48 protein-coding genes (1 of these 48 running past the window's edge) are annotated in these 57671 nt (G+C 61.9%); 27 read left to right on the forward strand and 21 right to left on the reverse strand.

Features of this window, described 5'->3' with window-relative positions; translation table 11 throughout:
- Positions 1-205: 205 nt before the first annotated feature.
- From HT585_RS26015 to HT585_RS26030, 4 genes are all read right to left on the reverse strand, one after another.
- Positions 206-1648, reverse strand: coding sequence for an amidohydrolase family protein (locus tag HT585_RS26015; protein WP_176355705.1), 1443 nt, complete (start codon positions 1646-1648; stop codon positions 206-208).
- Entirely contained in the window at positions 1641-2747 is a 1107-nt protein-coding gene (locus tag HT585_RS26020) for an amino acid ABC transporter permease (protein ID WP_176355706.1), read from the reverse strand. The genes HT585_RS26015 and HT585_RS26020 overlap by 8 nt, the downstream gene beginning before the upstream one ends.
- Positions 2748-2750: 3 nt before the next feature.
- Positions 2751-3899, reverse strand: coding sequence for an amino acid ABC transporter permease (locus HT585_RS26025; protein ID WP_176355707.1), 1149 nt, complete (start codon positions 3897-3899; stop codon positions 2751-2753).
- A 72-nt stretch (positions 3900-3971) separates the two neighbouring features.
- Positions 3972-5000 (reverse strand): amino acid ABC transporter substrate-binding protein, encoded by a 1029-nt coding sequence (locus HT585_RS26030; RefSeq protein WP_176355708.1) that lies wholly within the window; start codon positions 4998-5000, stop codon positions 3972-3974.
- A 240-nt stretch (positions 5001-5240) separates the two neighbouring features.
- Here HT585_RS26030 and HT585_RS26035 point away from each other — a divergent pair, with 240 nt between their 5' ends.
- Complete coding sequence (locus tag HT585_RS26035) at positions 5241-5927, forward strand: GntR family transcriptional regulator (protein ID WP_246707954.1); 687 nt, start codon at positions 5241-5243, stop codon at positions 5925-5927.
- 279 nt (positions 5928-6206) lie between these two features.
- Here HT585_RS26035 and HT585_RS26040 read toward each other — a convergent pair whose 3' ends face one another.
- The 4 genes from HT585_RS26040 to HT585_RS26055 all read right to left on the reverse strand — a co-directional run bounded on the left by HT585_RS26040 (position 6207) and on the right by HT585_RS26055 (position 10164).
- Positions 6207-6878 carry an HAD family hydrolase gene (locus tag HT585_RS26040; protein ID WP_176355710.1) on the reverse strand — a complete coding sequence of 224 codons (672 nt, stop codon included), beginning with the start codon at positions 6876-6878 and terminating at the stop codon, positions 6207-6209.
- A gap of 127 nt (positions 6879-7005) precedes the next feature.
- Positions 7006-7671 carry a metallophosphoesterase family protein gene (locus tag HT585_RS26045; protein ID WP_176355711.1) on the reverse strand — a complete coding sequence of 222 codons (666 nt, stop codon included), beginning with the start codon at positions 7669-7671 and terminating at the stop codon, positions 7006-7008.
- A gap of 197 nt (positions 7672-7868) precedes the next feature.
- Positions 7869-8249, reverse strand: coding sequence for a hypothetical protein (locus HT585_RS26050; RefSeq protein ID WP_176355712.1), 381 nt, complete (start codon positions 8247-8249; stop codon positions 7869-7871).
- Positions 8250-8433: 184 nt separating this feature from the next.
- Positions 8434-10164, reverse strand: coding sequence for a phosphoethanolamine transferase (locus HT585_RS26055; RefSeq protein ID WP_176355713.1), 1731 nt, complete (start codon positions 10162-10164; stop codon positions 8434-8436).
- A gap of 278 nt (positions 10165-10442) precedes the next feature.
- Between HT585_RS26055 and HT585_RS26060 the strand changes: the two genes are divergently transcribed.
- The 8 genes from HT585_RS26060 to HT585_RS26095 all read left to right on the forward strand — a co-directional run bounded on the left by HT585_RS26060 (position 10443) and on the right by HT585_RS26095 (position 19663).
- Entirely contained in the window at positions 10443-11117 is a 675-nt protein-coding gene (locus tag HT585_RS26060; RefSeq protein WP_176355714.1) for a response regulator transcription factor, read from the forward strand.
- A complete protein-coding gene (locus tag HT585_RS26065; protein ID WP_176355715.1) occupies positions 11114-12487 on the forward strand; it encodes a sensor histidine kinase in 1374 nt (457 codons plus the stop codon). The genes HT585_RS26060 and HT585_RS26065 overlap by 4 nt, the downstream gene beginning before the upstream one ends.
- 155 nt (positions 12488-12642) lie before the next feature.
- Positions 12643-13809, forward strand: a complete 1167-nt coding sequence (locus HT585_RS26070) for an HPP family protein (protein WP_176355716.1) — start codon at positions 12643-12645, stop codon at positions 13807-13809.
- Between the two features lie 147 nt (positions 13810-13956).
- Positions 13957-14661 carry a CerR family C-terminal domain-containing protein gene (locus tag HT585_RS26075; RefSeq protein WP_176355906.1) on the forward strand — a complete coding sequence of 235 codons (705 nt, stop codon included), beginning with the start codon at positions 13957-13959 and terminating at the stop codon, positions 14659-14661.
- Positions 14658-15668, forward strand: a complete 1011-nt coding sequence (hlyD, locus tag HT585_RS26080; protein WP_176355717.1) for a secretion protein HlyD — start codon at positions 14658-14660, stop codon at positions 15666-15668. Before HT585_RS26075 ends, hlyD begins: the two co-directional genes overlap by 4 nt.
- On the forward strand, positions 15665-17404 hold the full coding sequence (locus tag HT585_RS26085) for an ATP-binding cassette domain-containing protein (protein ID WP_176355718.1): 1740 nt from the start codon (positions 15665-15667) through the stop codon (positions 17402-17404). Before hlyD ends, HT585_RS26085 begins: the two co-directional genes overlap by 4 nt.
- Positions 17401-18549: an ABC transporter permease gene (locus HT585_RS26090; RefSeq protein WP_246707955.1), complete on the forward strand. Its 1149-nt coding sequence runs from the start codon at positions 17401-17403 to the stop codon at positions 18547-18549. The genes HT585_RS26085 and HT585_RS26090 overlap by 4 nt, the downstream gene beginning before the upstream one ends.
- 1 nt (position 18550) lies before the next feature.
- Entirely contained in the window at positions 18551-19663 is a 1113-nt protein-coding gene (locus HT585_RS26095; protein WP_176355719.1) for an ABC transporter permease, read from the forward strand.
- Between the two features lie 3 nt (positions 19664-19666).
- Here HT585_RS26095 and HT585_RS26100 read toward each other — a convergent pair whose 3' ends face one another.
- A complete protein-coding gene (locus tag HT585_RS26100) occupies positions 19667-20269 on the reverse strand; it encodes an alpha/beta hydrolase (protein ID WP_176355720.1) in 603 nt (200 codons plus the stop codon).
- Positions 20270-20335: 66 nt separating this feature from the next.
- Positions 20336-21268 carry a VOC family protein gene (locus HT585_RS26105; protein WP_176355721.1) on the reverse strand — a complete coding sequence of 311 codons (933 nt, stop codon included), beginning with the start codon at positions 21266-21268 and terminating at the stop codon, positions 20336-20338.
- Positions 21269-21516: 248 nt separating this feature from the next.
- Between HT585_RS26105 and HT585_RS26110 the strand changes: the two genes are divergently transcribed.
- Positions 21517-23343, forward strand: coding sequence for an ATP-binding protein (locus HT585_RS26110; RefSeq protein ID WP_176355722.1), 1827 nt, complete (start codon positions 21517-21519; stop codon positions 23341-23343).
- Complete coding sequence (locus tag HT585_RS26115; protein ID WP_176355723.1) at positions 23340-24707, forward strand: sigma-54-dependent transcriptional regulator; 1368 nt, start codon at positions 23340-23342, stop codon at positions 24705-24707. The genes HT585_RS26110 and HT585_RS26115 overlap by 4 nt, the downstream gene beginning before the upstream one ends.
- Before the next feature lie 74 nt (positions 24708-24781).
- Here HT585_RS26115 and HT585_RS26120 read toward each other — a convergent pair whose 3' ends face one another.
- The 4 genes from HT585_RS26120 to HT585_RS26135 are packed head-to-tail and all read right to left on the reverse strand — an operon-like array spanning position 24782 to position 30084.
- Entirely contained in the window at positions 24782-26383 is a 1602-nt protein-coding gene (locus HT585_RS26120) for an ABC transporter ATP-binding protein (RefSeq protein WP_176355724.1), read from the reverse strand.
- A 1-nt stretch (position 26384) separates the two neighbouring features.
- A complete protein-coding gene (locus HT585_RS26125; RefSeq protein ID WP_176355725.1) occupies positions 26385-27515 on the reverse strand; it encodes an ABC transporter permease in 1131 nt (376 codons plus the stop codon).
- On the reverse strand, positions 27508-28431 hold the full coding sequence (gene oppB / locus HT585_RS26130) for an oligopeptide ABC transporter permease OppB (protein ID WP_176355726.1): 924 nt from the start codon (positions 28429-28431) through the stop codon (positions 27508-27510). The genes HT585_RS26125 and oppB overlap by 8 nt, the downstream gene beginning before the upstream one ends.
- Before the next feature lie 54 nt (positions 28432-28485).
- Positions 28486-30084, reverse strand: coding sequence for a peptide ABC transporter substrate-binding protein (locus HT585_RS26135; RefSeq protein ID WP_176355727.1), 1599 nt, complete (start codon positions 30082-30084; stop codon positions 28486-28488).
- A gap of 754 nt (positions 30085-30838) precedes the next feature.
- Between HT585_RS26135 and fba the strand changes: the two genes are divergently transcribed.
- Complete coding sequence (fba, locus tag HT585_RS26140; protein ID WP_057211221.1) at positions 30839-31882, forward strand: class II fructose-bisphosphate aldolase; 1044 nt, start codon at positions 30839-30841, stop codon at positions 31880-31882.
- Between the two features lie 21 nt (positions 31883-31903).
- On the opposite strand, the gene HT585_RS26145 is transcribed toward fba, so the two are convergent.
- Positions 31904-32716: a MerR family transcriptional regulator gene (locus HT585_RS26145; RefSeq protein ID WP_176355728.1), complete on the reverse strand. Its 813-nt coding sequence runs from the start codon at positions 32714-32716 to the stop codon at positions 31904-31906.
- 230 nt (positions 32717-32946) lie between these two features.
- On the opposite strand from HT585_RS26145, the gene HT585_RS26150 reads away from it, so the two are divergent.
- Positions 32947-34215 carry a 4-aminobutyrate--2-oxoglutarate transaminase gene (locus HT585_RS26150; RefSeq protein ID WP_173422973.1) on the forward strand — a complete coding sequence of 423 codons (1269 nt, stop codon included), beginning with the start codon at positions 32947-32949 and terminating at the stop codon, positions 34213-34215.
- A gap of 137 nt (positions 34216-34352) precedes the next feature.
- Positions 34353-35828, forward strand: coding sequence for an NAD-dependent succinate-semialdehyde dehydrogenase (locus HT585_RS26155; RefSeq protein ID WP_176355729.1), 1476 nt, complete (start codon positions 34353-34355; stop codon positions 35826-35828).
- 23 nt (positions 35829-35851) lie between these two features.
- On the opposite strand, the gene fabI is transcribed toward HT585_RS26155, so the two are convergent.
- From fabI to HT585_RS26175, 4 genes are read right to left on the reverse strand one after another with little or no spacing between them, the layout of a single operon-like run.
- Entirely contained in the window at positions 35852-36637 is a 786-nt protein-coding gene (gene fabI / locus HT585_RS26160; protein WP_176355730.1) for an enoyl-ACP reductase FabI, read from the reverse strand.
- A 17-nt stretch (positions 36638-36654) separates the two neighbouring features.
- Positions 36655-37839 carry an acetate/propionate family kinase gene (locus HT585_RS26165; RefSeq protein ID WP_176355731.1) on the reverse strand — a complete coding sequence of 395 codons (1185 nt, stop codon included), beginning with the start codon at positions 37837-37839 and terminating at the stop codon, positions 36655-36657.
- 2 nt (positions 37840-37841) lie between these two features.
- The gene (locus tag HT585_RS26170) at positions 37842-38780 is read right to left on the reverse strand and encodes a phosphate acetyltransferase (RefSeq protein ID WP_210270578.1); all 939 of its coding nucleotides are present in this window, start codon (positions 38778-38780) and stop codon (positions 37842-37844) included.
- 38 nt (positions 38781-38818) lie between these two features.
- Entirely contained in the window at positions 38819-41023 is a 2205-nt protein-coding gene (locus HT585_RS26175; RefSeq protein ID WP_176355733.1) for a DUF3141 domain-containing protein, read from the reverse strand.
- Between the two features lie 340 nt (positions 41024-41363).
- Between HT585_RS26175 and htpG the strand changes: the two genes are divergently transcribed.
- Complete coding sequence (gene htpG / locus HT585_RS26180) at positions 41364-43253, forward strand: molecular chaperone HtpG (protein WP_176355734.1); 1890 nt, start codon at positions 41364-41366, stop codon at positions 43251-43253.
- Positions 43254-43312: 59 nt separating this feature from the next.
- Here htpG and HT585_RS26185 read toward each other — a convergent pair whose 3' ends face one another.
- Together HT585_RS26185 and HT585_RS26190 are read right to left on the reverse strand one after the other, a co-directional pair.
- On the reverse strand, positions 43313-44506 hold the full coding sequence (locus HT585_RS26185; protein ID WP_176355735.1) for a CaiB/BaiF CoA transferase family protein: 1194 nt from the start codon (positions 44504-44506) through the stop codon (positions 43313-43315).
- A gap of 10 nt (positions 44507-44516) precedes the next feature.
- Positions 44517-45704 (reverse strand): acyl-CoA dehydrogenase, encoded by a 1188-nt coding sequence (locus tag HT585_RS26190; protein WP_176355736.1) that lies wholly within the window; start codon positions 45702-45704, stop codon positions 44517-44519.
- Positions 45705-45962: 258 nt separating this feature from the next.
- Here HT585_RS26190 and HT585_RS26195 point away from each other — a divergent pair, with 258 nt between their 5' ends.
- The 12 genes from HT585_RS26195 to hutH form a co-directional block, all read left to right on the forward strand.
- The gene (locus HT585_RS26195; RefSeq protein ID WP_176355737.1) at positions 45963-46676 is read left to right on the forward strand and encodes a hypothetical protein; all 714 of its coding nucleotides are present in this window, start codon (positions 45963-45965) and stop codon (positions 46674-46676) included.
- Positions 46677-46863: 187 nt separating this feature from the next.
- Positions 46864-47820, forward strand: a complete 957-nt coding sequence (locus tag HT585_RS26200) for a LysR family transcriptional regulator (RefSeq protein WP_176355738.1) — start codon at positions 46864-46866, stop codon at positions 47818-47820.
- 80 nt (positions 47821-47900) lie between these two features.
- Entirely contained in the window at positions 47901-49028 is a 1128-nt protein-coding gene (locus HT585_RS26205; protein WP_176355739.1) for an NAD(P)/FAD-dependent oxidoreductase, read from the forward strand.
- Positions 49029-49195: 167 nt separating this feature from the next.
- Positions 49196-50038 carry a phosphonate ABC transporter ATP-binding protein gene (phnC, locus tag HT585_RS26210; RefSeq protein WP_025428674.1) on the forward strand — a complete coding sequence of 281 codons (843 nt, stop codon included), beginning with the start codon at positions 49196-49198 and terminating at the stop codon, positions 50036-50038.
- Between the two features lie 86 nt (positions 50039-50124).
- Entirely contained in the window at positions 50125-51030 is a 906-nt protein-coding gene (gene phnD, locus HT585_RS26215; RefSeq protein ID WP_176355740.1) for a phosphonate ABC transporter substrate-binding protein, read from the forward strand.
- 107 nt (positions 51031-51137) lie between these two features.
- Positions 51138-52100: a phosphonate ABC transporter, permease protein PhnE gene (gene phnE, locus HT585_RS26220; protein WP_173422987.1), complete on the forward strand. Its 963-nt coding sequence runs from the start codon at positions 51138-51140 to the stop codon at positions 52098-52100.
- A 9-nt stretch (positions 52101-52109) separates the two neighbouring features.
- Entirely contained in the window at positions 52110-53627 is a 1518-nt protein-coding gene (gene phnE, locus HT585_RS26225) for a phosphonate ABC transporter, permease protein PhnE (protein WP_176355741.1), read from the forward strand.
- A gap of 126 nt (positions 53628-53753) precedes the next feature.
- A complete protein-coding gene (locus HT585_RS26230) occupies positions 53754-54461 on the forward strand; it encodes a DUF1045 domain-containing protein (protein ID WP_176355742.1) in 708 nt (235 codons plus the stop codon).
- Position 54462: 1 nt separating this feature from the next.
- On the forward strand, positions 54463-55602 hold the full coding sequence (locus HT585_RS26235) for an alpha-D-ribose 1-methylphosphonate 5-triphosphate diphosphatase (protein WP_176355743.1): 1140 nt from the start codon (positions 54463-54465) through the stop codon (positions 55600-55602).
- Complete coding sequence (gene phnN / locus HT585_RS26240; protein WP_176355744.1) at positions 55599-56186, forward strand: phosphonate metabolism protein/1,5-bisphosphokinase (PRPP-forming) PhnN; 588 nt, start codon at positions 55599-55601, stop codon at positions 56184-56186. The genes HT585_RS26235 and phnN overlap by 4 nt, the downstream gene beginning before the upstream one ends.
- Positions 56187-56378: 192 nt before the next feature.
- On the forward strand, positions 56379-57623 hold the full coding sequence (gene hutI, locus HT585_RS26245) for an imidazolonepropionase (RefSeq protein WP_176355745.1): 1245 nt from the start codon (positions 56379-56381) through the stop codon (positions 57621-57623).
- Positions 57620-57671: the beginning of a histidine ammonia-lyase gene (gene hutH, locus HT585_RS26250; RefSeq protein WP_176355746.1), read on the forward strand. It continues 1484 nt past the right edge of the window; the window shows 52 of its 1536 coding nt (coding positions 1-52); its start codon is at positions 57620-57622; the stop codon falls past the right edge of the window. Before hutI ends, hutH begins: the two co-directional genes overlap by 4 nt.

Raw genomic sequence — 57671 nt, forward strand, 5'->3', positions numbered from 1 at the left:
CGCCAGAACGCACCACGACACAGGACCGCGCAAGGGTCGCGTTCCGACCGACAAAGTGGAAACTGTTCAGGGACGGCCATTCCCTCGCGAAGCCGAAGCAGGACAATGCTGCGGCTGAAAAGCCGCAGCTGGTCGCGCAAGCCTGAAACACGAAAGCGCCGGCACTGCCGGCGCTCCTCAACCTCATGTTCGCGGATCGCCCCGCCTACCGCCCAATGGGCAGCGACAACGGCGCCAGATCGCGCATAGGTCGTTTCTTCGGATCGTTTTCCGGCGCCTTGCGACAGGCGTAATCTTGAGCTTCCTGCAGCAGAGCCACAGCGCCGTCATAGTCGATCATGGTCGGACGTCCATGACGCACCACGCATTGCCCGTCGACATAGACCTCTTCGATCGCGCGTTCGGCCGCGCAATGCAGCAGGTTGCGCAAGGGGTCGTAGATCGGTTGCATCGCGTGGTGTTTTAGATCGACAACAAGAAAGTCCGCCTTCGCGCCGACGGCAACCCTGCCGATATCGTCCCGGCCAAGCGCGCGGGCGCCGGCGAGTGTTGCCGTCTCGAGAATATCCGCTGTCGAGACGTCGAACACCGACTTGCCCGAAAGCCTGGCGCAGATCATCGCCTGGCGCATCTCTTCCAGCATGTTGAAGGGATAGCTGTCCGTGCCGAGCGCAACGTTGACGCCGGCGCGGCGATAACGGCCAACCGATTCCAGCGCCATGCCGCTGCGCGAAAAGGTAACCGGGCAATGGCCGACTGTGGTGCGCCGCGCCGCCAGCAGGCCGAGATCGATGTCGGTACGCTGGCGCGTCCAGGAATGGCTGTCGACGAAGATGCAATGGCCAAGGATCAGGTTGTCGCCGAGGATCCCCAGGCTTTCCAGGTACTGCACCGCGGTCAACCCGGTCCGGCGCAGAAGTTCTTCGTGCTCCGCCATCGTCTGGGCGGAGTGGATGGTGATTGGCATGCCGCGCTTGCGCGCCTCGGCTGCCGCGTCCTGCAGCAATTCGGCCGAGCAGGTTTCGATCTGCGATGGCGCAACCACGCCACCAAGGCGGCCGGAGGGATGGCTTGCGGCCGCGTCAACGACATCGAGCGCCCGGGCAAAAGCCTCCCGTCCGCGCGCCTTGTCCCAGATGAAATCAAGGCGATGGCTGTCTTCGACATGCCACTGCGCTTCGCGAAAGCCGGGCGCGACGTAGGCGCGTGCGCCGCTTTGCGCCAGCGTTGGCAGCCAGCTTTCATGGGGTCCGGCAATGTCAAGCAGCGTCGTGACGCCGCTGCGCATCAGGTCGCCCAGCATCACGGTCAACGACGCCTCGATAGCGCCGTCGTCGATCTCCAGCAGGTTGGAGTATTCGTAGAGGGCATTGCCCCAAAGCGCTGACGTCCCTGCATCTTCGAAGATGCCCTTGGAGATCGGCTCCTCACCGGAGTGGCAATGCACGTTGACGAAGCCGGGCATCACCATGCGGTCGGCGCCGGAGGTTTCGCTGGCAAAGGCACCGTCATAGTGCCCGCCGACGTGGATGAAGCCTGTGTCGTCATAGGCGACGTCGGCGTCTTGGAAATAGACATGGCTTTTCCTGCCGGCATCGAAGCCGACGACGGTGTGCGCCTTGCGGATGACGTGAACTGACTTAGTCATGCGTGGTCCTGAAATATTGCTCGAGGAAACGGCTGTACGCGCCCATCAGCGCGCTGAAAAAGAAGTAGACGACCGCCGCGAAGACGTAGCCTTCGAGCACGGCAATACCCTGCCATTGCGGATCGCGCATCGCTGTGCGCACGGTATCGAGAAAATCGAGCAGGCCGACGATCGTCACCAGCGTCGTATCCTGGAAGAAGCCGATGAACAGGCCGACCAGCGGCGGGATCACCTTCTTAAGCGCCTGCGGCAGCACGATCTTACGCATGATCTGCCAGTAGTGCAGCCCGAGCGAGTGGCCGGCTTCGATCTGTCCTTTGGGAACGGCCTGCAAGCCACCGCGCACGATCTCGGCGATGTAGGCGGCAGCAAAGAGAATGATCGCGACCTGCGCCCGCAGCAATTTATCGATGGTGATGCCGTCAGGCATGAACAGCGGCAACATGACCGTCGCCATGAACAGGATGCTGATCAGCGGTACGCCACGCACGATCTCGATGAAGCCGACGCCGAGAACGCGGATCGCCGGCAGGCTCGAAGCACGCGCAAGTGCTAAAGCAATCCCCAGCGGCAAGGCGCAGGCTAGCCCGACAAAGGAAAGCATGAAGGACAGCGGCAGGCCGCCCCATTGCGTCGTCGGCACGGGGGTCAGGCCGAACACACCACCGGCCATCAGCGTGTAGAGTGTGGGCAGGATGACCACGATCCACACGACCGCAAGCGCCCTGCCCCAGGTCCGCGGCACCATCGACACGCCGCAGGCGCCGAGGAACATGAGCATCGCCGTCAACGGCCGCCATTGTTCGTCGAACGGATAGAAGCCGAAGAAGATGTAGCGCAGTTTCGCCGACAGGAACGGCCAACAGGCACCGCTGGATGCCTTGCATTCGGCCGGCGTGCCGGCAAAGATCGCATCGGCGAACAGCCAGCCGATCGCGAGCTTGGCGAGGCCGAAGATTGTGCCGAGGCAGACGATGGTGATGACGGCGTTGCCGGGCGTTCCAAAATAGGCGGAAAGCCAGGTGCGGTTGCGGGCCGGCGGCCGAGCAGCGGGCGCCATCAGGGTCGTGTCGGCAACGAAGCCTTCAAACTGGGCCATGGCTCAGCGCTCCCTTAGCGCAACGCGCGCGTTGTACCAGTTCATCATCAGCGAAATCAGGATGGACAGACCGAGATAGACGGCCATGAAGATGGCAATCGCTTCGATTGCCTGGCCGGTCTGGTTCATGATCGTGTTGGAAACCATCACGAGGTCGGGATAGCCGATGGCAATCGCAAGCGAGCTGTTCTTGAACACCGTCAGATAGGTATTGGTCAGCGGCGGCACGATGATGCGCAGCGCCTGCGGCAGGATGACGAGCTTCAGCGTGCGCGAGCGCGGCAGGCCGAGGGCCGTTGCCGCCTCCCATTGTCCCTTGCTGACGGCTTGAATGCCGGCGCGCACGATTTCAGCAATGTTTGCCGAGGCGCTCAGCGTCAGGCCGATCAGCAACGCCACGAACTCGGGCCGGACATGGTAGCCGCCGGTCAGACGGAAACGCCCGAGCTCGGGAACATCGAGAGAGACCGAGATGTCGGCGAACAGCAATATAATTGCGAACGGCAGCAGGATTGCGAATGCCGCGATGGTGGCAACCGGCATCTCCTTGCCCGTGGCGATGCGGCGACGAGCAAGGATGCGGCTAACCACGACCGCGGCGACGGTGCCAACGACCAACGCGATGAGAAGAGCTTCTAAACCGCTTGCCCACCGCATGGCGGGCATCACCAGTCCGCTATTGGAAAGGAAAACGCCCGGCAGCATCTCGATCGCCTGCTTGACCGGCGGAAACACAGAGATGATCAGCGAATACCAGAGCAGGAGATAGAGGAGCAAAGGAACGTTGCGCAGCGCCTCGACATAGGCAAGCATCAGCCGCGACAGGACCGGGTTGTGCGAGAGACGGCCGATTCCGACAAGCACGCCGAGGATCGTTCCGAAAAAGACGGCTAGCGCCGAAACTTTCACCGTGTTGGCGATGCCGACAAGGATGGCGCGGCCGAACGTATCCGTCGGCTCGTAGGCGATCGCCGTTTCGGTAATGACGAAACCCGCCTGGCGCGCCAGGAAGCCGAAGCCTGTGGCAATATCCTGCTTGGCAAGGTTGGCGCTTGCCGTGCTGAACATCATCCAGGCGACGAAGACAACAGCGCCGATCGCGATCGTTTGATACAGGAACGCGCGAATGCGCGCGTCATAAAACAGGGACATGGCGACACGTCTGCCGGGCAAGGGGAACGTCGAAGACGGAAAGGCCCGCGCCAGGGCGCGGGCCGATGAAGATCAACGGAACGGCGGTGCGTAGAGCAGGCCGCCCTCGCTCCAGCGAGTGTTCGGCCCGCGGGTCAAGCCAAGCGCCGTCTTGGTGCCGAGGTTGCGCTCGAACACCTCGCCGTAATTGCCCACACCCTTGACGATGTTGTAGCCCCACTTGTTGTCCAGGTTCAGCATCTTGCCGAGCTCCTCGCTGACGCCGAGCATGCGCTGGATTTCCGGATCCTCGCTCTTGGCCATCTCATCGACATTGGCCTGGGTGATGCCGCGCTCTTCCGCCGCCATCAGCATCCAGACCGACCAGGAGACGATATCGCGCCAGTTGGAATCGTTCTGGCGGACAGAAGGAGCAAGCGGCTCCTTGGAGATCGTTTCGGGCAGAACGACATAGTCGTCCGGATTGTTGGCGACGGCGCGGATCGATGCCAGGTCTGAACGGTCCGACGAGATCGCCTCGCAACGGCCGGAGAAGAAGGCGTTGCGGTTTTCATCCGGGCTTTCGAACACGACCAGTTCGAACTTGCCGCCGATCGAACGGAAGAAATCGCTGAGGTTCTGGGCCGTCGTCGTCCCGGGCAGCGTGCAGATCGCCGCGTCCGTCAGTTCCTTGGCGCTGTTGACGCCGAGCGACTTCGGCACCATCAGCCCCTGGCCGTCGTAGAACACGGTCGGGCCGAAATCGAGACCGAGCGAGACTTCGCGCGAGAACGTGTGGGTGGTCTGGCGCGACAGCATGTCGATTTCGCCGGATTGCAGCGCCTGGAAGCGGGTGTTGATGTTCGTCAGGACGAAATCGACCTTCTCCGGATCGCCGAAAACCGCCGAAGCGACGGCGCGGCACACATCGACGTCGAAGCCCTGCATGTGGCCCTTGGCGTCTGCGGTGGCAAAGCCGGGCGTGCTCATCGAGACGCCGCAGATCAGCTTGCCGCGCGCCTTGACCGTCTCAAGCGTGGTGGCGGCGCTGGCGGTAAACGCCGTGAGGCCGACAGCGATACCGGCTGCGGTGGCGCAGAGTTGCAGAATTCTTTTCTTCATTTTCCCCTCCCGATGACTACGACAATCTCGACCCGGCGCGGGTCACGCGATCCTCTTCGCATGCCTCCTCCCGCATGGGTCGGCGCCAGGAGTGTACCACCGGCGCCGTCAATTGCATACGATAGTCGGATACAAATGGCAACATTATTGTATACAATATTGACGCGCATGACTGGGGGCGCTATCGAAGTCTTGGGACATGTTTTGCCGACCGCATTCGGCTTGCTTGGGGAGGCAACCTTGTCTGAGAGATCAAGCCGCAGCGAGGTCGTCTATCGGTTGTTGCGCCAGGCCATCCTGGAGCAGGCACTGAAGCCCGGCACCAAGCTATCCGAGGATACGATCGCCGATCATTTCAAGGTCAGCCGCACCAGCGTACGCGGTGCGCTCGTGCGCCTGAACGCCGAAGGCATCGTCGATCTCAGAGCCAACAAGGGCGCGTGCGTCGCCGAACCGACCCTGGAAGAGGCGCGCGACATCTTCTCGCTGCGACGCATGCTGGAGGCGGAGGTCATCCGGCGCCTCGTGGCGGACCTCGGCACCTCAGGCTTCAAGCGCCTCGAACAGCATGTGCGCGAGGAGCAGGCGGCGCTTTCCGATCACGGACCGCTATCGATACGCCTTGCCGGCGAGTTTCATATTCTGCTCGCGGAATTGACAGGCTCCCAGGCACTGACACGATTTGTGCGTGAAGTCGTCTCGCGCTGCTCCTTGATCCTCGCCCGCTTCGCCCGTCTGCACTCACCCGAATGCGCGGTCGACGAACATATTCAGATCATCCGCGCCCTGCGGTCGAAGGATATTGCCGCGGCAGAGAAGATCATGCTTGAACACCTCGACGCCGTCGAGCTTCGCGCCGAACTCAACCCTGACAAGGCCGAGCCGGATATTTCCGAGATCCTCAAGCGTTACGCCAGCGAGAACTGAACGCCGTCATAACGGCGTTGCTGGCGTTCAGCAACCCGCTCGCTTGCAGGCGGCATCACCATCGACCCGAAGCGCGAACCGGCGACTGTTATTTTACTGGTCGGATGCCTGAAACAAGCAGCCTTTCAGTATACCCGACTCAGCCGGCAGGTCAGTGCTGGGCCACGACCTGAGCCGACAAACGAAAAAGCCGGAGGCCCTGGATCAGGCTCTCCGGCTTTCATCAGCTTCTTGGCGTAAGCGGCCCTCGCACCGGCAAGCGCCGCTCGATGCGGACGCTTAACGGCGGCGCAACGACAGCATGCCATCCTCGGCAATGCCCGCTTCGATATCGTTGTAGCGGGCGAGCGTCATATGCGGCGTGTCGGCTGCAGCGTCATGCGCGCCGGTGATGACGATAACTTCCGCGCCGGCTGCCCTGCCGGCCAGAATACCGGCCGGTGCGTCTTCGAACACGATGCAGTCTTCCGGGCGAACACCCAGTTTCTCGGCAGCTAGGAGATAACCTTCCGGATGGGGTTTTCCGATCGACACATCTTCGCCGGTGATCATCAGATTCGGCGTCGGGATGCCGGCGGCCGCCAGGCGACGAATTGCGAGGTCGAGCGGCGCCGATGTGACGATCGCCCATTTCTCCGCCGGCAACGAATTGAGAAAGGCAATAGCGCCCTCGATCTCGATGATGCCCTCTACGTCGGCGATTTCCGCAAGCGCAAGCTCGTGGGCTTCATGCTCCGGATCGATATCAGGCAGTTCAAGCGTGCGGATCGTGTCCACGGCGCGAACGCCATGCACCGTCTTCATCATTTCCACGGGATCGAGCCCGTTGCGGACGGCCCAGGCACCCCAAACGCGTTCGACGACGGCCATCGAGTTGAGCAGCGTGCCATCCATATCGAAAAGGAGAGCAGCAAAATTCTTGGCGAAGAGAGATGAAGGCGCGGTATCCAACGGTGATCCCCTGAAGCTGCGATGATGGGCGGGAAAGCCCGCCCGAGAGTTTCGGCACACCTACAGCCTGCCGGGCGGGCGCACAACGCAATTCGACGAACCCCTGATCATCTTCCGCAACGCCAAGTTACAAACGGTCACCGCCGCCAACGCTCAGAAAGCCAATGGGGCCACCAGGAATGTCATCGTCAAAGATGGCGCAGGAAAGACTGCCGCCGAAGACGGCAGCCGAATCCACATTGGTGCGGTTGCCGACCGTCGAAGGGTTTCTTCGGCTCGGCGTGTGGCCGTGGCAAAGGTGTTTGCCCCAATAGTCGCCCGAATAATGATCCGGGCGCCTGATCCAGAGGAAGGTTTCGTCACCCTGCCGCTCCAGCGGCATGGTCTCGTCGACACCCGCATGCACGAAGATGCGAAACGGCTCGACGATAATGGAAGGAAGCTGCATCAGCCACTTCAGATGGGTTCCGAGAATGACGTTGTCGTAGGATGCCAGTGTCTCCTTGCCACCATTGAGCAGCCACCAGTCGACATCGCTCTCGCCGGTGCGGGCACCGAGCAGCATTTCCTCATGGTTGCCCTTGAGCGCCAGCCAACTCCAGCCCTGCTTCTGCGGACCTGCCATGATCAATTCGACGACGCCACGGCTATCGGGGCCACGATCGATCATGTCGCCGAGAAAAATCACCCTGCCCTCAGGCGCATAGTCTTCGATCTGAAGCAGAAGCGCCTGTAGCTCGGCCAGGCAGCCATGGATATCGCCGACGGCAAAGGTCAAATGCTGCGCACACATGCGCCAGTCCTCCGGCGTTCGACGAACACATAGACGCCTAAGCGGATGCCCAACGTTCGACTGCGAACGCCGATAGACTGCACGGATGGCGGAAACACGGCAAGGCCGACGATGACAGGGCAGGCAAAACGGACGACGCGCCGATCATCGATCGCGCATCGTCTCAAGTTCGAACTGGAGCACGAAAACCGCCGTCGCTAGCGACGGGAATTTCCCTTGGCGATCGCCGAGCTGGCAATGGAAACGGGATCGCTGGCCGGAAAGGTGTCTTCAAGCCCTTCGTCGAGCTGCTCTTCCATCGTTCCCGTGTCATGCGCGGTGCGCGCATTGGGCAGAGGGTCCCTCGCCGCCCCACTCGGATGCGGCTGACCGGACGCATCGAGCGCGGTTTCATCGGCTTCAAGCGCAGCCGACAGGATGTCCTTTGCCCTGGCCACCGCATTTAACCTGTTCAGAGATGCTTCCGCATCCTGAGGACACGTGACCGTGACGACTTCGCCTTCCGCGCCGACGAACTCTACGGTGAAGCCGGCCTTGCCGGCGCGTTCAGCGGAAACCTGTATTCCGACGACCTGCATCAGTTTCTCCCTCAGCAAAAAGATGGACCTCCAGCGCGGATTGGCACTGGCGTCTCCGTCGCCACACGCGCTGACAGCAGTATTGCTGACGCAAACATGTGGGCATGCAGGGAAGTGCGCAGGCGGATGCTTTGTTCCAAGCATCGATCAGAATTGTTCTGCCTGCGGCGGGTGGGCTGAACAGTCAGAGCGCCTTGGCGTCCGGCGTGGCGACAGCAGGCACGACCGCGGCCGGCAAATCATTCGCCGTATCGGCAGCCTGGAAGGTCGACACGGTCGGTTTGCCTGCGGGCCCCTGCCGGGTACAGTTGGCGAACGCATCAAGGTCACGGTTGTAGACCTTCGTCTCCACATCCATCATGCCAAGCACGGTGTGGAACAGGTTGTCGTGTGACTTTGGCTGATCTGTTTCCTTGGCAAGGCAGGCCGTATCGACGCCCATCGCTGCCTGATACGGCTTAGAAAACCATGTGACGAAAGGAACCTGCGTCTGCTCGCGCGGTGCGATCGCATAGGGCGCGCCATGCAGATAGATGCCGTTCTCGCCGAGGGATTCGCCGTGATCGGACATGTAGATCATCGCACCCGAGATGTCGTTCTGATGCTTTTCCAACAGGCGGGCAACGCTTGCGAGCACATGGTCGGTGTAGAGGATGGTATTGTCGTAGGCGTTGGTGATTTCCTCGACCGAGCATTTCATCAGTTCAGCCGTCCGGCAATCCGGTTTGAACCGCCGGAATTTCTCCGGATAGCGCAGATAGTAGGACGGGCCATGGCTGCCCAGCTGATGGAGCACAATGACGCTGTTCGACTTGGTCGCCGCGAGCTTCTTGTCCAGTTCACCCAGAAAGATTTCGTCGAGGCACTCGCCATTGTTGCAGAGCGGACTGTTCTTCTGGTTCGTCATGCTGGCGAAGCTGATGAGATCGGCGATGCCCTTGCTGCCGGTGTTGTTGTCCCACCAGGACACGGAAACGCCAGCGCGGGTCAGCACGTTCGTGAGGTTTTCGGTCGAACGGGCCTTCCAGTCGCTATACTCGTTGCGCGGGTAAACCGAGAACATGCATGGAAGCGAAATCGCCGTTGCCGTGCCGCAGCTTGTGGTGTCCGTATAATTGATGACCCCAAGAGATTTGAGTTCCGGATTGGTCTCCCTCTCGTAGCCATTCAGCGAAAAATTCATCGCCCGGGCGGTTTCACCGGCAACGACGACCACGACGACCGGCTTGCCTGCCGCGGCAAGGCGCGCGCCCTGCCGGGCATCGGTGCCCAGCGGCTGCACCACGAGATTGCGCTCCTTGTAGATCGAGGAGGCATATCTGACGGCGGCGGAAACGGGTCCGGTCGGATTGAAGCGCTTCATCAGATCCTTGTGCTCGCGGATGACATAGGCAACGCTGGCGAAATCCGAATAGACCAACCCGCCGCTGACGAGCAGGCACGGGGTTATGACGGCAAGATTGAAAGCCGCCTTGGGCAGGAAGCGCTTATGGCGAACCTTGACCCAGAGCACAAACATCGACGGAATGACCGCGTAAACCAACAGGTGCAGCATTAGGCTGCCGGTCAGAAGATGGCCCGCTTCCGCCTGGGTGGTGACGGCCGCATTGCCGATCATGTCCTTGTCGATGATCACACCGAAGTAGTCGACGAAATAGGCCGCCGACGATGAGACGACGATGAGGAAGATCAGCACCGGTTTCATGACGTATTTGACCGACGCAAACGTCAGAACAGCGAAAGTCGCAAGCGCGAGCGCTATCCCGAATGACAGCAGCGACAGCCGCGAGTGATCGAAATAGACCGCCGCGTGCTTCCAAAAGGAATTGTTGGTGATAGCGAGCAGATAGACGCTGACGATTGCGCTGAGCGTGATGCTGCCGAGCACTGGCCGGCGGATTCTTGGGACCATCAAAACAGTCTTCTCCTGCTGCGACTGCCGGGCCGATTTTTGTATGCGGCCGACGTTGTCGCGGGCATCAAGTAAGGGCGGAGGCCGCGTCATGCGGGGTCGCCGGTTCGATTGCAGCCTCCTCCTGCCCTGTCGAGATACGCCCGGTAAGCTGTCGAAACCCCGTCAAGATTGCCTATCGGCTCTTCGGCAACCGTTTTGGTTGGCCCCAGCGAGGGAGTTGGCAGCCACGGAGAAAGCCCATATGGTCGGGCCAAGAATGGTCATACCGAGACGTATCGATGCGCCTGCTCCTGGTTGAAGACAGTCCGCGACTGGTAGAACTGGTCGGAGAAACCATGCGCGACGCCGGCTGGCGGCTCGACGCAGTATCGAGCGTTTCGGAAGCTGAAGCTGCCATCGCGGCTCAGGAGCACGATCTGATCCTGCTCGACCTCGGCCTGCCGGATGGCGATGGGCTGGCGCTGTTGCGCCGCGTTCGCCAGGAATATCCTGGTCTGCCCGTCTTGATCATCACCGCTCGGGGATCGGTCGACGAGCGTATTGCCGGTCTGGATGCCGGCGCTGACGATTATCTGGTCAAGCCCTTTCACCATCGCGAGCTGTTGTCGCGATGCCGCGCCATGCTGCGGCGAAATCCACAGGCCGTGCAGCCGGTGCTCGAGGCAGGCACTCTGCGCTACGACCCTGCAACCGCAGACCTGACCTGCGACGGCGTCGTCGTTCCGCTACCGCCACGCGAACGTTCGCTGATCGAGATCCTCATGCGCGAGGTCGGTCGCGTCGTGCCCAAACGGAAGCTCGAGACCGCTCTCTCCGAGTATGGCCAGGAGGTCAGCCCCAACGCTCTTGAGCTCGCGGTTTCTCGGGTCCGCAAACGGCTGCAGGCCTATGAGACCGGCATCCAGATCGAGACCGTCCGCGGGATTGGCTATCTTCTCAGGCGCGCTTCATGACGAAGCCGAATCCATCGCTGATCGGTATCGTTTCCCGTCGCATCCTCGCCTTTTCCCTGCTCGCCATGGCAATCCAGATCGGCGTTGTCTTCGCAGACTACTGGTTCGACGACGACAAGCTCAGCGTCCTCATGCTGCAGCAGGAAACGGAAACGCTTTCGAGCGCCATCCATGTCCGCAACGGCATCGCGAGTTTCGAGCCGGGTCACGAACTGAGTGAACGTTACCTCGACCGACATGACCGCGACGGTTCGATTTTCCTGAGGGTGCGAACGGCGTCTGGCGCTCTGCTCTACTCAAATTGCACGACGGAATGTGCCGAGCATTTTTTGCCGCTCAGCGTCGACGCGCCCAATTTCTGGAAACGAGAAATTCAGCCAGGCAAGCCGTTCAGCGTCGCCGGAGGGCAGACCTTCGAGCGTGCGGGCGCGACGGTGCTGGTCGAATTGGCCATCCTGAAGGATCCGAATGGCTTCATGTACGGCGCGCTGCTGCACGAGATGTTTGATTCGATGATCGTGCCGATGACCGTGATGTTCTGCCTCGTCATCGGCGCGACGATCTGGTCGATCCGCAGCGCGCTGAAACCGGTGGCCATGGCGGCGGCGGCGGCCGATCGGCTGGATCCACGCGATAACAGTGCACGCCTGCCGCTCACCCGCATGCCGGAGGAGATTGCGCGTCTGGTTACTGCCGTCAACCGTATGCTGGCCCGGGTTGCCGACCTGATCCAGTCGCAGAAGCTGTTCTCCTCTTCCATCGCGCACGAGATCCGCACACCCGTTTCGATCGCGAAGATGGAACTCAGCCACATCGACGACCCGCGCGCCCGCAATGCCGAGCGTGATCTCGATGCCCTCACGCATATTCTCGAGCAATTGACCTCGCTTGCCCGTGCCGACGCAGTCGATCCTTCGGCCTATCAGGCGGCCAATCTTTCTCAGATCGGTGCGGGCCTTGCGGAGGCGATCGCGCCCTTTGTCTTCGATCACGACAAATCGCTGGAATTCGTCGACGAAGGAACGCCCGCCGTCACGGTCATCCCGGCGCTCGTCGAAAACATGCTGCGCAACCTGATCGAGAACGCGGTCAAGCATAATCCGCCGGCCACCCGCATCGTGCTGGCCTGCGGCCCGGGCGCGACGGTCAGCGTCGAGGATGATGGTCGGGGGCTCGTCGACCTGCCCGAACATCATGAAGATCTCGGCTACATCAAACGATCCGGTCAGATCGGTCTCGGGCTGAAAATCGTCCAGCGTATTAGTGAGTTGCATGATGCACAGATCGCAGTCGAGACTGCACCCGACAAAGGGACGAAGATTACCATCGACTTCTCGGCGGCGCGGTGTGACGGCATGACGGCTTCATGATCGACGGCTGCGCGGCTTGCGCCCACAATTCATCCGATGCAGGCCGTGCATATATTTTAATCCGTCGCGTTTTTTTGGATGCAGATTCCCTGCCCATTTTATCGCCATATGCTATTGGCCTGAGCAATCAGTGATCCTGTCGCTCGCGAGTTCCCATGTCGAAGGCCAGCGCTTATCTCAAGCGTTTCATCCCATCGCTCGTTCCGGTCAGCCATATGGAGCGCCTACGCGCCTCGCTTGGCGCGCTTGTCGGCATTCTGCTGACCGGCCTCGTCAGCACGCTGGCACTTGGTGCCGATGCCAACCTGCCGCTGCTGATTGCTCCCATGGGCGCTTCGGCCGTCCTGCTTTTCGCCGCGCCGTCCAGCCCGCTGGCGCAGCCCTGGTCGATTCTCGGCGGCAACATCGTCGCGTCCGTGATCGGGGTGACCTCAGCCCTTCTCATTCCAGAGCCGGTGATTGCGGCAGCAGTCGCCGTCGGGCTTGCAATCGCGATCATGCTGCTGCTCGGCTGTCTTCACCCACCGAGCGGCGCGGTCGCCTTGACCGCTGTGCTTGGCGGCACATCGATCCATGAGGCCGGCTACTGGTTCGTATTGTCGCCGGTCGCGATCAATTCCGCCCTCATCCTCGTCGTTGCCCTGTTGTTCAACAACGCAACGGGCCGGCGCTACCCTCACCTGACGCCTGCCGGCAACACCCACCGCACCGACGATCCCCTGCCGACGCAACGTCTCGGCATCGTGCCGGACGACTTGCAGGCGGTGCTGGCGCAGTATGGCGAGGTTGTCGATATCAGCCCGGACGAGCTCGATGCGCTCATCCATCAGGCGCAAATCCGCGCCTTCAATCGGCGCTCGGGCGAAATCACCTGCGGCGAGGTCATGTCCCGCGACGTAGCGACAGCAATGCCGGAGACCTCGCTCCGCAAAGCCTGGCAGACCTTGCTCGAACACGACATCAAGGCCTTGCCTGTGGTGACGGAAAAGGACGGCCTCGTCGGCATCATCACCCAGACCGACTTCATCAAGCACGCCATGCTGGCACCGCAAGGCGGCCTCACGCAGCGGCTTGGCAGTGTCATGGGCTTTGGACCGAAAGCGCCGCGGCTCGTTTCCGAGATCATGACGCGTCGCGTGCAGTCGGCACTGCCGGAAACGATGATCGCCAAACTCGTCCCACCAATGGCCGACATGGGGCTTCACCACATGCCCGTCGTCGACGCCGACAACCGATTGGTTGGCATCGTCACGCAGTCCGATCTGATTGCCGCGCTCTTCCAGCGGAGGCTGGAGAATGACGACGAGCGCGACGTCGCCTGACATCTTCCCCGATGTAGCTCCCGGCAAGAGCGCTACAAAACCAAGTCGTGGCGAATAGTCAACCGGGCTTCCGGCTGAGCCAGCGTGGTCACATCAGTAACAATTCATTCGATTGACTTAATGGACTGAATGTCGTATTATGCGCACATGATGAAAAACAAGAACTCCCAATCCGTACCCAAACCCGATCGTGGCGACGCCACGAAAGAGAAGCTGCTTTCGATGTCGATCGACGTCTTCGGACGCTATGGTTTCGACGGCGCAAGCACACGCAAGCTCGCCGATGCCGCTGGCGTCAACCTGCAGGCGATCCCCTACTATTTCGGCGGCAAGGAAGGTCTCTACATTGCTGCGGCCGAGCATCTGGCGGAAATCATCGGCGGGCATGTCGCCGATCTGCGAACGGTCATCCTGGAGCGCCTGGCACGACTTGATGCGGAAGGCGCCGTGATGAGTCCCAAGGAGGCCCGCGCCCTCTTGACGCAGATGGTCCAGCGTATGGTCGGACTGTTTGTCAGCCGGCAATCCGAGAGCTGGGCGCGCTTCATCATCCGCGAGCAGATGGAGCCGACGGAAGCCTTCGCGCGGGTCTATGAGAATATCATGGGGCCGATGATCGGCATGGCCGGTCGGCTGGTCGGCACGATCCTGGGTGACGATCCGGCATCGGAGCGCGTGCGGCTGAAGACACTGTCCTTCGTCGGCAGCATCCTCGTTTTCCGCATGGCGCACGCAGCACTGTTGCGGCAGATGCGGTGGGACGCCGTCGGCCCCGCCGAACTCGAGATACTGAAAAGCCACGCGGCCGGCCTCGTCGAAGCGCTCGGCGAGAATACGGAACGCCAGCCATGAGCCGCAAAATACCCATTGCCGTCGCCCTGCTTGCCGCAGCCGCAGCCGCGGGCTGGTGGTTTGAGCTTCCTTCACGGTTCGGATGGTTGGAGCAGCGGCCGGCCTCGGTGCTCTATGGCAATGTCGATATCAGGCAGGTGTCTCTCGGCTTTCGCGTCAGCGGGCGCATAGCCAAATTGGCCGTGGACGAAGGCGACCCGGTCAAGGCCGGCGATCTTCTTGGCAACCTCGACGCCACGCCTTTTCAACAGGCCGTGGACGCGGCGGAGGCTGACCTTGGTGCGCTGCGTGCCAATCTCGAAAAGCTGAGGGCCGGCGCACGCAAGAGCGAGATCGCTCAGGCCCGGGCCGTCCACGAGGAGCGGATCGCCGAACTCCAGAATGCCGACCTTGCCTATGAGCGCGCCGTGCAATTGCGGCCAAACGGCACGATTTCGCAGGCGAACCTTGATGAAGCGAGTGCTGCACGCGCAGCCGCGGCCGCCCGTACCACCTCTGCCCGCGAAGCGCTCGCATTGCTCGAAGAGGGAAGCCGGGTCGAAGACATCGCTGCTGCCGCCGCTCAGGTCCAGGCGGCGGAAGCCAGGCTCGCCAGTGCCCGCACTTCGGTTTCCGATACCCGGCTTCTGGCGCCCGACGATGGCATTGTCCTTTCCCGCGTTCACGAAACGGGCGCGATGATTGCGCCATCGGATACCGCCTATGTGATTTCCTTGAACCAGCCCGTCTGGGTGCGCGCCTACATCGCCGAACCCGACCTCGGACGCGTCCATCCCGGCATGAAAGTCGAGATCATATCGGATACGGCCCCGGACCGGCCGTATGAGGCAACGGTGGGCTTCATTTCTCCCGTTGCCGAATTCACGCCGAAGTCGGTCGAGACACCGGAGCTGCGCACCGATCTTGTCTACCGCCTGCGTATCGTGGTGTCGAAGCCGGGAGTGGATCTGCGCCAGGGCATGCCCGTCACCGTTCGCCTGCCGCCAGCCGCTGGAAGCACATCATGACCGCCGACGAGCACTTCGTGCGGATCTGTGGTGTCGTCAAGCGTTTTGGAAAAGATGCGCCCGCGCTTGATCATGTCGACGGCGACATTCTCGGCGGTCGCATCACCGGCCTTGTCGGCCCCGACGGCGCGGGAAAGACGACGCTGATCCGGCTGATGACCGGCCTGATGCTTCCTGACCAAGGAACGGTGGCGGTATTGGGCTTCGATACCGCCAAGGACGCCGCCAGCATTCAGGCATCCATCGGCTACATGCCACAGCGCTTCGGACTTTACGAAGACCTGAGCGTGCAGGAAAACCTTGATCTCTATGCAGACCTGCGCGGCCTTCCGCTGGGTGAACGCAAGGCGACATACGACGAACTGCTGGAATTCACCGACCTCAAGCGCTTTACATCCCGACTGGCCGGCAAACTTTCCGGAGGCATGAAGCAGAAACTAGGGCTTGCCTGCGCTTTGCTGCGCAAACCGCGTCTGCTTTTGCTCGACGAGCCGGGCGTCGGCGTCGATCCCATATCCCGGCGAGATCTCTGGAAAATGGTCGAAAACCTGACGGCCTCCGGTATTGGCGTCGTGTGGTCGACGGCCTATCTCGACGAGGCGGAAGCCTGCGACAGGGTGTTGTTGCTGAACGAAGGCAAATTGCTTTTCGAAGGCGCGCCCGCCGAGTTGACGGGACGGGTCGCCGACCGCGTCTTCAAGATCTCCGGCACGACCGGACGAAAACGCGAGGCCCTTGCACGCTACCTTGACGCGGACGGTGTCGTCGATGGCGTTATCCAGGGCGGCGCCATCCGCCTGGTCATGGCGCCGGGATTTACGCCGCCGGCAACGCCGGCCGACACGACCCGATCCGTGCCCCAGGCAACCGTGGCGCCACCGCGGTTTGAAGACGCATTCATCGATATGCTGGGCGGTGGCCCCGGCGGCCGTTCGAAGCTGGCGGAGGTCCAGACGCCGTTTGCCAACGAAGATGGTAAGCCGGTGATCGAGGCGCATGGACTGACGAAGCGTTTCGGGGATTTCACCGCAGCCGACGACATAAGCTTCGACATTCCACGCGGCCAGATTTTTGGCCTGCTCGGCCCGAACGGCGCCGGAAAGTCGACGACATTCAAGATGCTGTGCGGACTGCTGAAACCGAGTGCCGGCGAAGGCCGGGTCGCCGGCTTCGACCTGCGCCGTGATGCCGCCGAAGCCCGCAATCGCCTCGGGTACATGGCACAGAAATTCTCGCTCTATGGCGACCTCAGCGTCGCGCAGAACCTGAATTTCTTTGCCGGCGTCTATGGGTTGTCCGGCGAACGCAAACGGGAGCGGACGCGGCTGATGGTCGAGATTTTTGGGTTTGGTCGCCTGCTCGACATGTCTGCCAAGGACCTGCCGCTCGGCCTCAAGCAACGGCTCGCGCTCGCCTGCGCCGTTCTGCACGAACCGGAAGCCCTGTTTCTCGACGAGCCGACCTCCGGCGTAGATCCGATCACGCGGCGCGAATTCTGGACCCATATCAACGGTCTTGTCGAAAAGGGGGTGACGGTGTTGGTCACCACCCACTTCATGGACGAGGCCGAATACTGCGATCGCATTTCGCTCATCTATCGCGGTCGCTCAATCGCGCTAGGCTCGCCGGACGAATTGAAGAAGCGTGTGGCCACTGCGGCCTGCCCCGACCCAACAATGGAGGACGCCTTCATCGCGCTGGTACAGGGATCGGAAGAAAAGCAGGTGGCCGCATGACAATGCCCGCGCAAACCGAGACGCCGACAGCCGGACGCAGACGACGCTTTGCTGCGCTGGTGCGCAAGGAAAGCTACCAGATCGTCCGCGATCCCAGCAGCATTCTCATCGCCTTTGTCCTGCCGATGATCCTCTTGTTCCTGTTCGGCTACGGCGTATCGCTCGACACAACGCAAACCCGCATCGGCCTCGTCGTGGAACAGGAGACGCCTCTGACGCGCGATCTCGCGGCGGGGTTCCAGGCATCGCGCTACTTCTCCGTCAGTCTTGGCCGCGACCGCCGCGATTTCGAGGACGATCTCGTGCTCGGGCGGCTTCGCGGCATTGTCATCATACCAGCCCGCTTTACAGCCGATCACGTCGCCGGACGGCATCCGGCATTGCAGGTCATGGTCGACGGGTCAGATCCGAACACTGCCAATTTCGTGCAGAATTACGCCCAGGCGACTGTCGCCAACTGGGAGCGCCAGCAACGCGGGCAAGACGCTGGCCAACCACCGGCGATCTCGGTCGAGCAGCGCTTCTGGTTCAATCCGGAGCTGACCAGCCGGAACTTCCTCGTGCCCGGCTCGATCGCCATCGTCATGACCCTCGTCGGCACGCTTCTGACCTCACTGGTGGTCGCGCGCGAGTGGGAGCGCGGCACGATGGAGGCGATGATGGCGACGCCGGTATCAGCGGCGGAACTGCTTGCCGGCAAGCTCCTGCCCTACTTCCTGCTCGGGCTCGCGTCGATGACGCTTTGCGTGCTGTTGGCCGTCTTCCTCTTCGGCGTGCCGTTCCGGGGCTCGGTTGCAGCACTCTACGCGCTGTCAGCGACATTTCTGATGCCGGCGCTCGGCCAGGGCCTGCTGATTTCAGCAGCAACCAAGAACCAGTTCCTGGCCTCCCAACTCGCGCTGATCTCGGCCTTCCTGCCGGCGTTTCTGCTTTCCGGCTTCCTCTTCGAGATCAATTCTATGCCGACGGTCATTCAATGGATCACCTTCATCGTGCCGGCGCGCTATCTCATCCCGAGCCTGCAGACGGTGTTTCTGGCCGGAGATATCTGGCCGATGTTCCTGCAGTCGATTGCCGTCATGCTTTTGATCGGCTGCGTCTTTTTCGCGCTCGCGGCACGCAGCACCCGCAAGAGGATCGGCTGACATGTGGTGGACACGGCTGAAGGCGCTGATCGTCAAGGAACTGCTGGCGGTGCTGCGCGATCCCAAGGGACGCGCTATCCTGATCGGACCGCCGATCCTCCAGCTTCTGGTTTTCTCCTATGCGGCGACGCTCGAAGTGACGAATGTCGACGTCATGGTTCTCAATCGGGACAACGGCCATTGGGGCCAGGAACTGGTCGAGCGGATCGACGGCTCCCCGACGTTTCGAAGCATTGCTTTTACGGACAACCAGAAGGAGGTGCGCGACGCCATCGACAGGCAACGCGCCATAGCGGTTCTTGAGATCGACCCGACCTTCTCGCGCGAGATCGAGGCGGGCCGGCCGGCGGAGGTCCAGATCATCCTCGACGGGCGCCGGTCGAATGCGTCGCAGATCGTCTCGGGCTATCTCGGGCGCATCGTCGCCACGCTTGCCGCCGATACGCCGGCCGGCAAGCGCGCGGCCTCCGAGACGATCGCGGTCGTCGCACGAAACTGGTTCAATCCGAACCTCACCTATCAATGGTTCATGGTGCCCAACCTGGTGGCCAGCATCGCATTGCTAATCGGCCTTATCGTCACCGCGCTGTCGATCGCGCGCGAACGGGAACTGGGCACCTTCGACCAGCTAATGGTGTCGCCACTCAGGACACATGAGATCCTGATCGGCAAATTGATACCGCCAATGATGATCGGGATGTTCCATATCACGGTCTACATTCTCGCCGCCGTCTTCATCTTCGGCGTACCGCTGCGCGGTTCGCTGTTCCTGCTCTACGGCAGCGCGGTGTTCTATCTTGCAGCGGTGGTTGGTCTCGGGCTGTTCATTTCAGCGTTATCGATGACGCAGCAGCAGGCGATCCTTGGCGCCTTCCTGTTCATGGTGCCGGCAATGTTGCTCTCGGGCTTTGCGACACCGATCGAAAACACGCCCGCCTGGTTGCAGCCGGTGACGCTCGTCAATCCGCTGCGCTACTTCCTGGTGATCGTGAAGGGGGTGTTCCTGAAGGATATTCCGCTGGCCGAGGTCGTGCGCCAGACGATACCGCTCTGCATTATCGCCCTCGTCACGCTCTCGGCCGCTTCGTGGTTGTTCCGCCGCCGGCTGGAGTAACTGTTAGCCCCTGACGAAACGCTCGATCGCCGCGATTTCATTCTGGCGGATGTCGTGGCCACCGGCATGCCATTCGATTTCAGTGCCTATGCCCTGCACCGTGAAGTAATCCGCCAAGGCCTGCGTTTGAGGCGCAGGGCAGATCGGATCACGTTCACCGGCCGTGATCAACACGCGACGGCCTGCAAGCGCCGCATTGTCCTTCGGACGGAACGGGATCAACGGATGCATCAGCACCGCCTTGTCGAACAGGCCGTCCTCGATCAGCACATTGGCCAGAATGTTCGCTCCGTTCGAGTAACCGAGGCCGACGATTTCCGTGGCCCCGTGCTCCTCGGACGTAGCCTTGACGAAGCTCGCCATCTTTTTTGTTGCCCGCGACAGGTCCGCCATGTCGTAGACGCCTTCACCGGTCCGTTTGAAGAAGCGGGCAGCGCCATGTTCCGACACGTCGCCGCGCGGCGAAACGATCGTTGCTTCCGGCATCAGTTGCGTGCCGAAGGTGAAGAACTGGTTTTCGTCGCCGCCCGTGCCGTGGAAGACGAAGAAGATCGGATTGCCGGGCTGGCCGGCCTTCAGTTTGTGGACGTAGCCGTGATCGGCCATGGAAATCTCCTTGTTGCTTGCCGGATGTCGCATCGGCGGCGGAGCATCGCCCGGCCGCCCTGCGCCCTAAGCTTCCAGCTTCTGCAGGTGGTTTTCGAGGACAGGCCGCAGGTGCTTGTGCTGTTGCGGCAGTTTCAGTGCTTCCCCGAGATGGGCGAGGTCCTCGTCGCGGTTGAAGCCCGGTTCATTGGTGGCGATCTCGAACAGGACACCGCCGGGCGTACGGAAGTAGATCGCCCAGAAGTAGTCGCGATCGATCACCGGGGTCACCTGATAGCCGGTGTCCATCAGCGCCTTGCGCACTTCGAGCTGCTTTTCCCTGTTGTCGACGGCAAAGGCGATGTGATGCACGGAGCCTGCGCCCTGGGCGGCGCGATTGAGGTTCGGCATGGTCTCGAGGTCGATCACGCCCGCGCCATTGCCACCCGGCATGATCAGGCGCGTGACGCCGTCCTTGCGGGCCAGTTCCTCGTAGCCCATGAACTTCAGAAGCTCCGCTGTCGCCACCTCGTCGCGAAGCCGCATCGCCGCCGAATGGAAGCCGCGGATCGCGTGATCCCCCGAAACGCCGCCGTCCGTCCAGGGCGCCCTCGGGTCGTCGCGCACTTCGACAAGCGCGAAGCCGTCACCATCAGGGCCTGCGAAATTCAACCGCTTTTCACCGAAGGTCTGTTCTTCCTTGAGCCCGGTGACGCCGAGGCTCGAAAGCCGCTCGCGCCAGAAGCCGAGCGACCCTTCAGGAACGGAAAAGACCGTGGTGCCGACTTCACCGGTGCCAGCACGCCCGCGCGGCATCTGCGGAAAGGGAAAGTAGGTCATCACCGTGCCAGGCGTTCCGGCCTCGTCGCCATAATAGAGGTGATAGACGTCAGGGGAATCGAAGTTCACCGTCTTCTTGACGCGGCGCATGCCGAGTGTCTTCGTGAAGAACTGGTTGTTGGTGAAGGCGTCGTCCGCCATCGACGTAACGTGATGCAGGCCCTTGATCTGATTGAGCATTGCCGTGATCCTTTCCGCCCGTCGAGACCGGGCTTTGTCATGACGCATAGATGCGCTCATCCGGGCCTTTACGAAAGACAGTCGCCACCAAACGCATTGTCTACGTTTTGTTGACGACTGAGGAAAATCGTTGAACGAACAGGGAGCACATACCCGACGTCTTGTGAGTGGACCGGCGGCTGCTTAATATTGGCATCAGCCACAGCGTGGCCATCGGGAGCGAGTGGGAGGAGGAGCCCGGACATTCCGTGAAATACCGCCTGATCCTTGCTGCCATCCTGCTGCCGCTGGTGGTTTCTGCCCTCGCCTGGCAGGGCAATGCGGTGGCGACGCGCAGCTACCTCGACGAGGCATCGGCACAGGCAAACACGGCACTCCGCCTCGCCGTGGCAGCGCTTGACGGCCATCTCAACCGTTATCAGGCCCTGCCCGCTCTGATTGCCGATCACGACGACATTCAGGAGCTGGCCACACGACCGCGCGACCGGCGGCTGAGAGAGGCCGTGAACGCCTATCTCAAAGACATCAATTCACTGCTCAAATCGTCCGATATCTATGTGATTACACCGGATGGCGACACGATTGCCGCCAGCAACTATGACGGCCCGACGAGCTTCGTCGGCCAGAACTTCAGCTACCGACCCTATTTCCAGGAGGCACTGCAAGGGCGGCAGTCCCGGTTCTATGCCCTTGGCACGACCTCGCTGAAGCGTGGCTATTATTTCGGCTCACCAATCCGCGTTGGTGACGACATCCGCGGCGTCATCGTGTTCAAGGTCGATATCGAGAGCATCGAGGCATCCTGGCAGGGCGGCGAGTACAAGATCTTCGTCTCCGACCCGGAGGGTATCGTTTTCATGTCCGGCACGCCGGAGTGGCTCTATGCGTCCGTGCTGCCGCTGACGCCCGAGCGGCTCGCGCGCACGGAAACGTCGAGACGCTACGCCGATGCGACATTGCGCGCGCTGCCTGTGACGCGCGGCCGCCTAACCGATCACGATCTGATGACGATCGCCTCCGGCGACAAGAGCCGGGAGTATCTGCTTTTATCCCAGCACATGGCCGACGCCGATTGGACAGTGAACGTGCTGACCGATACGGCATCCGTCCGTACCCAGGCGCTGACCACCGTTATCGCCGCCATCCTGCTTCTGTGTCTGACCGGCCTTGCCGCCGGTATTCTCTGGCAGCGGCGCGCCAGGCTCAACGAGCGCATTTCCATGCAGGCGGAAGCACAGGCCGAACTCGAGCGGCGCGTCGATGAGCGCACGGCCGATCTCGCGCGCGTCAACGTGCAGATTGAAGAGGAAGTCGCCGAACGGCGCCAGACCGAGCAACAGCTGCGCCGAACCCAGGCCGACCTGATCCAAGCAGGCAAACTCGCAGGTCTTGGCCAGATGTCGGCAGCGCTCTCGCACGAGTTCAACCAGCCGCTGGCGGCGGCAAAGACCTATGCCGACAGTGCAGTCTTGCTGATCGAGCGCGGGCGGGCTGACGAGGCCAGCGACAACATCCGGCGCATTTCCGGGCTGGTCGACCGCATGGCCGCAATCAGCCGGCACCTGCGCAATTTTGCCCGCAAGCCCAACGAGAAGCTGGGGCCGGTGCTGATCGAGGATGTCGTGCGCGACACGATGGAAATCGTCACAGTCAGGCTCAAGGCGGCGGCGGCCGAGATCGACATCGATCTGGGGCCGTCACCATTGGTGGTGCGCGCCGGCTCCGTCCGCCTGCAGCAGGTTCTGGTAAACGTGATCTCGAACGCGGCCGACGCGGTCGAGGGGCTTGACGATCGCCACATTCGGCTTCGTGCATGGCGCGACGGAGACAAGGTCGTGCTTGCGGTCAGCGATCGCGGTCCGGGCGTATCTGCGGCGATCGCCGAGCGCATCTTCGACCCGTTCTTTTCGACCAAGGGGGTCGGCAAGGGGCTGGGCCTTGGGCTGTCGATTTCCTATAACATCGTCAAGGACTTCGGCGGCAGCCTCGTTGCCACGAACCTCGCTGAAGGCGGTGCGGAATTCCGTATCGAACTTCCTGTTGCAGACGACCTGGGCCAGGAGGCCGCCGAATGATCGAAAGCCGTGTCCTGCTCGTCGATGACGAAGAGGAACTGCGCCATTCGAGTGCGCAGGCACTTGAGCTTGCCGGCTTCCGTGTCGAGACGTTCGCCAGCGCCGAGCGCGCCCTGGAATTCATCGGCTTTAGTTTTCCCGGCGTCGTCATCAGCGACATCCGCATGCCCGGCATGGACGGGATGACCTTTCTGCAGCGCATTCGCGAAATCGACGTAGAAGTGCCGGTGATCCTTGTTACCGGCCATGGCGACGTTCAGCTCGCCGTCCGCGCCATGCGCGAAGGCGCCTATGATTTTGTCGAAAAGCCTTTTACCGCGCAGATGCTCGCCGGCACCATTCGCCGCGCGCTCGACTGGCGCGCGCTGGTGCTCGAAAACCGGCGGCTCAAAGCCGTTGCCGGCAAGCGCGACGACATCGAGCAGCGGCTGCCCGGCCGAAGCCAAGTCATGGTCGATCTGCGCTACCGCATCCGTGCGATCGGCGCCTCCGATGCCGACACCTTGATCATCGGCGAGACCGGTGTCGGCAAAGAGGTCGTGGCCCGTACCCTGCACGATCTGAGCGCTAGGGCGAACAGTCCCTTCATCGCCATCAACTGCGCTGCCCTGCCGGAAAACCTGATCGAGAGCGAACTGTTCGGCCATGAGCCAGGCGCATTTCCCGGCGCGATCCGTCCACGCTACGGCAAGTTCGAACATGGGCGCGGCGGCACCATCCTGCTCGACGAAATCGGCTCGATGCCGATCGATCTGCAGGCGAAGTTCCTGCGCGTGCTGCAGGAGCGCGTGATTACCCGGCTCGGCTCCAACGAAGTCGTGCCGCTCGACGTTCGTTTCATCGCCACCAACAAGGTGGATCTGGAGCAGGAGGTGGCTGCAGGTCGCTTCCGGCCCGACCTTCTCTACCGCCTCAATGTCGCAACGCTGCGCGTGCCGCCGCTCGCACAACGCCGCGCCGACATTCCGCTCCTGTTCCTGCAGCTTGCGCGCGAATCCGCTGCGCGTTATGGCCGAGACGAAGTCGAGGTCTCACAGAACATGCTGGCCGAGATGGCCGAACGCAACTGGCCGGGCAACGTGCGTGAGTTGCGCAATGCTGCCGAAAGGCTCGTGCTGGGGCTGGACGCCACGTCGAGCGAGGCCGGCTCGCCCCTGACGAACGGCGGCCGCCTGGCAGACAAGGTCGCAGCCTTTGAGAAGGGGCTCATCGCCAACGCCATCGCCGCCCATGGCGGTGCGTTAAAACCGGTCTATGAATCGCTCGGCATCTCGCGCAAGACGCTCTATGAAAAGATGCAGAAGTTCGGGCTCGACAAGAAGCTCGTGGCGACCGACTTCACCGGCGACAACGATGGCCTCTAACATGACCGAGCCCCTGAACGAGAACAGGGGCGCGGATATCCACGCCCCTGCAAAGTTGTGACGGAACTGACGCCTCAGACGTTGAAGGCTGCCCCGATCAGCGTCCTGGTGTACGGCTCCCTCGGCGCGTCGAAGATCCCGTCGGTATCGCCTTCTTCGACGATCTTGCCGTTTTTCATCACGATTACGTAGTCCGACATCGCCTTCACCACCGACAGATCGTGGCTGATGAAGATGTAGGACAAACCGTGCGAGCGCTGCAGATCGCGCAGAAGCTCGATCACCTGCCCCTGCACCGAGCGGTCCAGCGCCGACGTCGGTTCGTCGAGAATGACGACCTTCGGTTTCAGGATCATCGCGCGCGCAATGGCGATGCGCTGCCGCTGGCCACCCGAAAACTCGTGCGGATAGCGGTTGCGCGACGCCGGATCGAGCCCGACTTCCTTCAGCGCCTCGATGGCACGACGGTCGCGATCGGCGCGGCTGAGTGCCGGCTCGTGCACGTGCAGACCTTCGGTGATGATTTCACCGACGGTGCGGCGTGGAGACAGCGAACCGTAGGGATCCTGGAACACCAGCTGCAGCGCCCGCCTGAGCGGACGCATCTGGCCGCGATCGAAGCCGGAAATGTCTGTCGTTCCGAAGCGGTAGTAGCCGCTGCTCGGCAGAAGCCGCAGCAACGCCCGCCCGAGCGTCGACTTTCCGGAGCCGGATTCGCCGACAACGCCGATCGTCTGGCCTTCGCGAAGACGCAAGGTGACCTTGTCGACCGCGCGGAATACGGCATTGCCGCGGGTGAAGAAGCCGCCGCCGATCGCGTAATCGACACAGACGTCCCGGCCTTCAAGGATGATCGGCGCATTGTCTGCCGGTGCTGCCTTGCGGCCGCTCGGTTCTGCCGCGAGCAGCATCTTCGTGTAGTCGGCCTGCGGCCGCTCGAAGATGTCGGCCGTGGTGCCTTGCTCCACCACTTCGCCACGGCGCATCACTGCGACCCGTTCGGCGAAATGCTTGACGATGCCGAGGTCGTGGGTGATCAGCACGATCGCCATGCCGAAGCGCTTCTGCAGCGACTTCAACAGATCCAGGATCTGTGCCTGGATCGTCACGTCAAGGGCCGTCGTCGGCTCGTCGGCAATAAGCAGGTCCGGCTCGTTGGCAAGCGCCATCGCGATCATCACACGCTGGCGTTGGCCGCCCGAAAGCTCGTGCGGATAGCTATCGATGCGCCGGCCCGGTTCGGGGATGCCGACCAGTTCGAGCAGTTCCAGCACGCGCGCGCGCGCCTGCTTGAACGTGCCGCCGCGGTGATGGACGATCGGCTCGGCAATCTGCCGGCCGATCGTGTAGAGCGGGTCGAGCGAGGTCATCGGCTCCTGGAAGATCATGGTGATCTTGGAACCGCGCACGCCGTTCAGCGCCTTGGGCGAAAGCCCCACCAGTTCCTGACCGCGATAGCGGGCGGAGCCGGTAACCGTGCCGTTCTTGGCAAGCAGGCCCATGATGCCCATCATCGTCTGGCTCTTGCCCGAGCCGGACTCACCGACCACCGCAAGTGTCTCGCCGGTGCGCACATCAAGATCGATGCCCTTGACCGCATCGACCGTGCCATCCGGCGTCGAGAAGTTCACCTTGAGGCCGCGGACGGCCAGGATCGTTTCGTTGGTATCAGCCATATCAGCGGTCCTTCGGGTCGAGCGCGTCGCGCAGGCCGTCGCCGACGAAGTTCAGCGAGAACAGCGTCAGAACAAAGAAGATGGCCGGGAAGATTAAGAGCCAGGGTGCGGACTGGATGTTGTTGGCGCCTTCCGAGATCAGCGCGCCCCAGCTCGTCAGCGGCGCCTGAACACCCAGGCCGAGGAAGGAGAGGAAGCTCTCGAGCAGGATCACCTTCGGCACGACGACGGTGACGAAGACGATGACCGGACCGATGGTATTCGGAATGATGTGCCGGCGGATGATCTGCCAGTCGGTCAGGCCGAGTGCCTGCGCCGCGCCGACGAATTCCCGCCGTTTCAGCGCCAGTGTCTGGCCACGCACGATGCGGGCCATATCCAGCCATTCGACCGCGCCGATCACCAGGAAGATCAGGATGAACGACCGCCCGAAGAAGACGACGAGAACAACGACGAGGAAGACGAAGGGCAGAGAATACATGATCTCCACCAATCGCATCATGACGTTGTCGACGCGGCCCCCGATGTAGCCCGATGTCGCGCCGTAGACGACGCCGATGCCGAGCGACACGAGGCTGGCGAGCAGACCGACGGCGATCGAAATCTGGCCACCGAGCATGACGCGCACCAAGAGGTCGCGACCGTTCGAATCGGTGCCGAACGGGAAGTATTCGCGGTCGACCTGGCCGGTGACCTTGAGGGTACGCCCCTCGTCCTCGGTCGCCACGACCTGGGTGTCGCGGAACTCGTTGGCACGATCGAAGTAGCGCGTCGCGCGCGCGTCAATCGGCTGCTCGGAGGTGATGGTCGCGGTGAAGGCCTCCCCCTCAACGTTGAACTCCTTCAACGTCACGCGGGCGCGTGTCGCAACGCCTTCCATGACCTCTTGCAGCGTGGACGTATCCGGGCGCGGCTCGAGACTCGGACCGATGTTCACGTAGGACGGAAACACCTGATCATAGGTATGCGGCACGAACAGCGGGCCCAGGAACGAGAAGACCGCGATCAGCGCCAGCATGACACAGCCGGCCATGGCCGCACGGTTGCGCTTGAAGCGCATGGCAGCCAGTTGGAAGAGGCTACGCCCCTTGGTTTCCGGCGCTGCCGCCGGCGTCTGGACGATATCAGTCATGGCGAACCCTCGGATCGAGCAGGCCGTAGAGAATGTCGACCAAAAGATTGAAAACGATAACGAAGATGGCAACGAGAATGACCGTGCCCATTACCAGCGTATAGTCGCGGTTGATCGCCCCGAGGACGAAGTAGCGACCGACGCCCGGAATGGTGAAGATCGTCTCGACCACGGCCGAGCCCGTCAGCAGTGCCGCCGCGCAAGGTGCGAGGTAGGAGACGACAGGCAGCATCGCCCCGCGCATGGCGTGGGTAACGACAACGGTTCTTGCGGGGAGACCATAGGCCTTGGCGGTGCGGATATGATCGGTGTGCAGTGCCTCGATCATCGAACCGCGGGTCAGGCGCGCGAAGACGGCCAACTGCGGCAGCGCCAGCGCGATCATCGGCAGGATCAGGTAGCGCATCGAACCGTCGCCCCAGCCGCCAGCCGGTAGCCAGGCCAAGCCGATGGCAAAGACCAGCGTGAGCACAGGGCCAACGACGAAGTTCGGTACTGTGACGCCCAGCGTCGAGACCGACATGATCGTGAAGTCGAGGATGCTGTTTTGCCGAAGCGCGGCAATCGTGCCGGCGATGACGCCGCCGATCACTGCAAACAACAGGGCATACAGGCCGAGCTCAATCGAATAGGGCAAGCCCTTGCCGATCAACTGCGCGACGTTGTTGTCCTTGTAGATATAGCTCGGGCCAAAGTCGCCGGTCACCGCATTGCTAAGATAGTGAACGTATTGGCGCCACAGGGGCTGGTCGAGCTGATACGTCGCCATCAGGTTCGCCATCGTTTGCGGCGGAAGGGGACGCTCGAGGTTGAAGGGGCCGCCAGGGGCAAACCGCATCAGGAAAAACGAAATGGTGACGACGATAAACAAGGTCGGCACCGCACTCGCCAATCGGCGAAGGATGAAGGAAATCATGGACTTACTCCGGAGGCGACGCGCGGCATTCTCGCCGCGCGTCGTCCCTGTTCGTTATTCGGCGACGCTCAGGAACCGGCTCAGGTGCTGGTTCGGTGAGTTGTCCTGCCAGCCCTTGACGCGGTCGGAAACCAGCCACAGGTCGGCCTGGGTCAGAAGCGGAGCGATCGGCTGTTCCTTCATCAGCAGAGCTTCGGCTTCATGCAGCAGCTTGGAGCGCGCTGCCGGATCCTGCTCCTCGTAGGACTTCTTCATGAGGCCATCGAATTCAGCGTTTTCGAAGTGGCCGTAGTTGAAAGTCTTGTTGGAGCTGAGGCTGAGAGCGAGGAAGTTCTCGGCATCGGCGTAGTCAGCAACCCAGCCGGCGCGCGCCACGTTGAACTTGCCGCCTTCCTGCAGGTAGGCGTAGTGCGAGGACACGTCGAGGTTCACCAACGACACCTTGGCGCCGAAGGTGTTCTTCCACATGTCGGCAACGGCAGTCGCAACGCGCTCATGGTTCGGATTGGTGTTGTAGCGCAACTCGATTTCGAGCGGCTTGCCACCTTCGCCGTAACCGGCTTCCTTCATCAGAGCCAGCGCCTTGTCTTCGCGATCGAGCTGCGACAGGGTGCCGAACTCGGCCTTGGACGGGTCGCCGTAGCTCTCGATGCCCGGGGGCACCATCGAGTAGGCCGGAAGCTGCGAGCCTGCGTAGATTTCCTTGGCCAAGAAGTCACGGTCGACGGCCATGGACAGCGCCTGGCGGACGCGAACGTCGCTATAGGGCTCCTGGCGGGTGTCGAAGGCGTAGTAGTAGGTCGCGAGCGTCGGCGACACGTGGACCTGGTCGCCATGGGACTTGCGCAGACGATCAAGCTGATCGGCCGAGAAGTTGTAGGCGAGATCCATTTCCTTGGCTTCGAAGCGGCGAACCGAAGCGGCCTGGTCGTCGATCGGGTAGAAGATGACCTTGTCGAGCTTGACGTTGGCGGCGTCCCAGTAGTTGGGGTTCTTGACGGCTGTCAGGCTGTCGTTCGGAACGTGGGCGGCGAGCGTGAATGCACCGTTCGAAACCATGACGCCCGGCTTGACGAAGTCCGCGCCGTTCTTTTCGACGCTCGCCTTGCTGACCGGAAGCGCGGTCTGGTGCGCCAGCAGTTCGAGGAAGAACGGGGTCGGGCGCTCAAGCGTGATTTCAAGCGTCTTGTCGTCGACGGCTTTCAAGCCGAGCTGATCGGTCGGCAGTTCGCCCTTGTTGACCTTTTCGGCGTTCTTGATCGGGAAGAGGATGTTGGCGTAGCCGGCAGCGGTCTTCGGGTCTTCGACACGACGGAACGAGAAGACGAAATCTTCGGCCGTCACCGGCGAACCGTCGGACCACTTGGCATCAGCGCGCAGCTTGAACGTATAGACCGTGCCGTCGTCCGAAAGCTCCCACGTTTCGGCTGCACCCGGGACGATCTTGCCCGAAGCGTCATAGATCGTCAGGCCTTCGTAGAGATCCTTCAGGATGAACTCTTCGATGTTGATCGACGTATGGGCCTGGTCCAGCGTCTGCGGCTCACCGGCATTGCCACGATGCAGGACAGCTTCGGCAAGAGCCGGGCTTGCTCCGATGAGCAACGAGCCGATCAGCGCGGCAGCGCTAAGGTTGAGTTTCAGTGAGGCCATTTCGTTTCTCTCCTTCCCCTTTTTTGGGTTTGTGATCGCAGGAGAGAAGTGCAAATCTTTCGCAAACGCAAGGCGGATTCTGCAGCCAGCTGCATCTTTATCTATAGAGCCGTAATTTTGTGAACTTTAAAGTTGTATTTCGTTTGCGATCGTTTTCGTCGCTTTTGCGACGCAGATGTGACAGCGGCGCGGTCATCCACGCCTATCTACTGTAACGTTTTAGATGCGGCCGGCGCTTTGCCGGATAGTGGCCAGGAATCAGCCGCCGTGCAAACTTCGTGAATTCAAGAGGCAGTTTACGTAATGTGCGGAAAGAAACAGGGCCTTAGCCGCAATCTTCTTGCAGAACGTCGACTGGACGGTAACACCGTGCTTCCGCACTGGCAATTTCCAACCCAGTGCAACTCGCCAACGGCACGCGCAAAAGTAGCATTTGGCCCGATCGGTTCGACCGGCTGTGACGCACCACTAGAAAGCGAAACGGTTAGATCCGTCCTGTTGCATCCAGTCCACAGTAAAATCGATTGAAGCGCGTCCGACACCCCTCGCAGCCAGCCCCTCGCCCGTTGCCAAACCACTTTGATGAACTATTGTGCGCCTGACTTCGGTGGGCGCGACCATTTCGCACGCGTTGTCACGTCGCACGGCAAATCCGGCCATCGAATGGTGTCGATGGAGCCACGGGCGACGGCACGGCCGGACCAATTTCGTCGCGCACCAAATTGCGCAGAGACATATAAAGGGAGATTATCGAATGGCATTGATCACATTGCGGCAACTGCTCGACCATGCGGCGGAGAACGACTACGCACTGCCGGCGTTCAATGTGAACAATCTCGAATACATTCAGGCCGTCATGCGCGCTGCTGACGCCACTGATTCTCCCGTTATCCTGCAAGCCAGCCGCGGTGCTCGCTCCTACGCGGGCGACGCTTTCCTGCGCCACCTCATCCTGGGCGCAGCGGAAGAATATCCGCACATTCCGGTTTGTCTGCATCTCGACCACGGCGACCAACCGTCGACGTGCATTTCGGCGATCACCAACGGCTTTACATCGGTCATGATGGACGGTTCGCTCGAAAAGGACGGCAAGACCGTCGCCAGCTATGAATACAATGTCGCAGTCACTGCCGAAGTCGTGAAGATCGCGCATGCGGCCGGTGTTTCGGTCGAAGGCGAACTCGGCTGCCTCGGCAACCTTGAAACCGGCGCCGGCGACAAGGAAGATGGCCACGGCTTCGAGGGCAAGCTGTCGCGCGAGGAACTGCTCACAGATCCGGAGCAGGCTTTCGACTTCGTCACCAAGACCGGCGTCGATGCGCTTGCCGTCGCCATCGGCACCAGCCATGGCGCCTACAAGTTTACCCGCGAGCCGGATGGCGACATCCTGTCGATCGAAACCATTGCCAAGATCAACAAGCGCCTGCCGAACACCCATCTCGTCATGCACGGTTCGTCGTCGGTTCCGAAGGATCTGCAGGATCTGTTCAACACCTATGGCGGCAAGATGAAGCCGACCTGGGGTGTTCCGGTCTCCGAAATCCAGAAGGCGATCCCGCTCGGCGTTCGCAAGGTCAACATCGACACCGACCTGCGTCTGGCCATGACCGGCACAATCCGCAAGAACTTCGCCGAGAACCCGGAGAATTTCGACCCGCGCACCTATCTGAAGCCGGCAACGGCTCTCATGACCGAGGTTTGCCGCGAGCGCTTCGAAGCTTTCCGGACTGCCGGCAAGGCATCGAAGATCCGCACTCTGCGCCTGCCGGAAATGGCCAAGCGCTACGCCGCGGCCTGATTGGCATGAGGCACGCCGCTGTCAGAATGTCGGCGGCGTGTTGATCCACAGAAGCACCGTTTCGCCGTCATGCCGGTTTGTCCAGGCATGGCGGCGTTTGCTTTCGAAGTAGAGCGAGTCGCCGACGCCAAGGTCGTAAAACTGGTCATTGTCGAGAATGAACTCGACGCGCCCAGAAAGCACGTAGACGAATTCCTCTCCCTCATGCCGGTAGGCGCCTTCGCTCGAAGCGCCGGGCTCCAGCACAAATCGATGGCAGTCCATCTGGTTGCGACCATCGGCAAGAAGCTGCACCGTGACGCCGGGCGTCGTCTTCGGCCAGGCACGCCATTCACCCGCGCGAACGACGGCCCGTGCGTCAGCCTCCGCCTCGCCCGACAGGCTCGAAACCGTCGTTCCAAAATACTCGGCGATGTTATGCAAGACGGCAACCGACACGCCTTGCGAGGTCCGCTCGAGCGTGGAGAGCACGGAAGCGGCAATCCCGATTTCGCTCGCGACCAGTTCCAGCGTCTTGCCGGCGGCATGGCGCAGACTGCGCAACTTGCGGCCGACCTGATTGTCGATCCCGCTCTCTCCCGCCGCCGGCGCGTCGTCGTCCGCAGCCGCCTCGGCTTCGAGCGCCTCTCGGATCGCTGCGGGGTTCAGACCGCGTTCGACGCGAAACCAGGAAATGCGCTTCAACCGGGCAAGATCGGCTTCCGTGTATTGCCGGTGACCCGTCGGTGAGCGCTCCGGAACGACCAGCCCTTGCGTCTCCCACAATCGGAGCGTCGAGGCGGACACACCCGCCAGTCGTGCAGCCTCGGCAACCTTGTAGCGCACGCCGCTCATTTTTTCTTCCTTGTTACAACCGTCTGGCCCGGCAGCGAATCTGCGCCGCACACGCGCGCTGGCGAACTTAGCCGTCCGGCCCAAGCTTTTACAAGAATGCCTCATCAGCGCCAGTGGTCTCTCGATCACCAAATTTGATTTGCATTCCATTTTGAAAGATGTACCACTTCCTAAATAAACTTGCAGAAAAAATGCAACATATTGCCTTCGCCAGCAACAGGACACGCACCATGACTAGCCTCACCGATCGTAAGAACGCTGCCATTTCCCGCGGCGTGGGCATGACCACGCAGATCTACGCCGACCGTGCGGAAAACGCCGAGATCTGGGACAAGGAAGGCAACCGCTATATCGACTTCGCCTCCGGCATTGCCGTGGTCAACACCGGCCACCGCCATCCGAAGGTGATCGCCGCCGTCAAGGCGCAGCTCGATCGTTTCACCCACACTTGCCATCAGGTTGTGCCTTACGAGACCTATGTGCATCTCGCCGAGCGCCTGAACGCGCTCGCGCCCGGCGATTTCGCCAAGAAGACGATCTTCGTCACCACAGGTGCTGAGGCTGTCGAAAATGCGGTGAAGATCGCCCGTGCGGCGACTGGCCGCCAGGCCGTGATCGCCTTTGGCGGCGGCTTCCACGGCCGCACATTCATGGGTATGGCGCTGACCGGCAAGGTGGTGCCGTACAAGGTCGGCTTCGGCGCCATGCCGGGCGACGTCTTCCACGCGCCCTTCCCGATCGAGCTTCACGGCATCACCGTCGAGCAGTCGCTGGCCGCGCTGAAGAAGCTGTTTGCCGCCGATGTCGATCCTGGCCGGGTCGCAGCGATCATCATCGAGCCGGTGCAGGGCGAAGGCGGATTCTATCCGGTTCCGCCAGCCTTCATGAAGGCACTGCGCGAAATCTGCGACCAGCACGGCATCCTCTTGATTGCCGATGAAGTCCAGACCGGCTTTGCCCGCACGGGCAAGATGTTTGCGATGGATCATCACGAGGTCGCTGCCGATCTGATGACGATGGCAAAGAGCCTTGCCGGTGGCTTCCCGCTCGCTGCCGTCACCGGCCGCGCCGAGATCATGGACGCGCCGGCCCCCGGCGGTCTTGGCGGCACCTATGGCGGCAATCCGCTCGGTATTGCCGCAGCGCATGCCGTGCTCGACGTCATAGCCGAGGAGAAACTTTGTGAACGGGCCGAACAGCTTGGCGGCCGACTGAAGCAGCGCCTTGCCGCGATCCGCGAGCAGGCGCCCGAGATCGTCGACATCCGCGGCCCGGGCTTCATGAACGCCGTGGAATTCAATGATGTGAAGACCAATCTGCCGAGCGCCGATTTCGCCAACAAGGTTCGGCTGATCGCGCTCGACAAGGGCCTGATCCTGCTCACCTGCGGCGTGCACGGCAACGTCATTCGGTTCCTGGCACCGATCACGATCCAGGACAACGTCTTTGCCGAGGCGCTCGACATCCTCGAAGCCTCGATCCTCGAAGCGCGCGGTTGACGCCTTGCCGGGCGACCGCTAACGCGGTTGTCCGGGCCGATGAAATGGCTCCGGGCGTCGGGAGGAACGACGCCCGCAAAAACAAACAGGAAGCGGGCCGGTCGGCATGCGACGGGCATCGCTGGAGGACGCCCATCATGACCCTGACGCCGGCCTTGACCAAACACCTGCGTGACGCCGAACTGTTTTCTGGTTTAGACGGCGTTGCGCATTGCGCCGGGAATTGGACGGGCGCGACCTTCGATGTTTTCAACCCGTCGAGCGGAGAGTTGCTGGCGTCGTTGCCGGATATGGGCATTGCACAGGCGAGTGCTGCGATCGATGCGGCCGCCGCCGCGCAAGCCCTTTGGGCAGCAAAACCGGCCAAGGATCGAAGTGCCGTGCTTCGACGCTGGCACGACCTGATTATTGCCCATGCCGACGATCTCGCCGCCATCCTCACCACCGAAATGGGCAAGCCGATAGGGGAATCGAAGGGCGAGGTGCTGCACGCTGCCGCCTACGTCGAGTGGTACGCCGAGGAGGCCAAGCGCATCTATGGCGAAACCTTCCCGGCACCAGCCAATGACCGACGCATGCTCGTCATCAAGCAGCCGGTCGGCGTCGTCGGTACGATTACCCCGTGGAACTTTCCTGCTTCCATGGTCGCCCGCAAGATCGCGCCCGCGCTTGCCGCCGGCTGCACCATCGTGTTGAAGCCCGCCGAACAGACGCCACTCGTTGCCGGCGCCATGTTCGTGCTCGCCGAGAAGGCCGGCTTCCCTGCAGGCGTCGTCAATCTGCTCTACGCTTCGGAAGGGGCTGCGATTGGGCGCGAACTCTGCAGCAACCCCAAGGTCCGCAAGATCAGCTTTACCGGCTCGACCGAAGTTGGGCGCCTGCTGATGCGCCAGTGTTCAGATCAGATCAAGAAGGTGAGCCTGGAACTCGGCGGCAATGCCCCCTTCATCGTTTTCGACGATGCCGATATCGACGAGGCGGTCGATGGTGCGGTCCAGGCGAAGTTCCGCAATGCCGGTCAAACCTGCGTTTCGGCCAACCGCATCTATGTTCAATCGGCTGTGCATGACGCGTTTGCCGAGAAATTCGTGGCGCGCGTCGCCGAACTCTCCGTCGGCGACGGCTTTTCCGCCGGCGTCACCATCGGCCCGATGATCGACCGGCACGCGATCGAGAAGATCGCAGCCCACGTCGCCGATGCCGTGTCGAAAGGCGCGCAAGTGCGCGCCGGCGGGCGTCGCATCGGCACGTCGGGCACCTTCTTCGAGCCGACGGTCCTTACCGGCATCTCGACCGACATGCGCGTCGCTCAGGAAGAAACATTTGGCCCGATCGCCCCGATCATCCGCTTCGAGACCGCCGAACAGGTGATCGCCGAGGCGAACGATACGATCTATGGCCTCGCCGCCTATTTCTACGCCGAGAGCCTCAAGCGCGTATGGCATGTCGCCGAGGCGCTCGAATACGGCATGGTCGGCATCAATACCGGGCGCATGTCCTCGGAGGCCGCCCCCTTCGGCGGCATCAAGCAGTCGGGTATCGGCCGTGAGGGCTCCCGCCACGGGCTCGAGGACTATCTGGAAATGAAGTATCTCTGCATGGGCAACATCTGACGTTTCAAACGTGGTCCTCGCGATTAGTCAACGATGTGGTAGCCGCCGTCGACATAGAGGACCTGCCCGGTTATCAGCCGCGCGGCATCGTGAGCGAGGAACGCCGTAGCCGCGCCAACGTCGTCTATATCCACAAGTTCGCGGGCCGGCGACTTGACCTTGGTCCTTTCGAGCAGCGCGTCGAATTCCGGGATTCCTGACGAAGCCCGCGTCGCAAGCGCACCGGGCGAGATGGCGTGGACGCGAATGCCCTTGGGGCCGAGCTCTGCCGCGAGGTAGCGAACCGCACTTTCGAGTGCCGCCTTGGCGACACCCATGATGTTGTAGTTCTCCACCACGACCTGCGAACCGTGATAGGTCATTGTGAAGAGCGTGCCGCCATTCTTCATCAGTGGTTCTGCCAGATGCGCCATGCGAATGAAGGACCAGCAGGATATGTCCATGGTCTTGAGGAAGCCCTCGCGAGGGACGTCAACCACGCGCCCGCCGAGTGTATCCTTCGGCGAGAAGGCGATTGAGTGCACGACGAAGTCCAGCTCTCCCCAAGTCCTCTCAACCTCCTCGAAGACCGCCTCCATCTGACCGGAAACGGCAACGTCGAGCGGCATAAAGATCGGCGCTTCGAGCTCGCGCGCCAAGGGCTCCACATGGGGCTTGGCCTTGTCATTGAGGTAGGTGACGGCGACTTCGGCCCCGAGGGCGCGGAAGGCGCGAGCGCAGCCCCACGCGATCGAACGGTCGTTGGCGATGCCGACGACGAGGCCTTTGCGGCCTTCTAGAAGCTTCGCATTCGCTGCGGGAATGGACATGTCTTGCCTCCGTTGGGTCAGGCTACCGCGGTTTTCAGAAGCGCCAGCGTGTGGCGCGCAATCATCAACTCCTCGTCGGTCGGAAGAACGTAGAGCGCGACACGGCTTGAGGGCGTCGAGATCAGGGTGGCGCCGATGCTGTTGGCGGCCGGGTCGAGTTCGGCCCCCAGCCACGCGATACTCTCCGCAATCCGAGCACGGATCGGGGCGGAGTTCTCGCCGACGCCGGCTGTAAAGACGAAGGCGTCGATGCCGCCAAGTGCGGCCGCAAGCATGCCCGCGTTGAGACCGCAACGATAGACGAAGTGATCGACGGCGAGCTTGGCATGCGGATCGTCGCTGCCAAGAAGGTCGCGCATGTCGTTCGACACGCCCGAAAGCCCCTTGAGCCCAGCCTCGTGGTAGAGCAGGTCCGAGACGGCCCGGGCGCTCATGCCGCGCTGCAGAATGAGATAGAGCACAACGCCCGGATCGAGCTGACCCGGCCTCGTTCCCATCGGCAGACCGTCAAGCGCGGTAAAGCCCATGGTGGTCTCGACGCTGTGACCGTCGCGCAGCGCGCACATCGAGGCACCGCTGCCGAGATGGGCGACGATCACTCTGCCGCGTGCCACCTGTGGCGCCACCGCGCGCAGATGCTCGGCGATGTATTCATAGGAAAGACCGTGGAAGCCGTAGCGCCGCACGCCCTCGTCATAGAAACGGCGCGGCATGGCGTAGCAGTTAACCTCTTGCGGGTGGCCATGATGGAATGCGGTGTCGAAGCAAGCGACTTGTGGCACATCGGGATTGATCGCCATCGCCTGGCGGATAGGCGCAAGGTTGTTGGGTTGGTGCAGCGGCGCAAGATCCTGGTAGCTCGCCAACCTCTCGAGCACACCCGCGTCGATCAGCACAGGCGCCGCAAAGTCGGGGCCGCCGTGCACCACACGGTGTCCGATAGCGCGAAGCTTGAAACCTTCGAGCGTCAGCAGCCAATCCCGAGCAGCAGCAATGGCTGCCGGCAGGTCGCCGACCTTGTCAGCCGGATAGGTCCGGTCAACGAGCACGGCGCCGTCGGCACCCTTCGCTTGAAGCCGGGGGCGCGTACCGATGCCACCGATCTGGCCCTTGATCTGGCGTTCCAGCCCTCCATCGGTGATCCCGAACAATTGGAACTTGAGGCTCGACGAGCCGGCGTTGACGACGAGGAGTGCATCCATGGCTACACCGCCGGAACTTGTGCCGCCCGTCGCCGCGCCGCATAGAGCGAAGCCACGGCGCAGGATGCAAGACGCGTACGGACGGAATCTGCCCGTGAGGTCAAGACGATCGGCACCCGCGCGCCAAGCACGATGCCGGCGGCGTCGGCATGGGACAGGAAGGTAAGGTTTTTCGCGAGCATGTTGCCGGCCTCGAGATCCGGCACCACCAGGATCTGGGCTCTGCCGGCGACCGGCGAGACTATGCCCTTGATGCGCGCTGCTTCCGGATCGATCGCATTGTCGAAGGCGAGCGGGCCGTCGAGCAGGCCGCCGGTGATCTGGCCGCGGTCGGCCATCTTGCAGAGCGCGGCGGCCTCGATCGTCGAAGGGATCTTCGTCGTTACAGTCTCGACCGCCGAAAGGATGGCGACACGCGGCTCGCCGAGACCGATTGTCACCCAGAGGTCGATCGCGTTCTGCACGATATCGCGCTTGGCCTCGAGGTCCGGAAAGATGTTGATGGCAGCGTCGGTGATAAACAGCGTCTCGGCATGGCCCGGCACATCCATGATGAAGACGTGGCTGATCCTTCGGTCGGTCCTGAGCCCGGTCGCGGAGGCGGCAACTTCCTTCATCAGCTCGTCGGTATGCAGGCTTCCTTTCATCAGGAGTTCGCCCCGGCCCTCGCGGATCAGCGCGACGGCCTTGGCGGCCGCAGCATGACTGTGCGGCACATCCACGATCTCGCGCCCGCCGAGGTCGAGGCCGTGTTCGGCCGCGACGGTGCGGATCTTCGCCTGCGGGCCGACGAGAACAGGCGCAATCAGGCCCAACTCGGCAGCCTCCAGCGCACCGCGGAGCGATGTCTCGTCGCAAGGATGCGCCACGATCGTGACAGCCGGCGTTTCGTCCTGCGCGGCTGCGATCAGGCGGTCGTATTTGGACAGTTCAGGCGTCATTGCGCTTGCTTCGGACACGTCGAAAACTCCCTCGTCGATCAGGATACCTTGCGGTTGCGAACGGTCTTGCCTGCAGTGATCGAGACCGGAGGCTCGCTGTCGAGACGAAAGAGCGTCGCCACCCGTTGCAACCGCTCGGCTGCGACAGCCATTACCGCACCGGACGCTTCGAGCACTCCCCGAAGGGCAGCGAAAGCAGATCGGCGCTCTTCAATCGCCTCCGGCAGCAACTTCGGAAGTGCCGCAAGGGCAGCATCCTCGTCGATCAGCAGCATGAAGTATTGCTCGCGCATCACCGCCTTGAACGTAGCAAGGTCCAATTGTTTCGTCTCGCGATGAGCCTGCCGCAGCCGGCGCACGGCCTCGAAGCCGCGCTCGTCGGCGCCGCCGCGCGCCATACCGACGAATATCAGGCATCTGGCGAGACCTTCACAGATACCGCCGTGCGCCATTCGGGATCGAAGTTCTGCGATCCGCGCCTCAACGAGTTCCTGATGCAGAGGGCTTTTTGCCGCCTTGCGCGGCTTTCCGGTGCTCGCGTCGATGCCAAGCGCCGCCTGTAGCGTCGCGGAGCCGTAGATGGCCTGAAAGCTCTGTTCTGAAAGATATTCGGCCGTGCGTCGCCAGGTCTCGAGCCCGTCGACGATCTGTTGCGAAAAGCTCTCCTGCCACGCGACGAAAGGATTTTCCCGGGCTACCGGCTCGCGGGTTTGGCGGACCTGGTCTGCAAGAGCCCTCGCCCAGTTCATGAAGGGATTGTCAGGTCCGAACAGTGCATATTGCAGGCGCAGCGGGTGCAGGTTCCGCATCGCTTCGGCCACGGGCGGCGTCACCGCCGCTTTAACCGCTGGCTGCAGGTAGGTGCGGTAAAGCGCGAGATTGACTTCCGAGAGTTTCGCCGCGGTCGCGAAACGCCGTTCATCCTCGGCGTCGTTGCCACCAAGCGCCCGGATATCGTCAAGCGTGCGCGGCTCGCAGCGCATCAGCCATTCGCCGGAAGCGAACTCCCTGCCTTCGGTGACCTCGCTTGCCGACGTCAGCACGGCTTCGTACAACCCAGGGGGCAAGACATCGATCAGGTCGATGTTGGAAGCGAATTCGTCGTGCTCCTTGCGCGCAACACCGGCCGACACGAAGATGCCGAGATGCCCGATCGTCTCATGGACGGTGTAGACGATGGTTTGGCCATAGGCGCGGATCTCGTCGACGCTGTGATAGAGATCGAGGATCCAGCCGAGTGCCTGCTGCGGCGGCGTAATGTTGTCGCCCTTCGAGCAAAAGACCACGATTGGAGAATGTACGTTGCGCAGGTCGATCGCGGTGCCGTCGGACGTCCGGATCTCGCCGGCCGCAAGCTTGTTGCCGACAAAGAGTTCGTCGACGATGAACTGCATTTCCTCGGCGTTCAGCGTCACATGGCCGCCCCACCAGCGCTCGAAGCCGAGATACCGCGCCGCTTCGGTATCGATCCTCGAATAGAGGTTGTACTGCTTGGTCCAGAGTGTGTTGGCCGGGTTCTGGTTTTCGAAATTTTGCACCAGCCAGGCGCCATCGAAGATACCGGCGCCGAGATCGCCGGTCAGAGCCGTCAACCAGCTGCCGCCGAGAAGTCCGCCGGAATAGCGCATCGGGTTCTGCCCCTTCACGCCGGCCCAATAGGAAAGCGGCGCGCCGGCGATAATGATCGGGCCGAACAGCTCTGGTCTGAGCGCGGCGACGATCATCACTGCCCACCCGGCCTGGCAATTGCCGATCACGCAGGGCTTGCCGTCCGCAGACGGATGGCGCGCAATCACGGTTTCCAGAAATCCGGCCTCGGCAAGAGCAATATCCTCAATGGTCTGACCGGGCATGGGATCTGGAAGAAAGCCGATGAAATAGCAGGGATGGCCAGCCTTCAGCACCACGCCGATTTCGCTATCGGCCTTGAAGCCGCCAATTCCGGGACCGTGGCCGGCACGTGGATCGACGACGACAAAGGGTCGCTTCGACGGGTCAACCGCCACATCTTCGTGCGGAACGATCTTGACCAGTGCATAGTTCACCGGCCGCTCGAGCGTGCGCCCGTCACGGATGAGTTCGACCTCGAATTCCAGCACGTTTGGAGCGGTTTGCGTGCGGTGTTCCTCATATTGGGCGCCGCGCTCACGCATGACATCCAGAAACAGAACAGAACGCTGCCACGCGTCCAACGAATAAGCGTAGGCGTCAGAAAATGTCGGGATGGTTGTCGGCTTCGGCATGATGTCCACTCCTCGGTTTGATTGAGGGTCGGGCCTGTTCCCGAATGATATAGGGCAGTGCAAGCGGTCACGTGTTGATTTACGTCAAGAACGACATGCGTACTGCGGACCGAAACGCCTCATAGAGGCCATAGGCATACATCTGTGGATGAGTTGCCGCGAACTCTTAACCGTTGCCATATGCTTGGCTCGCAACCGGTCAACGGCGTCCACGTCTCATCAGTCGTTTCGGCTTTTCGCACTGCAGCATCATACAGAAACATGCCCTTCACAAGACGACCCTTGAAATTTGGGACGCAGCTTGCCAATTGGGGCGAAACCCAAAGGAGTTCCCACCGCGATGAGCGAAACTGAAATGTCCGTAGAGAAACATGTCTTTGAAGCCGATGTAGCCAGGCTGCTCCATCTCATGGTGCACTCGGTCTATTCCGACAAGAACGTCTTCCTCCGCGAACTGATTTCCAACGCCGCGGACGCCTGCGAAAAGTTGCGTTACGAGGCGATCGTCTCGCCCGAGCTTTTGGCCGGCGACACTACGCCCGGCATCCGGTTGACGCTGGACGAGGAAAACAACCGCCTCGTCGTTGAAGACAACGGCATCGGCATGAGCCGCGACGAACTCGTGGAAGCGCTCGGCACCATTGCCCGCTCCGGCACGCGCGCCTTCATGGAGCGCATCGAGGCGGCTCAGGGCAAGGAAGGCGCGCAGCTCATCGGCCAGTTCGGCGTCGGCTTTTATTCCGCCTTCATGGTCGCCGATAACGTCGATGTCGTCTCGCGCCGCGCCGGATCGGACCACGCCTGGGTCTGGTCGTCAGACGGCAAGGGCAGCTATACGGTGGCAGCCGCCGATCTGGCCGACGCACCGGCACGCGGCACGCGCATCACCCTGCACCTGATGGAAGATGCCAAGACCTACACGTCGCGCTGGACGGTCGAGCGCATCGTCAAGGACCAGTCAGGCCACGTTCCGGTGCCGATCTCGATCGTCGAGAAGCCCGGCGCCGAGCCGGTCGCCGTCGGCGATGGCACGGCGCTCTGGACCAAGCAGAAGAGCGAGATTTCCAAGGAAGACTACGCCGACTTTTATCGTGGCGTTTCCGGCCAGTATGACGATCCCGCGTTGACGGTGCATTTCCGTGCCGAGGGCCGGCACGAATATACCGCACTTGCCTTTGTGCCCGGCTCCAAGCCCTTCGACCTCTTCGATCAGGACCGCAAGGGCCGGATGAAGCTCTACGTCAAGCGCGTCTTCATCACCGATGAGGCCGAATTGCTGCCGCGCTACCTGCGCTTCGTGCGCGGGCTCGTCGACACTTCGGATCTTCCGCTCAACGTTTCGCGCGAGATGATCCAGGAAAGCCCGCTATTGTCGAGTATCCGCAAGGGCCTGACCAACCGCGTCCTGACCGCGATCGAAAAGCTGGCCGAGAGCGACCGCGAAACCTTCGACACGATCTGGGAAAACTTCGGCAGCGTGCTGAAGGAGGGCATTTACGAGGATTTCGAGCGTCGAGCGCAGCTGATTGCGCTTTCCCGCTTCCGCACGACCACCTCAGAAGATGGTCACCGCAGCCTTGCCGACTACGTCAAGGACATGAAGGAAGGCCAGTCCGCGATCTACTACCTGACCGGCGACAACCTCGCCCAGCTCAAGGCATCGCCGCAGCTCGAAGGTTTTCGCGCACGCGGCATCGAGGTGCTGCTGCTCACCGACCCGGTTGACAGCTTCTGGGTGACGTCGGCGCCGGACTTCGAAGGCAAGCCGATGAAGTCTATCACGCAAGGCTCGGCGGATCTCGGCAGCATCGCAAAGCCTGAGGGCAGCACTGACAGCACACCGGAGACAAGCCAGGCGGTCACAGACTTCGTCGCCTTCGCCAAGGAAACGCTCGGCGAAGCCGTGTCCGAGGTCCGCACCTCCGATCGCCTGACGGAAAGTGCCGTCTGCCTGGTGGCGCCCGAACACGGTCCCGATCGCCAGTTGGAAAAGATGCTTCAGGGCGCCGGCCGACTCGATGGCGCGGCCAAGCCGATCCTAGAGATCAACCCCGGTCATGCGCTGATTGCAGCGATCGCCGCCTGCCCGGCGGACGACAGCGCCTTCAGGACCGATGCGGTCCAGCTCTTGCTCGACCAGGCCCGGGTCCTCGATGGCGACAAGCCGCAGGATCCGCGCGCCTTCGCCGAGCGGCTGTCGCGCGTCTTCAACCGGGCGCTCAAGGTTTAGCGCACCGGCCTAAACGCCTGAAATTGTAGAACTGATGGGGTGAGCGGGAGAAATCCCCCTCACCCTTTTTCTTTTTCAGAGACACCCGCCATACCGATCTCGGCCAGCACCTCTGCCGTATGTTCGCCGAGACGCGGAACACCGCGATCGAGCACCAGCGAGGCGTCGGAAAAGCGGATCGGCGTGCGAACACCCGGCGACGTGCCGCCAGCCGCACCGGAGTGCGGCGTATCGATCTTCATCTGCCGGTGCACGATCTGCGGATCGGCAAAAACATCTCCGACCGTGTTGATCGGACCGCCGGGAACGCCTGCCTCTTCCAGCAGCGTCAAAAGCGCATCCCGCTCGAACCTTGCCGTTTCCGCGCAAAGCGCCGGCGTCAGGCTGTCACGATTGTGCACGCGGAGCGCGTTGGTCAGATAGCGCTCGTCTGTCGCCAGATCGCCGCGACCAAGCAGGGTGCAGAACTTGACGAACTGCCGGTCGTTGCCGACGGCGACGATCAGATGCCCGTCGGCCGTCGGAAAGACCTGGTAGGGCGCGATATTGGGATGGGCGTTGCCAAGGCGGCGTGGCGCCTTTCCCGAGACCAGAAAATTGAGCGCCTGATTGGCAAGCACGCCGGTCATGCAGTCGAGCAGCGCCATATCGATCTGCTGCCCCTTGCCGGTGCGCTCGCGCTGCGCCAAAGCCGCCTGGACGGCGATGACGCCGTAGAGCCCGGTGAAGATATCGGCAAAGGCAACGCCGATCTTCTGCGGCTCGCGATCCGGCTCGCCGGTCAGATCCATGATTCCGCTCATGCCCTGAACGATATAGTCGTAGCCGGCGCGATGGGCATAGGGTCCGTCCTGTCCGAAGCCTGTCACCGAGCAGTAGATGAGCCGCGGGTTGACCTTTTTCAGGCTTTCATAGTCGAGGCCGTACTTCTCCAGGCCGCCGACCTTGAAATTCTCGAGCAGCACGTCGGATTGCGCCACGAGCCGGCGCACGGCTTCCTGCCCTTCCTCGGTCGTGAAATCGAGCACAACGGAGCGCTTGCCACGATTACAGGCGTGGAAATAGGCCGCATCGAGCTTGCCTCCGTCCTCGTCTGCGACGAAGGGCGGTCCCCAGGTGCGGGTGTCGTCACCCGCCGGGCTTTCCACCTTGATGACGTCGGCACCGAGATCAGCGAGCGTCTGGCCGATCCAGGGGCCCGCGAGAATGCGGGCGAGTTCTAGAACGCGAATACCCTTCAGTGGCGCTTCCATGATTGGCGGCTCAGAAGAAGGCCTGGAGGCCGGTCTGGGCGCGGCCGAGGATCAGCGCATGTACGTCATGCGTGCCCTCGTACGTGTTGACCGTCTCGAGGTTCACCATGTGGCGCATGACCTGGTATTCCTCGGAGATGCCATTGCCGCCGTGCATGTCGCGGGCCATGCGGGCGATATCGAGCGCCTTGCCGCAATTGTTGCGCTTGACGAGCGAAATCATTTCCGGCGCCATGCGGCCTTCGTCCATCAGCCGGCCGACGCGCAACGATCCCTGAAGGCCGAGCGAGATCTCGGTCTGCATGTCCGCAAGCTTCTTCTGGAAAAGCTGGGTCTGGGCCAGCGGGCGATTGAACTGCTTGCGATCAAGCCCGTACTGGCGCGCCGCATGCCAGCAGAATTCGGCAGCACCGAGAGCACCCCAGGAAATGCCGTAGCGGGCGCGGTTGAGGCAGCCGAACGGGCCCTTCAGCCCCTCGACGTTGGGCAGCATTGCGTCTTCACCGACCTCGACATTGTCCATGACGATTTCGCCGGTGATCGAAGCGCGAAGCGACAGCTTGCCCGCGATCTTCGGCGCCGAAAGGCCTTTCATGCCCTTGTCGAGCACGAAGCCGCGAATGGCATTGCCATGGGCCTCGGACTTTGCCCAGACGACGAAGACGTCGGCGAGCGGCGCATTGGAGATCCACATCTTCGAACCGACGAGGCGGTAGCCGCTCTCCGTCTTGATCGCCCGGGTCTTCATGCCCGCCGGGTCGGAGCCGGCATCCGGCTCGGTCAGGCCGAAGCAGCCGATCCATTCGCCGCTGATCAGCTTCGGCAGATATTTCTGCTTCTGCTCTTCCGAGCCGTAGGCATAGATCGGGTAGATGACCAACGAGGACTGCACACTCATCATCGAGCGGTAGCCCGAATCGACGCGCTCGACTTCGCGGGCAACGAGACCATAGGCGACATAGGAAGCGCCGACGCCACCATAGGTCTCCGAAACGGTGACCCCTAGCAGGCCGAGATCGCCCATCTCCCGGAAGATTTCGGGATCGGTCGATTCCTCGCGATAGGCGGCAATAACCCGCGGCTGCAACCGGTCCTGCGCATAGGCCCGCGCACTATCGCGGATCATACGCTCGTCCTCGGTCAACTGATCTTCGAGGAGGAACGCGTCATCCCATTGAAATTGCGTCTTGCCGGCCATGTCTCTCTCCCATCGGATTTTTCCACTTGCGGTTATGGCAAGCAGAACCAAGGCTTTCAAACGAAATTGAGGCACCGCCTCATGCGTCTGCGGAATGGCCCTCGCCGCATGCTGATCTTAACCTTGTTTAGCGATGCCTGATGGACCAAGACTTATGGTTGCCATATCCTTAATGGGACATTTTATCGGAGTGCTTCCGTCATGGATCGTCGAATCTGCAATGTCCAATTGACACCGCTTATCTGGTTCATCGCGGTGATGGTTGCCGGTCTGATCGCCATTCATTGCTTCGTCATGGTGTGTTGGACGCTGAAGAGTTGCGGCCCCCTCACCACAGCAGTGACGAATTTCGGCCACCTCTTCGATCTCAATCGCGAGCTGAACATTCCAAGCTGGGCAAGCTCGGTCCTGATCGTTTTTGTCGGCGCCGCTTGCATGCTGGTCGGATTGGCCGAACGGCAACAAGGTGGTTCGGCGTGGCCGTGGTGGGGGCTCGGCGTCGTGTTCGCCTACATGTCGCTGGATGAAGCGGCTGAGCTTCACGGGTTGCTCGCCACCGATAAATTGGCATTGCCGGGCATGACTGGCGCCGGATTCGCCTGGATCGTACCGGGGCTTATTCTCGCCGCCGTCGTTGCCCTGGCCTACCTGCGCTGGGTGTTGCGGCAACCCACCGAAATACGCAACCTGTTCTTCATCGCCGGCACCATCTATGTCACGGGCGCTCTCGGCTTCGAAGCACTGGGCGGCCTGCTGGCCGATCCCACCTACTTCAACCCCGCCTATCTGGTGGCCTCGACGATCGAGGAAACGCTTGAGTTTCTCGGCATGCTGATCATGCTTTACGCCGTGCTGCGCCGACTGGACATGTCAGGCCTAGCCTTCGAGTTTGCCACGCCTCGGCCAGGCCAAATCACAGTGGCGAAGAAGGACATTCCGCGGAAAGGCTTCGGCGGAGCGACGACCAACTGAACCTTCCCGACGATAGAAATGGCTATTCCCCCGGTGGCATTCTTGCGCGGCGTCGGGTTCGGCCGGCGTGCGAGTTGCAAATCCGCGACAATATGGCGACAAGGCTAGAGAAGGAACTGCCGCGCAGGCCGTCTGCACGCGCACCGAAATGCCACCGACTTGATAGAGGTCCATCGTAATCCACCCCATGGCCAATGATCGTCTGGAACGCTTCGCCCACAATCTCGACTGGAACCTTCTGCGCACCTTCGTCGTCGTGGTGGAGGAAGGCAGCATCACCGCGGCGGCCAACAGGCTCCTGTTACAGCAGCCGGCCGTCAGCATGGCACTCAAGCGGCTCGAACAGACCGTCGGGCAAAAGCTCATCGACCGTCGCCCTGGCCGCTTCGACCTGACCGATGCCGGCGCCCGGTTGCACGCCCAGTGCCGCGACATCTTCGCGGCCGTCATCCGGCTTCCCAACGTTCTGGAGACCGCAGGAGAAGAGATCACCGGGCATCTCAACATTCATGTCGTCAGCCATGCCCACAACCCGGCCTGGGACCGCAAGCTCGACAGCTTCTTTGCCAAGCATCCGAAGGTGACGATATCGGTGACCGTGGCCACCACTGTCGACGTATTAAGTGCTGTCGAACGCAACATTGCGACGATGGGGCTTTGCGACGGCAACATCCCGGTCTGGCTGAACAAGGCCTTTCACGTCCGCGAGCGCTATGCACTCTACTGTGGCCGCGATCATCCTTTGTTCGGCGTCGAGGGTGTCGATTTCAACGATCTGCGCGGCAATCCCTATATCGCCTTCATCGCCGACGTGCTCGGCGGCCAGCACATGAACTCGGTGACGGCCGTGCGCGCCCTGGGCTCGTTCGGCCAACAGGTTCGCGCCGTTTCCTGCAACGTCGAGGAAGTCATGCGGCTGATCGCGTCCAACATAGGCATCGGCATGCTGCCGGATCATCTGGCAGAGCCCGCAGTCGCCGATGGCCAACTCTGGCAGTTGCCGCCCTATGACAACCTGCCGACGACGGATGTGTTTCGCATCTCCAACCCGAACTCCATCCTCAACCCTGCTGAAGCCGCTTTCCTCGCGCATGTGGCCGACACTGCCCCGCTCGACCACTGCCTTGACCATCATCAATATTGATAATGACATTTCAGGTTATAAATTTGAACGCGTAACATGCTCTGCCTATGGTCCGGCCAAATCAGCAGCGAGGTCGGGACATGCGTGAGTTTGATGTGGCTATCATTGGCGGCGGCATTGCCGGCCTCTCGCTTGCCTATTTCCTGGCACCACACCGCACCGTTGCCATCATCGAGCGGGAGGACGGGCTCGGCTATCACAGCACAGGCCGCTCCGCCGCGGAATTCGTGCTGCGTTACAACGCGCCCGAAGTGTGCAAGCTCGCCGCGATCTCCAAGGCCTTCTTCGACCAGCCTCCAGCAGGCTTTTCAGATGTACCGTTGTTGAAGCAGCGCGGCGGCGTGATGATTGCGAACGCGGAAAAGGCGGCGCGGCTGGAGACCGTGTTCGCCGAAGAGCGCGTGGCCAATGCCGACCTCAAGAGACTGACCGTCGACGAAGCGGTTGCGCTCGTACCGATCCTACGACGCGAGTATGTCGCCGGCGCCTTCTACGATCCCAATTTCTGGGACATAGAGGTGGAGAACCTCATGCAAGGCTACCTGCGCGGCGCCCGGCGCCATGGCGCCGAGGTGATCGAGCGCAGTGACATCATAGCCCCGCGCCGTGACGCCGACGGCTGGGTGCTCTCGACAAGTGCAGGCGAGATCAGAGCGCAGGTCATCGTCAATGCCGCCGGCGGCTGGGCGGATCCTGTTGCCAGTCTCTTCGGCGTGGATCCGGTCAGCATCGTACCGCATCGCCGCACCGCGATCACCGTGGACCTCCCCGCAGAGATCGACGCTCTGACCCTGCCCGAGATCAACGAGATCGACGAAGACTTCTACATGAAGCCCGAAGGCGGACGGCTGCTTGCCTCCCCAGCCGATGCCACCCCCTGCGAGCCGACCGACGTCCAGCCTGAAGAAATCGATGTCGCCTGGGCCGCCCATTATGTGGAGGAGGCAACGACCGTGCCCGTCCGCCGCATCTTCAAGAGCTGGGCGGGCTTGCGTAGCTTTTCGCCCGACAGGCTTCCGGTGATCGGGTATGCGAAGGATAGGCCGGATTTCTTCTGGCTCGCCGGCCAGGGCGGCTACGGCATTCTGACCTCACCGGCATTGGGCGCACTCGCCGCCAATCTGCTGATCGGCGGCCCCGCGCCCGAGAGCTTCGCCGCCAACGGCCTTGATGCCACCATCTTCGGCCCGGAACGCTTCCAGCGATAGCAACGGGTCTCCGCGTCCCAGTGAATGTGTCACATTTTGTTAACGATGTCCCTGAGGGTGTGAACTGTAACACAAACGACAAGAAACTGACATTTCGCTTTCATGAAGCGCCGATATGGCAGGTGTCATACCGATGACCGGTCTCCCCGAAAGAGGACCTGCTAGAAATGTTTCAGTTGAAGAACGTAACCCGCCAGTTCGGCAAGAAGACAGCCGTGAGCTCGGTTACCTTCGACATACCCCAGGGCCAGATGGTCGGCGTGATCGGCCGCTCCGGCGCTGGCAAGTCGACGCTGCTGCGCATGATCAACCGCCTGGTCGACCTGTCGTCCGGCTCGATCGAGTTCGCCGGCACGGAAGTCTCGTCACTGCGTGGCGCCGCCCTTCGCAACTGGCAGCGCGACTGCGCGATGATCTTCCAGCAGTTCAACCTGGTGCCGCGTCTTGATGTTCTGACCAATGTGCTGCTCGGACGCCTCAACCACCGTTCGACGGTGCTCAGCATTCTAAACATGTTTACCCGCGAGGAGCGGATCATGGCCATCGGCGCACTCGAGCGCCTCGGCATCGAGCAGACGGCGCTGCAGGCAGCCGGCACACTTTCCGGTGGCCAGCAGCAGCGCGTGGCGATTGCCCGTGCTCTGATGCAGCAGCCGAAGGTGTTGCTCGCTGACGAGCCGATCGCCTCGCTCGACCCGCTCAACGCCAAGATCGTCATGGATGCGCTGCGCGATATCAACGAGCGCGACGGCATCACCGTGATCACCAACCTGCACACGCTCGATACCGCGCGCAATTACTGCGAACGCATCATCGGCATGGCCCATGGCCGCGTCGTCTTCGACGGTCAACCGAAGGATCTGACGGCGGCCGCCGTCGCCGAGATCTACGGCGCCGACACGGGCATCGAGGAATCGATGACCTCGACAAGCATCAACATTCCCGCGGCCATTCCGCAGGAACAAACGGCATCTGCCGGCCTCCAGCCGCTGGCACTGGCCGGCATCTGACGCCCGCCAGGATCGAAGGCCCACGTCACGGGCACCTCTTTGAAACCGAATATCATCCGGCACAGCCGGAGAAACGGGAGAACCTTATGCTGAAGAAAGCTCTTCTGGGCACTGTTGCCCTGCTCGCCCTCCTCGGCCACGCCCAGGCCGAAGACCTCAAGGAATTCCGCGTCGGCATCATCGGCGGCGAAAACGAAGCCGACCGCCTGCGCAACTTCCAGTGCATCGTCGACAAGCTGCCCGCCGCCATCGGCGTCGAAAAGGTCTCGCTGTTCCCGGCCGCCGATTATGACGGCGTCATCCAGGGCCTGCTCGGCGGCACGCTCGACTACGCCGAACTCGGGGCATCCGGCTTTGCCAAGATCTACCTCGCCAAGGCTGACGCGGTCGAGCCGATCCTGACGACCGTCCAGACCGACGGTTCGACCGGCTACCACTCGATCATGGTCGCCCGCAAGGATTCGGGCATCACCAAGCTCGAAGACCTGAAGGGCAAGAAGCTCGGCTTCGCCGATCCGGACTCGACCTCGGGCTACCTCGTCCCGCTCGTCACGCTGCCGGAATCGATCGGTGCGCCGGTCAAGGAATTTTTCGGTGAAACCGGCTTCGGCGGCGGTCACGAAAACCTTGTTCTCGAAGTCGTCAAGGGCACCTTCGATGCCGGCACGACCTTCGGCTCTGGCGTCGGCGAATTCAAGGACGGCTACACCTCGGGCAACCTGAAGAAGATGGTCGACAAGGGCATCCTCGACATGAACGACCTGGTCGAACTCTGGAAGTCGCCGCTGATCCCGAACGGCCCGATCGTCGTCCGCTCGACCATGAACGACGACATGAAGGCTAAGTTCAAGCAGTTCATGCTCGACCTGCCGAAGACCGATGCCGCCTGCTTCTCCGCCATCCAGGGCGGCGATTTCACCGGCTTCACCGAAGTCAACGCCGACTTCTACAAGCCGATCATCGACGCCCGCAAGGCGACGATCGGCGGCTGATCTTCCCGATCCTTCAAGGACGCTGGCCGCCAAAACGGCCAGCGTTCGCCTTTTTGCTAGGGCGCCTGGCGCGCCTGTCGACAGAGGCCGGCACTGCCGGAACATTCATGGCAACTTCCATGCTCCCGAAGCATCTGAGTGACAACGGCGCGCTTGTGGAGCGTCACTGGCAGGAGCTGAATTCCCGCCGCCGGCTCTACTCCTGGCTCGGCTTCGCCGTGCTCATGCTCGCCCTTTCCGGCTCGCTCTGGTTTGCCAACGATTCCAATGCCGGCAAATTCTTCGACCGGCTGCCGCACTTCTTCGATTTCGTCGGCGATCTCGCGCCCCGAGACGGCCTGGAAATCTTCCGCGCCATGTTCGACCTGCCTTCGCCCTATGACGACGGCAGCTTCAAATACAATTACCCCGAAGGTCGGCTGTACCTGACCGAGAGCTTCTACATTCCCGAATACGTGCACAAGATGCTGGAGACCGTGAACATCGCGATCTTCTCCACCGTCATCGGCACGTTCTTCGGCTTCATCTTCTGTTTCCTCGCCGCCCGCAACCTAATGCCCAATCCGTGGATCCGCGGATTTGTGCGGCGGCTGATGGAAATCCTGCGCGCATTTCCCGAGGTGGTCATCGCCGGCTTCTTCCTGGCGATCCTCTCGCTCGGCCCGATCCCGGCGATCGCCGCCGTCTCGATCCACACCATCGGCGCACTCGGCAAGCTGTTTTTCGAGGTGGTCGAGAATGCCGACATGAAACCGGACGAGGGACTGCGCGCTGCCGGCGGCAACTGGATCGAGCGGGTCTGGTTCGGCATGGTTCCGCAGGTCCTACCCAATTTTGCCAGCTATTTCCTGCTGCGCCTTGAGATCAACGTGCGCGCCTCGACCATCATCGGCGCGGTCGGCGGCGGCGGCATCGGCGAGTTGCTGCGCCTGTCCATCGGCCAGGGCCATCAGGCCAAGACACTGGCGATCGTCATCCTCCTGTTTGCGACCATCTTTGCCGTCGACCAGTTTTCCGCATGGCTGCGCCGTCGCCTCGTTGGCGACCAGGCCTTCCAGCTTGCCCAGTAGGTGCCTATCATGACCTCCGCCAACAGACTAAGCCCGCTCGAAATGGATGCGATCGCATCGCGTCACCCGCATCTGCTGCAGGGCTCCTCGAACAAGCGTCTGCGCACGATCCTCATCAGTGCCGGCCTCGTCGTCTACCTCATCTTCAGCTGGTGGTTCTTTTCGATAGGACATGTTCTGGGCAACGCCAACTGGGGCATTGCTGGAACGTATCTTGCCGATTGGGTCTCCTATGAGGTCCGCCCCGAACTCAAGATCGCCCGCGACAAGACGATGACGATCGACTATCAGCGCAACTCGCCGCTCGGGCCCAATCCCAATCCTTCATGGGTCGAACTCGACAAGGAGACCGTGACCCGGACCGTCGAGATTCCCGCGTCCACGACACCGGCGGCGAAGCCGAAGGCAAGCTCGTCGTTCAGCTTCATGACGCCCGGTTCAGCACTGGGGAGCACTGATGCGACCAGTGCGCAAAGCCGGACCGAAACCCGCACCGAAGAGGTTATTACACGGGCAGTCGTTACCCTGAACCGCTCCACGAAGATCGAAGTCGCCGACGGGCTGGTGAAGGCTACTCATCGCGGCGAGACGCTGACCATGACCGTTGATGGCCAGGACACGGTCACGCCCCAAGGAACCCTGCCTGCCTGGGCCACACAGAAACGCCCGGGTGAGAAAATCACGCTTGCCTTCGGTGCGACGGGTTGGGCGGAAGTCGAAGGTGACGACGTCTCGGTGCGCAACCGCTTCTTCGGCTGGGCCAATTTCTTCTTCGACACCAACTCGCCATTCTTCGGCAAGAGCTATGGCGAGGTGCTTTCGCTGATCACCAGCGGCGAGCGCATCGATCCGGCGCGGTCGAACCTCGCACTCGCCTGGAACAACATTCTCTATAACGCAGAATGGCAGCATCTGGATGTCTGGACCAAGCTGCTGCAGACGGTGGTCATGGCCTTCGTCGGCACGCTGTTCGCCTCGCTCGTCGCGTTCCCGCTCTGCTTCCTGGCAGCCCGCAACATCACCCCGAATTTCCTCACCAATCAGGTCATCAAGCGCTTCTTCGACTTCCTGCGCTCGGTGGACATGTTCATCTGGGCCTTGTTCTTCACCCGCGCCTTCGGCCCGGGACCGCTTGCCGGCATGTCGGCGATCTTCTTCACCGACACTGGCACGCTCGGCAAGCTCTATTCCGAGGCGCTGGAGAACATCGACGACAAGCAGCGCGAAGGCGTGAAATCTGTCGGTGCCACGCCGCTTGCCGTGCAGCGCTTCGGCGTGTTGCCGCAGGTGCTGCCGGTCTTCGCAAGCCAGGCGCTCTACTTCTGGGAATCCAACACGCGCTCGGCAACCATCATCGGCGCTGTCGGTGCCGGCGGCATCGGCCTGAAACTCTGGGAAGCGATGCGCACCAACTCCGACTGGGAAAATGTCGCCTATATGGTGCTTCTGATCTTGCTGGTTGTGTTTATTTTCGACAGCATCTCGAATGCCCTGCGCTCGCGGCTGATCGGACAGAAAGCGCATTGACGAGATAAGCGTTTTGCAGCCTTGCCATCATGATGTTGTCATGGAAATCGGCTAGCTGCGCATCGCGTCCCGCGAACAATCGACCCGCCGTCCCGGCGGGCCGGTCGATACAAGAAAGTGAAGACCGTGCGTTATGCAATCTACTTCGCGCCGCCGGCGGATGACCGGCTGACGCAAACGGCGGGCCGTTGGCTCGGCCGCGACGCCTTTACCGGCGAGACCAGTGAATTTCCGGCACTGGCCGGTCTCGACGCCGACACGCGGCATACTTTGACCGCCGACCCCCGACGCTATGGTTTTCATGGTACCCTCAAGGCTCCCTTCGCCCTTGCCGAGGGCCGCAGCGAAGACGAACTGGTCGCAGCCTTCGAAGCGTTTGCTGCAGGTCTCGAACCTTTCGAGATACCGGAATTGACGCTACACCAGCTCGGCCCCTTCTTTGCGCTCGTCTCCGCGACTCATTGCGGGCCGCTGCAGGATCTGGCGGCTCAAGCCGTGCGCGATTTCGAGCCGTTCCGCGCACCTCTGTCGGAGGCGGACATGGCAAGGCGCAATCCGGACAAACTGCCGGAGCGACAGCGAGAATACTTGAGAAAATGGGGGTATCCCTATGTTTTCGAGGAATTCCAGTTTCACCTGACGCTGACCGGGCCCGTCCCTGCCGAGACAGCAAAAACCATGCGGGCCGTGCTTGAGGGCATATTTTCCGAACATATCGGCAAGCCGCTTGACGTTGCGTCAGTTGCGCTCTTCGTCGAGCCGCATCATGGCGCACCGTTCCTGGTCCATTCCCTGCTGCCACTGGGCAGCGCGACACAACGAAAGATCGCATGAGATGAGCAAAGAACAGGTTCTGACCAACGCCCGCATCGTTCTCGAGGACAGCATCATCGACGGTTCGGTGCTGATCCGCGACGGCAAGATCGCCGATATCTCCAAGGGCACGACCACCACAGGCGAAGATTTCGAAGGCGACTATCTGCTCCCTGGTCTCGTCGAACTGCACACCGATCATCTCGAGGCGCATTATTCGCCGCGCCCGGGCGTTCGCTGGCTGAAGATCGCTGCGATCCAGGCCCATGATGCACAGGTCGTAACCTCGGGCATCACCACCGTGTTCGATTGCCTGCGCCTCGGTTCAGACGAAGACGGTGGTTTCCATAAGGGCGAGATGCGCAGCATGGCCGACGCGCTGGCGCAAGCCCAGCAGGAGGGCCGCCTGCGCGCCGACCACCTGATCCACCTGCGCTGCGAGGTTTCAACTTCGGACGTGCTCGATCACTACGAAGACTTCGAGAACGACCCGCAGGTCAAGCTCGTTTCGCTGATGGACCACGCGCCGGGACAGCGCCAGTTTCAGACAATGGACCAGTACACGCTCTATTACAAATCCAAGCGCGGCCTGTCGGACGCCGAATTCGAAAAGTTCGTCGAACGCCAACAGGCGCTTTCAGCCAAATATGCCGGCCCGCATCGCGATGCCCTTGCCAAGGCCTGCGCCGAGCGCGGCATCACCATCGCCAGCCATGACGACGCCACGATCGCCCATGTCGACGAATCGATCGGCTATGGCATCAAGCTCGCCGAATTCCCGACGAGTTTCGAAGCAGCCGAAGCCTCCCATCGCGCCGGACTCAGCGTCCTGATGGGTGCACCCAATATCGTGCGCGGCAAGTCGCATTCGGGCAATATCGCCGCCCGCGATCTGGCGGACCGTGGCGTGCTCGATGTGCTTTCGTCGGACTATGTGCCCTTCAGCCTGATCCACGCGCCGTTCGTGCTGGCTGACGAACTTGAGGCCATCGACTTGCCGAAGGCGATTGCCATGGTCAGTGCGACGCCCGCACGCACCGTCGGCCTTGATGATCGCGGTCGCATCGCCGTCGGCCTACGCGCCGACATCTCGCGGGTGCATCGACAGGAAGGCATTCCGGTTGTGCGCTCGGTCTGGCGTGAAGGTCGCCGCGTAGCATGAGCACGTTCGAAACCAGGCGCGGCGCACTCGTCGTCGTGGTCGGCCCGAGCGGCGCCGGCAAGGATAGTGTCATGGGCTTTGCCGCCCGGCATTTTTCCGATTGCGCCGACATTCACTTCGTTCGCCGCGTGATCACGCGGCCGTCCGACGCCGGCGGCGAGGTGCATGAAAGCGTTTCGATTGCCGAATTCGCCGACATGGAGCAGGCAGGCGCCTTCGCCGTGTCTTGGGACGCGCACGGCCTGAAATACGGCATTCCCGAGGACGTTCGCCGCAACGTCGAAAGCGGCACCACGGCCATCGTCAACGGCAGCCGCAGTGCGCTTCCCGCGTTTCGGGCCGCCTTCGGCGACATCGCCATCGCGGTCATCACGGCCGAACCCACCGTGCTGGCCAAGCGTCTTGCCGAGCGCGGACGCGAAAGCGAGGAAGATGTGCTGCGCCGGCTTTCCCGTCAGGTGCCGGATGTCACAACTGGGCCGGATGTCACCCTGATCGATAACAGCGGTCGCCTGGAAATTGCCGGACGTCACTTCGTAGACCTCGTCGAGCACCTTCGCATGAAGGCCGCTCATCCGGCCTGAGGGACGTGTTTTTCAGACGTCATTTTTTGAGACCCCGGAGCAGACGTTCCGGGGTCTTTTGCATTTGCGGCCAACCTCATGACGGCAATACTTCGCCGCCGGCTATATCCTTTTCCGCGGCCAGGCTAATTTTCCCCTTGTCGGGACGTTTATTATGTATATACATTATCTCCAACGAGAGGGGATCGGCTGATGAGTCAATTTTCGACCACCGCAAAGGCGTCTGGTATCTGGCGCAATCTGCGCCTCGCGACCCTGCGCACCGATCAGGACAATCTCGCCCTGGTCGAAAAGGGCGCAGTGGCTGTCGTCGATGGGCGTATCGCCTTTGCCGGCACCGAGAGCGACCTGCCGGCCGATCTCTCCCGCACGCTTGAAGCCACGGATTGCGAAAGCCGGGTGATGACCCCCGCCTTCATCGATTGTCACACGCATCTAGTGCACGGTGGCAACCGCGCCCGCGAATTCCAGATGCGGCTCGAAGGTGCGTCCTACGAGGAGATCGCCCGCACCGGCGGCGGGATCGTCTCGTCGGTTAAGGCAACCAACGCACTCTCGGTCGATGCACTCGTCGAAAGTGCTTTGCCACGGCTCGACACCCTGCTGGCCGAAGGCGTTTCGACGGTCGAGATCAAGTCCGGCTACGGCCTGAACATCAACGCCGAGCTCAACATGCTGCGCGCCGCGCGCAAGCTCGCCAAGAAGCGGCCGGTGCGGATCGTCACCAGCTATCTCGCGGCCCACGCGACCCCCGCCGACTACAAGGGGCGCAACGGCGACTACATTTCCGATGTCGTGCTTCCGGGTCTCGATGCCGCCCACGCAGAAGGCCTGGTCGATGCAGTCGATGGTTTTTGTGAGGGCATTGCCTTTTCGACCGCCGAGATCACGCGCGTCTTCGACCACGCCAAGGCGCTTGGAATTCCGGTGAAATTGCATGCCGAACAGCTTTCCAATCTCGGCGGCGCAAAGCTTGCGGCTTTCTATGGGGCCTTGTCCGCCGACCATCTCGAATATCTCGACGCCGATGGCGCACAGGCCTTGGCCAGATCGGCCACTGTTGCCGTTCTGCTCCCCGGGGCGTTTTACGCGCTTCGCGAAAAACAGCTGCCGCCGGTTGAGGCGCTGCGTGCCGCCGGCGCGCATATCGCGATTGCGACAGACTGCAATCCCGGCACCTCGCCGCTGACCTCGCTGCTGCTGACCATGAACATGTCCGCGACCTTCTTCCGGCTGACGGTTGCCGAATGCCTCGCCGGCGTCACCCGCGAGGCGGCACGCGCACTCGGACTTCTCGGCGAGACCGGCACGATTGAAGTCGGCAAGTCCGCCGACTTGGCGCTCTGGAACATCGAGGATCCGGCCGAACTCGTCTACCGCATCGGCTTCAATCCACTTCATACGCGCATCTTTAGGGGCGAAAGGACCGGTCTATGACCATCATTCTGCATCCGGGCTCGGTTCCGCTTGAGGATCTCGAGACCA

It is taken from the genome of Ensifer oleiphilus, from assembly GCF_013371465.1.
Lineage (GTDB): Bacteria > Pseudomonadota > Alphaproteobacteria > Rhizobiales > Rhizobiaceae > Ensifer > Ensifer oleiphilus.

Excerpts from the sequence above, each read along its gene's own strand:
- HT585_RS26015 (WP_176355705.1), bottom strand. The coding sequence starts at position 1,648 with ATGACTAAGTCAGTTCACGTCATCCGCAAGGCGCACACCGTCGTCGGC.
- hutI (WP_176355745.1), top strand. The coding sequence starts at position 56,379 with ATGAGTCAATTTTCGACCACCGCAAAGGCGTCTGGTATCTGGCGCAAT.
- HT585_RS26095 (WP_176355719.1), top strand. The coding sequence starts at position 18,551 with ATGTGGTGGACACGGCTGAAGGCGCTGATCGTCAAGGAACTGCTGGCG.
- HT585_RS26050 (WP_176355712.1), bottom strand. The coding sequence starts at position 8,249 with ATGCAGGTCGTCGGAATACAGGTTTCCGCTGAACGCGCCGGCAAGGCC.
- HT585_RS26060 (WP_176355714.1), top strand. The coding sequence starts at position 10,443 with ATGCGCCTGCTCCTGGTTGAAGACAGTCCGCGACTGGTAGAACTGGTC.
- HT585_RS26090 (WP_246707955.1), top strand. The coding sequence starts at position 17,401 with ATGACAATGCCCGCGCAAACCGAGACGCCGACAGCCGGACGCAGACGA.
- HT585_RS26190 (WP_176355736.1), bottom strand. The coding sequence starts at position 45,704 with ATGGCCGGCAAGACGCAATTTCAATGGGATGACGCGTTCCTCCTCGAA.
- HT585_RS26065 (WP_176355715.1), top strand. The coding sequence starts at position 11,114 with ATGACGAAGCCGAATCCATCGCTGATCGGTATCGTTTCCCGTCGCATC.
- hlyD (WP_176355717.1), top strand. The coding sequence starts at position 14,658 with ATGAGCCGCAAAATACCCATTGCCGTCGCCCTGCTTGCCGCAGCCGCA.
- HT585_RS26205 (WP_176355739.1), top strand. The coding sequence starts at position 47,901 with ATGCGTGAGTTTGATGTGGCTATCATTGGCGGCGGCATTGCCGGCCTC.
- HT585_RS26085 (WP_176355718.1), top strand. The coding sequence starts at position 15,665 with ATGACCGCCGACGAGCACTTCGTGCGGATCTGTGGTGTCGTCAAGCGT.
- HT585_RS26105 (WP_176355721.1), bottom strand. The coding sequence starts at position 21,268 with ATGCTCAATCAGATCAAGGGCCTGCATCACGTTACGTCGATGGCGGAC.
- phnD (WP_176355740.1), top strand. The coding sequence starts at position 50,125 with ATGCTGAAGAAAGCTCTTCTGGGCACTGTTGCCCTGCTCGCCCTCCTC.
- HT585_RS26030 (WP_176355708.1), bottom strand. The coding sequence starts at position 5,000 with ATGAAGAAAAGAATTCTGCAACTCTGCGCCACCGCAGCCGGTATCGCT.
- HT585_RS26120 (WP_176355724.1), bottom strand. The coding sequence starts at position 26,383 with ATGGCTGATACCAACGAAACGATCCTGGCCGTCCGCGGCCTCAAGGTG.
- htpG (WP_176355734.1), top strand. The coding sequence starts at position 41,364 with ATGAGCGAAACTGAAATGTCCGTAGAGAAACATGTCTTTGAAGCCGAT.
- HT585_RS26175 (WP_176355733.1), bottom strand. The coding sequence starts at position 41,023 with ATGCCGAAGCCGACAACCATCCCGACATTTTCTGACGCCTACGCTTAT.
- HT585_RS26185 (WP_176355735.1), bottom strand. The coding sequence starts at position 44,506 with ATGGAAGCGCCACTGAAGGGTATTCGCGTTCTAGAACTCGCCCGCATT.
- HT585_RS26170 (WP_210270578.1), bottom strand. The coding sequence starts at position 38,780 with ATGACGCCTGAACTGTCCAAATACGACCGCCTGATCGCAGCCGCGCAG.
- phnC (WP_025428674.1), top strand. The coding sequence starts at position 49,196 with ATGTTTCAGTTGAAGAACGTAACCCGCCAGTTCGGCAAGAAGACAGCC.
- HT585_RS26155 (WP_176355729.1), top strand. The coding sequence starts at position 34,353 with ATGACCCTGACGCCGGCCTTGACCAAACACCTGCGTGACGCCGAACTG.
- phnE (WP_173422987.1), top strand. The coding sequence starts at position 51,138 with ATGGCAACTTCCATGCTCCCGAAGCATCTGAGTGACAACGGCGCGCTT.
- HT585_RS26070 (WP_176355716.1), top strand. The coding sequence starts at position 12,643 with ATGTCGAAGGCCAGCGCTTATCTCAAGCGTTTCATCCCATCGCTCGTT.
- fba (WP_057211221.1), top strand. The coding sequence starts at position 30,839 with ATGGCATTGATCACATTGCGGCAACTGCTCGACCATGCGGCGGAGAAC.
- HT585_RS26235 (WP_176355743.1), top strand. The coding sequence starts at position 54,463 with ATGAGCAAAGAACAGGTTCTGACCAACGCCCGCATCGTTCTCGAGGAC.
- HT585_RS26200 (WP_176355738.1), top strand. The coding sequence starts at position 46,864 with ATGGCCAATGATCGTCTGGAACGCTTCGCCCACAATCTCGACTGGAAC.
- HT585_RS26150 (WP_173422973.1), top strand. The coding sequence starts at position 32,947 with ATGACTAGCCTCACCGATCGTAAGAACGCTGCCATTTCCCGCGGCGTG.
- HT585_RS26045 (WP_176355711.1), bottom strand. The coding sequence starts at position 7,671 with ATGTGTGCGCAGCATTTGACCTTTGCCGTCGGCGATATCCATGGCTGC.
- HT585_RS26125 (WP_176355725.1), bottom strand. The coding sequence starts at position 27,515 with ATGACTGATATCGTCCAGACGCCGGCGGCAGCGCCGGAAACCAAGGGG.
- oppB (WP_176355726.1), bottom strand. The coding sequence starts at position 28,431 with ATGATTTCCTTCATCCTTCGCCGATTGGCGAGTGCGGTGCCGACCTTG.
- fabI (WP_176355730.1), bottom strand. The coding sequence starts at position 36,637 with ATGTCCATTCCCGCAGCGAATGCGAAGCTTCTAGAAGGCCGCAAAGGC.
- HT585_RS26145 (WP_176355728.1), bottom strand. The coding sequence starts at position 32,716 with ATGAGCGGCGTGCGCTACAAGGTTGCCGAGGCTGCACGACTGGCGGGT.
- HT585_RS26025 (WP_176355707.1), bottom strand. The coding sequence starts at position 3,899 with ATGTCCCTGTTTTATGACGCGCGCATTCGCGCGTTCCTGTATCAAACG.
- HT585_RS26115 (WP_176355723.1), top strand. The coding sequence starts at position 23,340 with ATGATCGAAAGCCGTGTCCTGCTCGTCGATGACGAAGAGGAACTGCGC.
- HT585_RS26135 (WP_176355727.1), bottom strand. The coding sequence starts at position 30,084 with ATGGCCTCACTGAAACTCAACCTTAGCGCTGCCGCGCTGATCGGCTCG.
- HT585_RS26100 (WP_176355720.1), bottom strand. The coding sequence starts at position 20,269 with ATGGCCGATCACGGCTACGTCCACAAACTGAAGGCCGGCCAGCCCGGC.
- HT585_RS26075 (WP_176355906.1), top strand. The coding sequence starts at position 13,957 with ATGATGAAAAACAAGAACTCCCAATCCGTACCCAAACCCGATCGTGGC.
- phnE (WP_176355741.1), top strand. The coding sequence starts at position 52,110 with ATGACCTCCGCCAACAGACTAAGCCCGCTCGAAATGGATGCGATCGCA.
- HT585_RS26165 (WP_176355731.1), bottom strand. The coding sequence starts at position 37,839 with ATGGATGCACTCCTCGTCGTCAACGCCGGCTCGTCGAGCCTCAAGTTC.
- HT585_RS26020 (WP_176355706.1), bottom strand. The coding sequence starts at position 2,747 with ATGGCCCAGTTTGAAGGCTTCGTTGCCGACACGACCCTGATGGCGCCC.
- phnN (WP_176355744.1), top strand. The coding sequence starts at position 55,599 with ATGAGCACGTTCGAAACCAGGCGCGGCGCACTCGTCGTCGTGGTCGGC.
- HT585_RS26195 (WP_176355737.1), top strand. The coding sequence starts at position 45,963 with ATGGTTGCCGGTCTGATCGCCATTCATTGCTTCGTCATGGTGTGTTGG.